This window comes from Streptomyces sp. NPDC054834, assembly GCF_053611185.1.
In genome coordinates, this window is sequence record NZ_JBSGZV010000054.1 from 1 (window position 1) to 56333 (window position 56333).

Annotated in this window: 55 protein-coding genes and 4 pseudogenes (1 of these 59 running past the window's edge); 36 read left to right on the forward strand and 23 right to left on the reverse strand. The window is 67.7% G+C overall.

Annotated features, from left to right (window positions below):
- From ACWGJM_RS41855 to ACWGJM_RS41870, 4 genes and pseudogenes are all read right to left on the reverse strand, one after another.
- Positions 1-140: pseudogene (locus ACWGJM_RS41855) on the reverse strand (IS5/IS1182 family transposase); the annotation flags it as partial.
- Positions 141-184: 44 nt separating this feature from the next.
- Positions 185-823, reverse strand: coding sequence for a hypothetical protein (locus ACWGJM_RS41860; protein ID WP_453417001.1), 639 nt, complete (start codon positions 821-823; stop codon positions 185-187).
- 8 nt (positions 824-831) lie between these two features.
- Positions 832-1383, reverse strand: a complete 552-nt coding sequence (locus tag ACWGJM_RS41865; protein ID WP_453417002.1) for a matrixin family metalloprotease — start codon at positions 1381-1383, stop codon at positions 832-834.
- The gene (locus ACWGJM_RS41870) at positions 1380-1943 is read right to left on the reverse strand and encodes a hypothetical protein (RefSeq protein ID WP_453417003.1); all 564 of its coding nucleotides are present in this window, start codon (positions 1941-1943) and stop codon (positions 1380-1382) included. The genes ACWGJM_RS41865 and ACWGJM_RS41870 overlap by 4 nt, the downstream gene beginning before the upstream one ends.
- Positions 1944-2910: 967 nt before the next feature.
- Between ACWGJM_RS41870 and ACWGJM_RS41875 the strand changes: the two genes are divergently transcribed.
- The 6 genes from ACWGJM_RS41875 (at position 2911) to ACWGJM_RS41900 (ending at position 9039) form a co-directional block, all read left to right on the forward strand.
- Entirely contained in the window at positions 2911-4056 is a 1146-nt protein-coding gene (locus ACWGJM_RS41875; RefSeq protein ID WP_453417004.1) for a hypothetical protein, read from the forward strand.
- Positions 4057-4098: 42 nt separating this feature from the next.
- A complete protein-coding gene (locus ACWGJM_RS41880; RefSeq protein WP_453417005.1) occupies positions 4099-4953 on the forward strand; it encodes a hypothetical protein in 855 nt (284 codons plus the stop codon).
- 929 nt (positions 4954-5882) lie between these two features.
- Positions 5883-6143, forward strand: coding sequence for a hypothetical protein (locus ACWGJM_RS41885; RefSeq protein ID WP_453417006.1), 261 nt, complete (start codon positions 5883-5885; stop codon positions 6141-6143).
- Positions 6144-6151: 8 nt separating this feature from the next.
- Entirely contained in the window at positions 6152-7138 is a 987-nt protein-coding gene (locus ACWGJM_RS41890; RefSeq protein ID WP_453417007.1) for a helix-turn-helix domain-containing protein, read from the forward strand.
- A 197-nt stretch (positions 7139-7335) separates the two neighbouring features.
- Positions 7336-8508, forward strand: coding sequence for a NucA/NucB deoxyribonuclease domain-containing protein (locus ACWGJM_RS41895; protein WP_453417008.1), 1173 nt, complete (start codon positions 7336-7338; stop codon positions 8506-8508).
- A gap of 27 nt (positions 8509-8535) precedes the next feature.
- A complete protein-coding gene (locus ACWGJM_RS41900) occupies positions 8536-9039 on the forward strand; it encodes a hypothetical protein (protein ID WP_453417009.1) in 504 nt (167 codons plus the stop codon).
- A gap of 163 nt (positions 9040-9202) precedes the next feature.
- On the opposite strand, the gene ACWGJM_RS41905 is transcribed toward ACWGJM_RS41900, so the two are convergent.
- Entirely contained in the window at positions 9203-11350 is a 2148-nt protein-coding gene (locus ACWGJM_RS41905; RefSeq protein WP_453417010.1) for an ATP/GTP-binding protein, read from the reverse strand.
- Here ACWGJM_RS41905 and ACWGJM_RS41910 point away from each other — a divergent pair.
- Both ACWGJM_RS41910 and ACWGJM_RS41915 read left to right on the forward strand, forming a co-directional pair.
- Entirely contained in the window at positions 11313-11801 is a 489-nt protein-coding gene (locus ACWGJM_RS41910) for a hypothetical protein (RefSeq protein ID WP_453417011.1), read from the forward strand. The genes ACWGJM_RS41905 and ACWGJM_RS41910 overlap by 38 nt on opposite strands.
- Positions 11802-12013: 212 nt before the next feature.
- A complete protein-coding gene (locus ACWGJM_RS41915) occupies positions 12014-12919 on the forward strand; it encodes an ETEC_3214 domain-containing protein (protein ID WP_453417012.1) in 906 nt (301 codons plus the stop codon).
- Positions 12920-13157: 238 nt separating this feature from the next.
- On the opposite strand, the gene ACWGJM_RS41920 is transcribed toward ACWGJM_RS41915, so the two are convergent.
- Positions 13158-15965 carry a hypothetical protein gene (locus tag ACWGJM_RS41920; RefSeq protein WP_453417013.1) on the reverse strand — a complete coding sequence of 936 codons (2808 nt, stop codon included), beginning with the start codon at positions 15963-15965 and terminating at the stop codon, positions 13158-13160.
- A 452-nt stretch (positions 15966-16417) separates the two neighbouring features.
- On the opposite strand from ACWGJM_RS41920, the gene ACWGJM_RS41925 reads away from it, so the two are divergent.
- A complete protein-coding gene (locus ACWGJM_RS41925) occupies positions 16418-16819 on the forward strand; it encodes a hypothetical protein (protein WP_453417014.1) in 402 nt (133 codons plus the stop codon).
- Between the two features lie 17 nt (positions 16820-16836).
- Here ACWGJM_RS41925 and ACWGJM_RS41930 read toward each other — a convergent pair.
- Positions 16837-17681 (reverse strand): IS5 family transposase gene (locus ACWGJM_RS41930; protein WP_453417015.1). Its coding sequence is split into 2 segments (ribosomal slippage): positions 16837-17337 and positions 17340-17681, totalling 843 coding nucleotides; the frame shifts between segments, so codons are not numbered across the junction.
- Positions 17682-18018: 337 nt separating this feature from the next.
- On the opposite strand from ACWGJM_RS41930, the gene ACWGJM_RS41935 reads away from it, so the two are divergent.
- The 4 genes from ACWGJM_RS41935 to ACWGJM_RS41950 all read left to right on the forward strand — a co-directional run bounded on the left by ACWGJM_RS41935 (position 18019) and on the right by ACWGJM_RS41950 (position 23018).
- Entirely contained in the window at positions 18019-18591 is a 573-nt protein-coding gene (locus ACWGJM_RS41935) for a dihydrofolate reductase family protein (RefSeq protein WP_453417016.1), read from the forward strand.
- A gap of 966 nt (positions 18592-19557) precedes the next feature.
- A complete protein-coding gene (locus tag ACWGJM_RS41940) occupies positions 19558-20559 on the forward strand; it encodes a hypothetical protein (RefSeq protein WP_453417017.1) in 1002 nt (333 codons plus the stop codon).
- A gap of 727 nt (positions 20560-21286) precedes the next feature.
- The gene (locus tag ACWGJM_RS41945; RefSeq protein WP_453417018.1) at positions 21287-22180 is read left to right on the forward strand and encodes an XRE family transcriptional regulator; all 894 of its coding nucleotides are present in this window, start codon (positions 21287-21289) and stop codon (positions 22178-22180) included.
- A 7-nt stretch (positions 22181-22187) separates the two neighbouring features.
- The gene (locus tag ACWGJM_RS41950) at positions 22188-23018 is read left to right on the forward strand and encodes a DUF6207 family protein (RefSeq protein ID WP_453417019.1); all 831 of its coding nucleotides are present in this window, start codon (positions 22188-22190) and stop codon (positions 23016-23018) included.
- A 243-nt stretch (positions 23019-23261) separates the two neighbouring features.
- Here the strand turns inward: ACWGJM_RS41950 and ACWGJM_RS41955 are convergent, their stop codons facing one another.
- Positions 23262-23540 carry a hypothetical protein gene (locus ACWGJM_RS41955; protein WP_453417020.1) on the reverse strand — a complete coding sequence of 93 codons (279 nt, stop codon included), beginning with the start codon at positions 23538-23540 and terminating at the stop codon, positions 23262-23264.
- Between the two features lie 392 nt (positions 23541-23932).
- Here ACWGJM_RS41955 and ACWGJM_RS41960 point away from each other — a divergent pair, with 392 nt between their 5' ends.
- Positions 23933-25003, forward strand: coding sequence for a hypothetical protein (locus ACWGJM_RS41960; RefSeq protein ID WP_453417021.1), 1071 nt, complete (start codon positions 23933-23935; stop codon positions 25001-25003).
- Positions 25004-25073: 70 nt separating this feature from the next.
- Complete coding sequence (locus ACWGJM_RS41965) at positions 25074-25433, forward strand: hypothetical protein (protein ID WP_453417022.1); 360 nt, start codon at positions 25074-25076, stop codon at positions 25431-25433.
- Between the two features lie 123 nt (positions 25434-25556).
- On the opposite strand, the gene ACWGJM_RS41970 is transcribed toward ACWGJM_RS41965, so the two are convergent.
- Together ACWGJM_RS41970 and ACWGJM_RS41975 are read right to left on the reverse strand one after the other, a co-directional pair.
- Positions 25557-26051: a hypothetical protein gene (locus tag ACWGJM_RS41970; protein ID WP_453417023.1), complete on the reverse strand. Its 495-nt coding sequence runs from the start codon at positions 26049-26051 to the stop codon at positions 25557-25559.
- Entirely contained in the window at positions 26048-26608 is a 561-nt protein-coding gene (locus tag ACWGJM_RS41975) for a hypothetical protein (RefSeq protein ID WP_453417024.1), read from the reverse strand. The genes ACWGJM_RS41970 and ACWGJM_RS41975 overlap by 4 nt, the downstream gene beginning before the upstream one ends.
- 307 nt (positions 26609-26915) lie before the next feature.
- On the opposite strand from ACWGJM_RS41975, the gene ACWGJM_RS41980 reads away from it, so the two are divergent.
- A complete protein-coding gene (locus ACWGJM_RS41980) occupies positions 26916-27443 on the forward strand; it encodes a DUF1360 domain-containing protein (protein ID WP_453417025.1) in 528 nt (175 codons plus the stop codon).
- A gap of 161 nt (positions 27444-27604) precedes the next feature.
- Entirely contained in the window at positions 27605-28192 is a 588-nt protein-coding gene (locus ACWGJM_RS41985) for a hypothetical protein (RefSeq protein ID WP_453417026.1), read from the forward strand.
- Between the two features lie 419 nt (positions 28193-28611).
- Here ACWGJM_RS41985 and ACWGJM_RS41990 read toward each other — a convergent pair whose 3' ends face one another.
- A complete protein-coding gene (locus tag ACWGJM_RS41990) occupies positions 28612-29022 on the reverse strand; it encodes a restriction system modified-DNA reader domain-containing protein (protein ID WP_453417027.1) in 411 nt (136 codons plus the stop codon).
- A 207-nt stretch (positions 29023-29229) separates the two neighbouring features.
- On the opposite strand from ACWGJM_RS41990, the gene tap reads away from it, so the two are divergent.
- On the forward strand, positions 29230-31455 hold the full coding sequence (tap, locus tag ACWGJM_RS41995) for a telomere-associated protein Tap (protein ID WP_453417028.1): 2226 nt from the start codon (positions 29230-29232) through the stop codon (positions 31453-31455).
- A 12-nt stretch (positions 31456-31467) separates the two neighbouring features.
- A complete protein-coding gene (gene tpg / locus ACWGJM_RS42000; protein WP_453417029.1) occupies positions 31468-32025 on the forward strand; it encodes a telomere-protecting terminal protein Tpg in 558 nt (185 codons plus the stop codon).
- Positions 32026-32111: 86 nt separating this feature from the next.
- Here the strand turns inward: tpg (ACWGJM_RS42000) and ACWGJM_RS42005 are convergent, their stop codons facing one another.
- Positions 32112-32990, reverse strand: a complete 879-nt coding sequence (locus tag ACWGJM_RS42005; protein WP_453417030.1) for a hypothetical protein — start codon at positions 32988-32990, stop codon at positions 32112-32114.
- 371 nt (positions 32991-33361) lie between these two features.
- On the opposite strand from ACWGJM_RS42005, the gene ACWGJM_RS42010 reads away from it, so the two are divergent.
- Both ACWGJM_RS42010 and ACWGJM_RS42015 read left to right on the forward strand, forming a co-directional pair.
- Positions 33362-34228 (forward strand): GNAT family N-acetyltransferase, encoded by an 867-nt coding sequence (locus ACWGJM_RS42010; protein WP_453417031.1) that lies wholly within the window; start codon positions 33362-33364, stop codon positions 34226-34228.
- Between the two features lie 133 nt (positions 34229-34361).
- Positions 34362-34523 (forward strand): hypothetical protein, encoded by a 162-nt coding sequence (locus ACWGJM_RS42015; RefSeq protein ID WP_453417032.1) that lies wholly within the window; start codon positions 34362-34364, stop codon positions 34521-34523.
- Positions 34524-34817: 294 nt separating this feature from the next.
- Here ACWGJM_RS42015 and ACWGJM_RS42020 read toward each other — a convergent pair whose 3' ends face one another.
- Both ACWGJM_RS42020 and ACWGJM_RS42025 read right to left on the reverse strand, forming a co-directional pair.
- Positions 34818-36074, reverse strand: coding sequence for an endonuclease VII domain-containing protein (locus ACWGJM_RS42020; RefSeq protein ID WP_453417033.1), 1257 nt, complete (start codon positions 36072-36074; stop codon positions 34818-34820).
- A 634-nt stretch (positions 36075-36708) separates the two neighbouring features.
- Positions 36709-37275, reverse strand: a complete 567-nt coding sequence (locus tag ACWGJM_RS42025) for a hypothetical protein (RefSeq protein WP_453417034.1) — start codon at positions 37273-37275, stop codon at positions 36709-36711.
- A gap of 476 nt (positions 37276-37751) precedes the next feature.
- On the opposite strand from ACWGJM_RS42025, the gene tpg (ACWGJM_RS42030) reads away from it, so the two are divergent.
- A complete protein-coding gene (tpg, locus tag ACWGJM_RS42030; protein ID WP_453417035.1) occupies positions 37752-38342 on the forward strand; it encodes a telomere-protecting terminal protein Tpg in 591 nt (196 codons plus the stop codon).
- Here the strand turns inward: tpg (ACWGJM_RS42030) and ACWGJM_RS42035 are convergent.
- Complete coding sequence (locus ACWGJM_RS42035; RefSeq protein ID WP_453417036.1) at positions 38318-39217, reverse strand: hypothetical protein; 900 nt, start codon at positions 39215-39217, stop codon at positions 38318-38320. The genes tpg (ACWGJM_RS42030) and ACWGJM_RS42035 overlap by 25 nt on opposite strands.
- A gap of 379 nt (positions 39218-39596) precedes the next feature.
- Here ACWGJM_RS42035 and ACWGJM_RS42040 point away from each other — a divergent pair, with 379 nt between their 5' ends.
- Positions 39597-39830, forward strand: coding sequence for a hypothetical protein (locus ACWGJM_RS42040; protein ID WP_453417037.1), 234 nt, complete (start codon positions 39597-39599; stop codon positions 39828-39830).
- Positions 39830-40102: a hypothetical protein gene (locus ACWGJM_RS42045; RefSeq protein ID WP_453417038.1), complete on the forward strand. Its 273-nt coding sequence runs from the start codon at positions 39830-39832 to the stop codon at positions 40100-40102. Before ACWGJM_RS42040 ends, ACWGJM_RS42045 begins: the two co-directional genes overlap by 1 nt.
- 206 nt (positions 40103-40308) lie before the next feature.
- Here ACWGJM_RS42045 and ACWGJM_RS42050 read toward each other — a convergent pair.
- Together ACWGJM_RS42050 and ACWGJM_RS42055 are read right to left on the reverse strand one after the other, a co-directional pair.
- Positions 40309-40680, reverse strand: a pseudogene (locus ACWGJM_RS42050) (transposase); the annotation flags it as partial.
- Positions 40596-40964: pseudogene (locus ACWGJM_RS42055) on the reverse strand (Ku protein); the annotation flags it as partial. The pseudogenes ACWGJM_RS42050 and ACWGJM_RS42055, both read right to left, overlap by 85 nt.
- 249 nt (positions 40965-41213) lie before the next feature.
- Between ACWGJM_RS42055 and ACWGJM_RS42060 the strand changes: the two are divergent.
- Positions 41214-41468 (forward strand): ribbon-helix-helix protein, encoded by a 255-nt coding sequence (locus ACWGJM_RS42060; protein ID WP_453417039.1) that lies wholly within the window; start codon positions 41214-41216, stop codon positions 41466-41468.
- The gene (locus ACWGJM_RS42065; protein ID WP_453417040.1) at positions 41465-41839 is read left to right on the forward strand and encodes a PIN domain-containing protein; all 375 of its coding nucleotides are present in this window, start codon (positions 41465-41467) and stop codon (positions 41837-41839) included. The genes ACWGJM_RS42060 and ACWGJM_RS42065 overlap by 4 nt, the downstream gene beginning before the upstream one ends.
- Positions 41840-41958: 119 nt before the next feature.
- On the opposite strand, the gene ACWGJM_RS42070 is transcribed toward ACWGJM_RS42065, so the two are convergent.
- Entirely contained in the window at positions 41959-42084 is a 126-nt protein-coding gene (locus tag ACWGJM_RS42070) for a hypothetical protein (protein WP_453417041.1), read from the reverse strand.
- 129 nt (positions 42085-42213) lie between these two features.
- Here ACWGJM_RS42070 and ACWGJM_RS42075 point away from each other — a divergent pair, with 129 nt between their 5' ends.
- Both ACWGJM_RS42075 and ACWGJM_RS42080 read left to right on the forward strand, forming a co-directional pair.
- Positions 42214-42498, forward strand: coding sequence for a hypothetical protein (locus ACWGJM_RS42075; RefSeq protein ID WP_453417042.1), 285 nt, complete (start codon positions 42214-42216; stop codon positions 42496-42498).
- A gap of 546 nt (positions 42499-43044) precedes the next feature.
- Complete coding sequence (locus tag ACWGJM_RS42080) at positions 43045-43569, forward strand: hypothetical protein (protein ID WP_453417043.1); 525 nt, start codon at positions 43045-43047, stop codon at positions 43567-43569.
- Between the two features lie 1265 nt (positions 43570-44834).
- Here the strand turns inward: ACWGJM_RS42080 and ACWGJM_RS42085 are convergent.
- Positions 44835-45557, reverse strand: coding sequence for a hypothetical protein (locus ACWGJM_RS42085; protein WP_453417044.1), 723 nt, complete (start codon positions 45555-45557; stop codon positions 44835-44837).
- Positions 45558-45586: 29 nt separating this feature from the next.
- On the reverse strand, positions 45587-46291 hold the full coding sequence (locus tag ACWGJM_RS42090) for a hypothetical protein (protein WP_453417045.1): 705 nt from the start codon (positions 46289-46291) through the stop codon (positions 45587-45589).
- Positions 46292-46448: 157 nt separating this feature from the next.
- On the opposite strand from ACWGJM_RS42090, the pseudogene ACWGJM_RS42095 reads away from it, so the two are divergent.
- The 4 genes and pseudogenes from ACWGJM_RS42095 to ACWGJM_RS42110 form a co-directional block, all read left to right on the forward strand.
- A pseudogene (locus ACWGJM_RS42095) lies at positions 46449-46682 on the forward strand (DUF4913 domain-containing protein); the annotation flags it as partial.
- Positions 46683-46833: 151 nt separating this feature from the next.
- Positions 46834-48033: a pentapeptide repeat-containing protein gene (locus tag ACWGJM_RS42100; RefSeq protein WP_453417046.1), complete on the forward strand. Its 1200-nt coding sequence runs from the start codon at positions 46834-46836 to the stop codon at positions 48031-48033.
- Positions 48034-48221: 188 nt separating this feature from the next.
- On the forward strand, positions 48222-48509 hold the full coding sequence (locus tag ACWGJM_RS42105) for an AAA family ATPase (protein ID WP_453417047.1): 288 nt from the start codon (positions 48222-48224) through the stop codon (positions 48507-48509).
- A gap of 124 nt (positions 48510-48633) precedes the next feature.
- Positions 48634-50055 (forward strand): hypothetical protein, encoded by a 1422-nt coding sequence (locus ACWGJM_RS42110; protein ID WP_453417048.1) that lies wholly within the window; start codon positions 48634-48636, stop codon positions 50053-50055.
- Positions 50056-50149: 94 nt separating this feature from the next.
- Here ACWGJM_RS42110 and ACWGJM_RS42115 read toward each other — a convergent pair whose 3' ends face one another.
- From ACWGJM_RS42115 to ACWGJM_RS42125, 3 genes are all read right to left on the reverse strand, one after another.
- Positions 50150-50701: an AAA family ATPase gene (locus ACWGJM_RS42115; protein WP_453417060.1), complete on the reverse strand. Its 552-nt coding sequence runs from the start codon at positions 50699-50701 to the stop codon at positions 50150-50152.
- A 193-nt stretch (positions 50702-50894) separates the two neighbouring features.
- Entirely contained in the window at positions 50895-51452 is a 558-nt protein-coding gene (locus ACWGJM_RS42120) for a hypothetical protein (protein ID WP_453417049.1), read from the reverse strand.
- Between the two features lie 29 nt (positions 51453-51481).
- Positions 51482-52576 carry a C40 family peptidase gene (locus ACWGJM_RS42125; RefSeq protein ID WP_453417050.1) on the reverse strand — a complete coding sequence of 365 codons (1095 nt, stop codon included), beginning with the start codon at positions 52574-52576 and terminating at the stop codon, positions 51482-51484.
- 255 nt (positions 52577-52831) lie between these two features.
- Here ACWGJM_RS42125 and ACWGJM_RS42130 point away from each other — a divergent pair, with 255 nt between their 5' ends.
- The 4 genes in view from ACWGJM_RS42130 to ACWGJM_RS42145 are tightly spaced (at most 13 nt apart) and all read left to right on the forward strand, a layout consistent with a single transcriptional unit that may run on beyond the window.
- Complete coding sequence (locus ACWGJM_RS42130; protein ID WP_453417051.1) at positions 52832-53716, forward strand: hypothetical protein; 885 nt, start codon at positions 52832-52834, stop codon at positions 53714-53716.
- 13 nt (positions 53717-53729) lie between these two features.
- Complete coding sequence (locus tag ACWGJM_RS42135) at positions 53730-54059, forward strand: hypothetical protein (protein WP_453417052.1); 330 nt, start codon at positions 53730-53732, stop codon at positions 54057-54059.
- A gap of 10 nt (positions 54060-54069) precedes the next feature.
- Complete coding sequence (locus ACWGJM_RS42140; RefSeq protein WP_453417053.1) at positions 54070-54834, forward strand: hypothetical protein; 765 nt, start codon at positions 54070-54072, stop codon at positions 54832-54834.
- A protein-coding gene (locus ACWGJM_RS42145) for a hypothetical protein (protein WP_453417054.1) crosses the window boundary here: on the forward strand, positions 54824-56333 show its 5' portion. Its footprint extends 407 nt past the window's final position; the window shows 1510 of its 1917 coding nt (coding positions 1-1510); the start codon lies at positions 54824-54826; its stop codon lies off the right edge, out of view. The genes ACWGJM_RS42140 and ACWGJM_RS42145 overlap by 11 nt, the downstream gene beginning before the upstream one ends.

The window sequence follows — 56333 nt, forward strand, 5'->3', positions numbered from 1 at the left end:
GTGGCCACGAAGATGATCGCCGCGAGGACCTCGCGGTCCCCGTACCGGCGCCGGCCTCCGCCCTGCGGCCGTGTCGGAGCAGGTGGTACCACCCGATGGAACAGTTCCCACAGCTCGTCCGGCACCATGCGCTCAACCATCACCACACGGTGCAGACTACCCAGCACACCAAATGAGACGACGTCTAAGCGTAGGCCTCGGTTTCCTGCTCGATGTACTCCGCAAGGCCAGCCATCTGTTCCTCGTGGGTAACCAGATCTGAGGGAGGCGAGATAAGCAAGGTGCCGTCGTCTTGAGGCAATACCTCCGGCTCGACTGGCTCAGGCTCGGTTCCTGCCAGCGCTGGCGACGCGGCTACCGCTCTGGCGAGCTCCTCTCGAGCTGCGGACCTTACTGCTGTGCTCTCATCGTGGAGGACCATGCGAGCCAGCTTGAGCAAGGCGGCGTTTGCTGGCCCTGCTGCTGTCTTACTCAAGAAGTCCAGCACATTGCTTGTCGTGATGGCTTCCCAGCTGAGGTCTTCCCTTGCCGCGCTGACGACGTTTGCCAGACCGGCCGCCGCCACTGACCTGATGACCTCATCACCGCTATCTGCTCGCTCACCCAGCGTCTCGACACATCCTTGCTGCTCCGCAGCGACAAGGCTGAGGACGTAGAGAGCCTTACTGGCCACGGCTCCGTCCTTGTCATACGAACGCTCCCGTAGCACCTCAACTGTTGAGCGCAACTCGGCCTGATGCGCCGCGATTTGTGCGTAGTCGGGGTGCTCGGCCTGCAACTGCTCTTCGATGTAGCTGGAGTCGTAAGTCGGTTGAGTGGTCATGAGGCCGCCTAGGTCAGCCATGGGCTGCGAAGCAGGGTCTGGACTTCTGAAAAACTAAGCGAAGGCTTATCGGTGATAGACGTAGTTGCTGGCGACATTAGAGCATTGTTTTTGCTGCAATGAAACAGTCCCAACACGTGCCCTATTTCATGGGCCAATGTCCATTTTGTGGCGTTTGTTGTGATTAGGGCGCCAGGTGTATTCGGCGGGTGCTGTGAGCATCCGTTCACAGGCGGTGTTGTGCTCCGCACGAAGTAAATGGCCACCCCTTTTCTTCCTGCGTCGTGACGAATGCCGTGCAAGCTGGAGTGCTTGCGATTGGAGATCGGGGATCCCAAGGTGCATCCATCGACGTCTATGTGTTGGTACAGAGGTTGCTGATTCGGCGACGTCAGCTCGAAGGTACGTGTCGGAACAAGGTCAATACCGATAGGGCTGAAGACGTCCCGAGCCCGGTCTAGTGACTCTCTGATGGGAACCCGGGGCGGTGTGATCACATAGATGACAATCCCCAACTCCCTCGATGAGGATGGCTGCAGAAACCCTGTCACCGTAATCACCTCCCTGGAGTAGATGAGGTTGAGGGGGACGATGGTGCTGAAGGCGGGGCGGCCGCTTCAGAGGCCAGAGCGGTAATGACAGTCGCACCAATGAAGCAGACCAGCGCGATGAACAACGCTGCAAGTTGGTTCGGCATCTGCCGAAACTGCTTCAGCACCTTGGCCACGTCGACCTCGACCCCTAATACGTCTGCACCGGTTGCCTCGCCTACCTTCACTGCGGCGGTCGCCTTGCCTCGAAACTCCAGCAATCCCAGAAAGAAGCCGCCCAGTAGACCGAGGATCCCCGCGGCGACCAAGGCTGCAGCGATTTTCGGTGCGAATGGGGGTCCCCCGCGAGCGGAGGTAAAGTCGTCGTGCAGCGCTGCCCACAGCAACACGAGAATGACGATATAGAGGACGCTCAAGAAACCAGCCGACCACCACACGAGTCGCGTAGACCATACGGTTCTGGCCGCGAGGCCGGGGACGTCGTGTCCGACAGCACCGTCTGGTACAGCTTCTTCCGTCTGCTTAACGTCGCTGCACAATTCCTTCTCTGCATCGCCCAAGATCGTCACAGACAACTCCGTGCCCGCAGGCGTACCCGCCGGGACTGAAAAGCGATCGGCGTCGGTAGTGACTGGCTCGGCCTCCCCGAGTCGCCACCGGTACGCAACCTGCCCATCCACTTCGTGCAAGATCGCTCTATACCCGCCCTGCACCTCAGGATCCAGCGACAGAGACACCGCAGGTTGGCTAGACACCGCAGGTTCGCTTGCCATTGGCTACTCCGCCGACCCGGTCGCGGTCACTCTGGCACTGCTTGCCGCTCTCATGTATCCCAGGGTGAGCCGTCGGTCCCTGCTCTGCACGCCGGAAATGTTCCGTTGGGATGACCGCCCTCCCCATCGGCAGCGCCGGTTCGTCGTCCAGGCGGGCCATGCCGTAGCCATGCTCGTCTGGATGGGCGGGCCAGGCGGGCCATCGCGACGGCAGCCCGGCTGCAAGCAGCTTCACGAGAGGGCGGTCGGTTTGCGAGGTGGCGGGACCGCACGGTCGGTTTCCACGGAGGACGTGAGCCGGACGCCCACACTCCGAGGGTGTGACGGTCGATTACATGCAGGCGCTGCTGCTTGGCGAAGTTCACGGCGGGTGCGGTGACGCTGGCTGCGCGGAGCCCACGGGCTGCTGAAGGTGAGCCGGGCGGCGACGACCAGGCGCTCGCCGGTACGGCGGCGCACCCGCAAGCCGGGCAGGCGGAAACACCGGCGCAACGGCCTCGCCGGCTCCGCTGTGGGCATACCGGACCCTCTAGGTCCTCAACGCACGGCCCGCTAGGTCCACGGCGCCGACGTGGGGGCGGACTCGAGGACTCCCCGAGGCGCACCGATGATGCGACGCTGCTCGAGTTGCGTGAGTGGCGGAGTTGCCCAACTCAGGCAAGTGGCATACCCAGAAAAAGTTGCCTGGAATCGGAACTTTACTAGGCCGGTAAAGTCACCGGTTCTGAGCAAGTTTGCCTGCTTCACGTGTGATGATGGTTTCGTGGAATCTCCGCTGATCAGAGAAGCGCACCTGCTGGAACAGGGCATCCAAGCCCTGAACGGCCTGCTGGGGCCGGAGTGGCAGGTCACGCAGCGCCCGAACAACAGCAAGGTCTTCGATGCTCTCCTGGAGGTAAGGGCGGAGGGGGACAGCACCTTCACGCAACTACTAGTGGAAGCGACGCAGGCGGTATCACCACGGTTCGTGATGGAGCGGCTGGTGCCCCAGGTGCAGCTGCTCCGCGAGGTCAATCACTACTCAACTCTGCTGGTCATCGCGCCATGGATCTCCTCGCAGGCCCGTGAGCTGTTGCGGCAGAATGGCATCGCTTACCTGGATCTGACCGGTAATGTCGGCATTCGCGTGTCGCGACCGGCCATCATCATCCACACAGTAGGAGCCGAGAAGGCGCCGCGGTCTGCTCGGCGGGAGTCCAGCAGGACCACTCTGGCGGGGCCGAAGGCAGGCCGCCTTGTTCGGCTCCTGGCCGATGTGCCGCCACCTCACCGAGCCACCGACTTGCACCGGACCTCCGCGCTGAGCCTCCCCTACGTGTCCCGGCTCCTGGACACCCTGGAAGACCAGCTCCTGATCCACCGCAAGGGCCGGCTCATCACGGACGTCGACTGGGTTCAGCTTCTGCGCGCACGGGCCCAGGAGACCAATCTCCTCTCCCCTGGGTCGTACCGGGGAGCGCTGGCTCCCAATGGTGTATCGGCCCTGCTGCAACAGATCCCGCAGCTTTCCACGGAGCATGTCGGTGGTCTCTCAGCCATCGACGGTCTCTCGGTCACCGGCTCCTACGCCGCGCAGCGCTTTGTTCAGGTCGCCGTGGGGGGCCAGCTGGTGCTCTACGTCGCACCTTGGCTGGACGTCGACGATCTGGCCGATGACCTTGGACTCCTGCCGGTCGCCGATGGCGCGGACGTCCTGCTGCTGAACGAACCGGACTCCTTCGTCCGAAGGGGGGCGGAATTCGTCGACGGCGTACAGTACGTCGCGCCCAGCCAAGCGGTAATCGACTGCCTGGCTGGCCCAGGCCGGATGCCTGCCGAGGGAGAGGCTCTCCTTGAGTTCATGGAGCGCTGGCCCGAGAAGTGGCGGGCTCCCAAGAACGACGCCTGGACACGGCCCGTCCAACACTAAGATCGCAACGCAGGACGCAAGCCGACGAGAGCGCGAGGCACCATGTCACAGGTTCCGGAGGGCGTCGACCCCGATCAGCTGACGGTGGTGGCCCGGCGCGTTCTCCTCGACGGCCTGGTCGCGTTGAGCCCTCACCTCGATGCCCTGACTGTCGTAGGTGCGCAGGCCGTCTACCTGCGCACTCCGGACGCGGCGATCCGTAACTCGCCTTTCACTTCCGACGGCGACCTGAGCATCGACCCCGCGCTTCTGGAGGATCAGCCGCTTCTCGATGCATCTCTGCGCGAGGCCGGCTTCATGCTGAAGAAGGACAGCGAACCCGGGCTTTGGGAACGGCAGGAGACCGTGGGCGACCAGGTTGTTCCGGTGGAACTGGATCTCCTCATCCCCCGGCAGCTCTCTCCGAAGAACGGGCGTCGCAGCGCCAAGGTCCCGCCGCACGGCACAATGTCCGCGCGCTGGATCGAGGGCCTTGAGGTCGCCGCTGTGGACCGTTCTCCTCTGCCCGTCGGCAGCCTCGACCCTGCCGACGATCGCTCCGTCATGGTCAACGTCGCCGGCCCTGCAGCCCTTCTGGTCGCCAAAGCCTTCAAGATCACCGACCGGCTTAGCCAGGCCGAGAAGCGTCCGGACCGCCTGACCGACAAGGACGCAGGTGACGTCCTGCGCATCATGATGACCACCAGGGCACGGCAGGTCTCCGAAACGTTCACCGTTCTGTGCAACGACCCGCGCGTGGGCGACGTTGCGGCGGATGGGCTGGGGAAGCTGCGCCAGCTATTCGGCGGGCGTGCCACCCCCGGCGTCGACATGGCTGTCAAGGCGCTTGCAGGCTCCCTTGAAGAGGAGCGCGTCCGAAACCTCGCCCCTGCCTTCATCTCGCGCCTGACGGAATAGCCCCTCCCGAGACCGTGCCGTGCGGGTGACGGACTGGCCCTGGCCAAGGGCTTGCAGCTAAACACTGGGAACTCACGGCGAGCGCGTGTTCTTCGGCTTGGGAACGGGCGGCGGCGTAGGCGGCGGCACGGTGTATCGGCGTGTGGCCACCGCATGTTTCCTTCGACGCGGTGGCGACGCTCGGCCCACTGGCCACGCCGACCCTGCCGAGTCGGACCAGACGCGGAGGAGGTCGCCAGCAGCCGCGGGCCTGAGCTGGATCAGGTTGGCGCGGCGCCCGGGGGAGGATCCTATTTCTGCGGGCTGGTCCAGAAACGAGAGGGGGGAAGGGACGCCGTGGCGGAGGCCCAGACGGCCGCCGAGCGCACGCAGTACCGGGCAGCGGCCCCGACTGTCGCTTGACTTCATGCGGTCCGTACGGCGATCGAGGCTTACCGTCGCGCCACTGACTAGCAACAGCCGGCCCCGCACGTCGTCGAAGCCGGCTGTGTGGGGCGCCCGCGCGTCAACACGGACGACCGCATCCGTCCGGTTGGTTGCTGGAGCCAGTCACGTACGGAACTACGTGGAGGGTGGCAGCCCTGGTCCGCTCACGGCAAACAGAACTGGGACGGAACGCACGAACTGCCCCCTCCCCGACGGCTCGTCGGCGCCGGGCTCCGGCCAGGCATGGAGAACAGCCAGGCCACCGGTCTCGCCGGAATTGACCACAAGCTGTCTCAGATACGGTGCCGCCCGAAAATCGGGTCTGCCTCAAATCAGCACATGGGACAAGTGTGCATCAATGGAGTGCCCACGGCCCGCCGCAGTGGCACCATGCTGTCACGCCGCGACGCAGCGTCAACTGCCCGTGGCCTATGACAAATTGCTGGAGCCAGTCAGGTTCACGGCCGCCGGCTGTGGACCGCCCGCACGTAGGGACCTTCCTCATGCACGATTCTGTGGCGCGCTGCGTCGTACCCGACAGCTCTGCCCGCTGCCAGCTCGGCGGGGCGGAAGCCGCCGTCATCGTGGTGATCATCATCATGGCGTCTGCCCTGGCCCTGAACGGCATGCCGCACGCGGAGGTACTGTCCCTGTTGGGCGCGGCCGGCCTGCTGTCGGTGAGCGTGACACGACTGGCCACCGGTGCCGCGGCCCGGGGCCTGCGCAACCTTGCCCGGGTCCATTCGGCCTACCTGCCCCGGTAGGCGTGATCGTGGGACGAACCGAGAACCCGGTCCCGCGCCCGGACAGCGCCCTGGGCCGGCTCGCGAGCCACCTCCGGCGGTGCAGGGCCCGTGCCGGCCTGACCAACGCGGCATTGGCGGCCCGTACGAAGTACAGCGCCACCACGCTGCAGCGGGCTGCGGGCGGTACCGTCCTGCCCACCCTCAGGGTCGTCTTAGCGTACGAGGAGGGATGCGGCCTAGCCGACGGCGAAGCGCGCCGGCTATGGGAGCAGGCCCGGCAGATGGTGGAACTCCGCGACCGGCGGCGGGCGGTGCCGCCTCACCCGGGGAAGGCGCCCCGGCCGGACCTGATCGCTGACCGAGCGGACATGAGCCGGGCATTGCTGGATCTGCGCGAGCGCAGCGGACTGACTTACCGCGCCATGGAGCACAGGCTGCAAGGACGGCCCGAGTTGGGGCCGCTGTCGCGTTCGACGGCACAGCGCATACTCACGCGCCAGGCATTCCCCACCAGCCAGCAGCAGCTGATGGCTCTGCTTCACGCCTGCGCGGTGCCCCAGCGGGCCTGGGGGGACTGGGTGCGCGCATGGAAGAAAGTGCACCGGGCCCAGGACCGGAAAGAGTCAGCGATCACCCCGGCCCGAAAACTGGCAGCCCGGGAGGCGGAAGCAGAGCTGGCCCGGTACGAACTTGAATCAGTGGAGCCGTTTCGAAGCCCGACAGCGGCGTGGAGCGTCCGCTGCGGCATCTGTGGTGATCTCTTCCGGGTTCGGCTCAGTGACCTAGGCACCGATTGGGTCGGGTGCCCCAACCGGTGCCCCACTGAACTCGTGCGGTCTGTGGCCGATGCCCTGCTGAAGCAGGCCCCCACGTCATGCCCTCGTTGCGAGAGCCCGGTTGCCACGGCGCCGCACACCACGTCGCTGGAAGGCTGCCCCGTATGCGGCGATGCACCGCTTCCTGAAGCCGCGCTGCCGTCGGGGGACAGGTACGGCGACAGCTCCTCCTTCTGACTCGCTGTCAGCCCCTCAACATGCCCGCTCGGCGATGTTATTGAAGGGCATCGCAGCGGTGTAGCGGCAAAGTGGCCAAATAGAACGCCCGTTCGTCTGAATGTTATCTGTGATGACGGTTTTACACGTGATGTGATCACTGTGAGTGATTGAGCTGACACGTAGAACACTCGCAAGTCATCATCACGGGGAGAGTCATGCACTTCAGATATAGAAAGCTGCTCGCGGCCGGGACGGTCACACTGGGCCTGCTGATCGGCTCCTCGCCCACCGCACAGGCTTCCAAGCCCACTCCGCCAGCTGTCCCAGCTCCCGCGGCCGTCAAGCCGAAGACGACTGCTGCTCAGGAGAAGGCCGCCTGCGACGCCCAGATGAAGGCGGCCCGCGACGCCGGTAGCAGCAAGCCCGTGGCCTGCGCTTCCTGGGCGGAACCATCCGCCGCCGGTCGTCATGCAGCCATCACGGCGTGGCCGACGCCGGACTGGTGTGACGACCACGGCCCGAACAACACCTGGTACGTCACCCGGTTCAAGGCGTGCGGTGTCTTCTCCGCCGACATCACCGTGCATGACGTCCGCACCGGCCGGGTGACCGGCAAGATGCACTACCTGGTTGTCGCCTACGCCTACAGCGACTACGGCGTCGAAAGGTGGGCGTACCAGGTCGAGCTGATGCAGGTCAACGCCTCGGGCGACGCCGTGGGCAGCAGCGCGAACGGCAAGGGCACGTGCGCGGGCAAGTGCAAGGTCAACGACAGTAAGTTCCCCTCCCAGGCGATGAGCCAGGACAAGAACGCTGTCGGCCAGTTCTTCTTCGACACCACCATCAAGGCCCGCCCCAAGGGCGACATAGGGAACGGGCAGGGGACGGCCCACTGGCAGTTCACGAACCCCAAGTGGGCGGCGCCGACGAACGAAATCACCCTGAACACGCCAGTGGTCCGCTGCGACAACGCCCTCCCGGGCACGTCGAGGATCGGGTGCGTCATGCCGTACATCCCGGAGCTGGTGTACAGCAAGAGCGGTGACTTCCCCGAACTCGCCAAGCACATCGAGTACGCGCAGAACACCAAGCACCTGCCCGGCAAGCACGGCACGACCAACTACCTGACGCGCCTCACTGACAAGGCGAAGATGAAGAAGAACCGGAGCAAGGCGTGTCCGTCCAGGCGGCCCCGGCCGGCGGGCAAGGAGTGCGACGAGTACCCGTTTGCCTCCACCTGGCAGGGCGCATCGACCGGTAGCGGAGACTTCAGCTGGCGCATGATTCCCGCTGCACAGAACCGGGACGGCGGCAAAGCCCTCGGTAACTTCTATCTGTACAACCGGATCATCGAGAAGGATAAGTTCCTCGTCTGGATCAAGAACTAACAATCCGCCGACCATCCGGGATACCGCATGAACGAGCAGGCCGCGCACGGACAACAGCTCGTGCCAGTGCACTACCACCAGTTCAGGATCAGCGATGAGGACGGCCGCGTCGGCCCCGACCTGCCTCCCGAGCACAACGGCTTGGTCGAGGTGCAAGACGGCATTGCCTCAGTCCTCACCGGCATCCACACCGGCGACGTCGACGTCACCGTCACCTTCCACACCAACGCCCCCCAGCCCGGGGGCGCCGAATGGGAGGAGATCGTCGAAATCTCGCTGCACTCCGCATCGGGTGAACTGATGGTGCGCGGCCTGATGGCCGACCTCGATGAGGAGCTGCCCGAGCTGTCTTTCGACGGCCCCGGCGACTACCGGCTGCGCGTCCACGCACGGGGCCGGGACACCGCCATCGACCTCGCTCCGGACGACGTCACCGAGTGGTACCTCATCCAGGTATGGTCCGCACCGGCCCAAGAGGCGGTGGTGCTCCGCCAGACTGATAGTTACGGCGCATCTGTCCGAGCAGGGTGACCACCACCGGCTTGGTTCAGCAGCTGTGATGACGTGAGCCCCGGAGCCAGTCCGGGGCTCACTGGCGTACGGTCGGGGGACCGGCGTGGGCGACGGACGCCGCGCTTCGCGCGGCACAGCTCTGCCTCCTCCTGCTGAGGCACGGCACTCGGTTGCGCAGCCTTCACGGCCCGGTGCTCAGGTACGCGCGCCGCGCGGTGACCAGGCCCCGCCAGCGCTGCCGGGTTGTCTCTGCGCCGTCGATCCACCGTGCCGGTGAGGGCTCTTCGAGGGGCAGGCCGGCCATGAAGTGGGCGATGTCGGCGTAGTAGGCGTAGTCGCCGCTTTGGGTGAGTTCTCGCAGGCGTGTGATGGAGCCTGTGATCTTCTCGTCGTCCCCTCGGACGGCGTGGTGGAAGGTCAGGGCGAGTTCCAGGATGGGTTCGGCGACGGCGACGCCAGCGAGGCGGATCTCGGTGCGCAGTTGCTCCGCACGGTCCTCGATGTCGCGGGTGGTGCCGGCATCCCGGATGAGCTCGGCGGCTGCGACGGTTGCGGTGGTGACGCGCAGGACCATGCCCGCCAGGAGCTGATGGGCGAGGTCGATTTCGTCGGCGGCCGCATCGGGATCGGTGAAGGAGACAACGAACGCGCGCTGCGCCTGGGAGGTGGCGCGCTCCCCGGCGATGCCGTGTTCTTCGGCTTGGGTGCGGGCGGCGGCGTAGGCGGCGGCCGCGCGGTGCATGTCGGCGTGCGGCCACCAGATGTCTCCTTCGACGCGGTGGCGGCGGCCGGCCCAGCCGAGAGTCCGGGCGGTGGCCAGCGCGGTGGGGAAGTCGCCGGCGAGGCGGGCGAGGTGGGCCAGGCCGCGGCGGGCGGCGGGAGCCAGACGGCCGCCGCGGTCGGCGACGTACTGCATGCCGTGGCGGGAGGCGCCCGAGCGGCCAAGGTCACGTTCGGCTTTGGCCCGGTAGTAGACGGCCATCTCCCGCAGTTCGTCGGGTAGCAGGGCGGTGTCGATGACTGCGGTGAGGCGGTCGACGGTACGGGCGCGGTGTTCGTGCTGACGGCGGGCCAGGGTGTGGAGGAGTTCGGCGAGAGCTTCGGCAGGGGTTTGCAGGGCGCTGGCCTGTTCCTGGCGGGCGGGTCGGGCAAGGGGTTCCCAGATGGAGTCGCTGACGTAACTCCAGGCCGCGGGGGTGAGCCAGTCGAGGTCGAGGCGGTGGTCGCGCGCCAGGCGCAGGCCCTGGCGCAGGCAGGCGATCAGCAGCAGCCGGCTGCTGGGGCCGTCGGCGGCCTGCTGCTGTTCGCCCAGGACGGTGAAGGCGCGCTGGGCGGCCTGCTGCCAGTCGCGTTCGGTCCAGCGGTCGTCGGTGGTGTCTTCGGCGTTGCGTACGGCGGATTGGATGAGGCCGTGGAGGTGGAAGGGCCACAGGCCGAAGGGGTTGTCGTGGACGAAGGGCCGCTCGGTCAGCCGCTGGGCGGGTCCTTCGTGGGTGAGGCCGGCGGCGCGGGTGGCGAGGGGGATGTCGAAGGCGTCGAGCAGGGTGACCGAGCGCAGGACGTGGCGTTCGTCAGGGGTGAGGTCGGACAGGGTGCGGGCGACCAGGGCGGGGAAGTCGTGGTCGAAGTCGGCCGGCTGCGGGTTGTGGCCGTTGCGGCGCAGTTCCAGGAACCGGGCGACAGACAGGTCGAGGTAGAGGGGCAGGCCGTGGGAGCGGGCGGTGATGACCTGCCGGATGTTCTCACCGATCAGGGGCTGTCCGTCGCGGGTGAGACGGCGGGCGAGGTAGTCGTCGCAGTCCTCGGGGGAGAAGTCGCCGATCAGTACCTGCCGTGCCGCGCTGGCACCGGTGGGGGTGAGGGCTGTGGGCACGGCTGTGTGGGCGAGCCCGGGCCAGGCGGCGGGTCCGGTGTAGTCGAGCTGGCCCTGCAGGTTCGGGTCGGCCCACTGCAGGCGGGAGCGGCCGGTGATCACCCAGAAGGCGTTCGGTAACAGCCACACCGTCCGTTGGATCAGCCGCTCCAAGTCGCGTCGGGTGCGGTCGCCGACGTCCTCGAAGGTGTCGAGCAAGATGACGGGTACGACCTTCTTGCCGTCGGGGAGGCGGGCGAGCTCCCACGCCAGCAGGTGCGGGTAGAAGGACATGGCGTCCAGGTCGGGTTCGGCCTCCAGCAGGTCCGCCAGCCGGGCGCAGCCCGCCAGGGCCCGTACGGTCTGGCGGCGTTCGCGCAGCGCGCCGATGAGGGCGCCGGTGACCTGGCCGACGACCGAGCCGATGGTGCCGGGCAGCATGAGCGCCTGGGCGACGTCGGCGAGCGCGGACTGCATCTGCTGCGGCAGGCAGAGCCTGTCCGAACCGGGAGCCGAGACCGCCGCGGCACAGGTACTCCTCGAGGGGCTCGCCGGGGTGGTCGGCCTCCCAGTAGCGGCGCAGGGCCAGGTCGAATGCGGGCAGGGGGCGGCCGATCCAGGTGAGGGCGGCCCGGATCGTCAGCGCGATCTGCTCGAAGTCGGTGCCGGCGGAGCGGGCGAGGTCGATGCGTACGGGCAGGATCCGGTCGGCCGGCCACCCGGGCTCGCCCCACTGGGAAGGCCGCCGTCCGGCGTCGGTGAGCGCCGCCTCCAGCATTCGGGAGAGGGTCGTCTTGCCGATGCCGCCCACTCCGTGGAAGACGAGGACGTGGTTGCGGGGCGCCTCGAGGTCCTCTGCGTCGAAGCCGGGTGCGCTGATGTGCTGGAGGTGCTCGGTGAGCGCGGCCGCGACCGTCTCCCACTGTGAGGAGCGGTTCGTGAAGGCCTCATCAGCCTGCACGCTGCGGTCGTTCGTACTGAACAGGGCCCTCCAGATCCCGGTCACCTGTCACGTCCCACCCCCGAAAGATGATCACCTGCGGACTCAACTTATGCCCGTAGCAATCCTGTTAGGGAGTCCGGACCACGCCAGGGTGGCCTTCCTTCTGTCCGCCGGAGGGAGTACGGCATCCTTCAGCGATGAAGCCCGATCCCGAGCCCTGGTACAGCACCACCCTCAATCTCTGGCAAATAGCGGGGGTGCTCGTCGCCAGCTGGAGTCTCCTCAAGCTGGTCACCGAGGGGTGGCGGCGCACCATCGGCCTTAGGCGGCACCTCACCACCCGCCTCCGCAAGATCGCCCCCGGTGTCCGGCACGACTACGTCGAGTCCCTGCTCGGTAAGCCCAAGTGGCAGTCGACGATGGCATGCACTCGCCTCACCGCCACGGCGGCGGAAGAAGCCGGTGATGAGGACAGCAAGGTCGAAATCACCGTCCGGACCTGGCCCCTGTCGCGACTTGGGTATCTGGTCACATGGACCGAGGACGACGCCGTGGTCATGTACGGGATCACCACGATCAGTTGGTTGTTCCGGCCCGCGGTACTGATCGGACCGACGCGGATCCGGCTCGGGAAGACCCCCTTCACGGCCCTCACCGACACCGACGAGTACCGCGCCCGGCTCGGCAGCCGCCGGTTCGGGTACCTGGAACGCCACTACTTCGGTAACCCAGGCGGCTACCGCTCGTGGTACGTCGGAGTCAACGACATCGGATACAACGCTGTCCCCCTCTCCCTCGACTGGTTCGACGACGAAGACGATTCCCGTACCCGGCTCCTGCCCGATAGCCGTGACGCCTACCGGGCGAGCGCACCGATCAACACCATCGTCATCAGCGGCGTCGCCCCATATGAGGAACTACAGGACATCAACTTCTTCGGCACCTCCATCGGAGTCGACCAGGACCTGGTCCGCTTGACCGATCCCGAGTTCCACGTGCTCGACAGCCGGATCAGCCGTGCGCACCGGCGCATCCGGGACTGGCGCTGGCGTCGGAACTTCCGCCGCTGGGAGAAGAAGCAGCGGGCCCTGCACAGCCGGTGACCGTGCTGCCCGAGGTCTGGCGCCCGGAGAAGACAATGACCGTCCGTTCAAGATCAGAGGAGGTTCTGCATGCCTGGGGCACCAACGTGCGGAAGGTGTTCGGTGAGCGCGGCCGCGACCGTCTCCTACTGCGACAGGGGCGCCGGGGTCAGTCCAACGGAGAGGAGCCACCAAGCTCACGACGCTCGCCCAACGGCGCCGCACAGGGCGGTAGAGCATGCGGACGCCGTCGTGAGGCTCATTCGGTGCGGCTGTGGCGCCCACAGTTCACCAGTGAGGGTGAGATACGGCCACAGGCGGTCGGCGTCAAGGGCAGCGACCATGCTTTGCGGATGGTGTCGATCAGAGGGCGGGCACTGTAGGGCGAGATGCCGAGTTCCTGGCGTGCGTCAGCCAGCCGTTCCGGGTCCCCGTCCGGGCCGTGTGCAGCTGCCAGTTGGGTGCGGCGTTCGAGTCCTTCGGTGCTGAAGATGTCGAGCAAGGTGAGCGAGAAGTAGGCGTACGCGGCAGCCTCATCGATGAGCTGATGTGCCTCGCCGGCGAGCTCCTGGCGGGCTGCGGCGTCGTCACCGGCTGCGGGGGCTGGTCGGGTGGTGTGGGAGTAGAAGGCGAACTGCTCCAGGGTGTGCAGCATCTCGGCTTCGGTACAGGGGCAGGGGTCGCGTAGATAGCCGCACAGGGTGCGGAAGGAGGCGAGGACGTCGCTGGTGTTGGGGGTCCACTGCTGTTTGCTCAGCAGGGTCCGGAAGCCGGCGAATGTTTCTGCCAGTTCTTCCAGGACGAGATGGCGGGAGAGTTCGGTCAGCTCGTGGGACTGTGTCTTGTCTTGTATTTCGCGGATCTGCAGTCCGTAGCGGAGCAAGTCGCGCAGGATGCCGCCGGACAAGGCGTGGGCGAGCATGACGTACGGTTCCTTGAGCGACTGGGAGCGCTTGGCGAGGATGGCCCGTGATTCTTTAAGAGTGCTGGGCTGGACGTGGATGATGTCGTCCAGGGAGCTGTCGGTGACGTCCCGATGTGGCAGGCCCCGGCGGACGAACGCGGCTCCAACGTCTTCGGCTACCGAGATCAGGTAGTAGACGTCGGGGACGCCCAGGATGGCCTTGATCTCGCTGAGGAAGGCCAGGGCCTGGGTGTCCGTTCCGAGGCGGTCCACCTCGTCGATGGCGAGCACCACGGTCTTGCCCTGCTTGGCCTTCTCCGCAGCAATGCACTTGAGCAGGTGACGGAACTCGTCCACCAGCTCCGGGTAGGTCGGGGGCACCGTGGAGATGGACGTGGTGTGGTTGGTGCCCAGGCTCAGGATCTGGGCTGCACCACCGGTGGTGAGCCCGTGCGTGGCCTGCTGGATCGTCTGGAGACGAAAGAGGTGGCTGCGGCACTGGGTGACCAGTTCCGGTTCTTCCGGCGGCGGCCTCCAGTCTCCCGCTTTCGACAGCAGCACTCCGGCGATGATGCCCGCGAGCCGCAGCGGGTTCTCCGGGTCAGCCAGAAGGGTGTGCGTCTGCGGGTTCTCAATGAGATACAGCAGCAGGTATGTCCCGGCGGCTGCGGCGAAGGGGCGGAAGATCTTCTCCAGGGAGAGATGCCACCTCCCGAGGGGAAACTCGACGCCGGAATCGCGGGCAAGGCGCAGGAGCCACCACACGAACATCAGCAGCGCAGCGTAGAGACCGGTTTTCCCCAGCTCGGCCGGCTGAGTGCGCTGAAAGTACTGGGCCTGCTGACGCATGTGTTGGTCCAGGAGCACGCTGCCGGCGGACAACCATGCCAGCAGCAGACCGAGCGGCCTGCTGCCGCGCATCCACACCCTTCCCAGCAGGCGAGGCAGCCAGGCCACATGCCGCGACCGCCACCAGGCGAGTCCGGCGACGGTGACCGTCACGCTGGCGACGACCGCGTGGCCCTGCCAGATCTCTGTTGCGTCGTCGCGGATCAAGTCGGCGTACGTACGTGCGAAGTCGGCGACGGACGTGGCGTACTGCGTGTACTGGGTGCGAACTGAGGCGGACAGGCCCAGCACCAGCAGCGCGGCGGCAGGCACCGCGAAGGAACTCCACCGCCCCAGTCGCTTGACCTGGATCTTCAACCGCCGTAGCAGCCTGCGCGCTGGGGACAGCCGCGCGAGCTCGGGCGGCTCGTAGCCCTGGTCGCGCATGTACTTCTCGCACAGTTGCACCGACAACGACAGCAGGAAGTCGTGCGGGGTGTAGGTGGCCGGCGCCTGGACGAGCACACCGAAGCCGGCCTTCTTGACGCTCTGCTCCAAGAGCGTCGTCTTGCCCGCGCCTCGCGGTCCGCAGACGGCGATGGTGCCGTCCTCCATGTGTGAGAGTTTGCGCTCCAGCTGCCGTCGGGCGCCGTTCTCGACGACGTAACCAGGTGCCCGCGGCGCGCGCAGGCCCCAATCGTAATCCTCGGGGATGAACAGGGAGTCGGGGTCATCGCCCAGCATGTGGCGGACCAGATCGGCAACCACCGGTCCCGTGCCCTGGTCCTGCAGCTCTTCGCCCCAGCGAGCGGCGCACACCCCGACCTCGAACCGCTGCACCAGCCAGGAGATACGCAGCCCGGCGGCAGCGAGGCACTGTCTGAGGTTGTACCACGCGGCCGAGCCGCGCCAGAACAGCGTGAACATCACGGCGACAGCGGTAAGTACCGCTATGAGAAGGGCAAGCAGTCCGCCGAAGATGAGCACGGCGATCGCACCGAGCCCAAGTAGGGAGCAGACTACCCGCCAGTTCCACTCCCCCTCGCGAGCCGCTCTCTCGTGCTCATCGAAGATCTCATCCAGCTTCTCTACCGCCTCGTCCAAGGCGGGAGAAGGACACTGGATGGTGGCGTAGCGGTGGTACGTCGCGGTCCTCATCCGCTCGAAAACGGCCTCCCGGGTCACGCCGTCTCGCTTTCCGAACAGCCGCTCCGTCTCCGGATCAGCAAGCGCAGCCCGCACACACCGGTGGTAGATCTTGGTCTTATCACCCCCGCTCAGGAAGTCCTCTGCCTTCGCCCCCCAGGCTTCCAGCCAGTCCTGTAACGGCAGCATCTGCTCGTCCTTCCCCCGAGTGCCAGAACCTGCGGATGCTAGCGCCCCGTGTCAGGGCGATGAAGGGCGTCTCGCGAAGGTGACGCAGTCTGCGCTTGCAGGGCGGTGGCAACCTGGTACGCCAAGAAGGATCGCCATGGAGCGCAGGGCACCGCTGACCGATGACTAGCTAATCGCGCAACTGACGGTTGACCGGGCGGCCGCCTACGAGGACCTCCAGCGCTTGGAAGATGCCGACGCGGAGGAGGAGGACCGCCTGGCCGCGCTCTATGCGGCCGGGTGAGAGAGCTGAAGACTGAGTGGCGGGGCACGCCGATCCGGGACGGGCTGCAGGTGGGCCTGCAGCAGCGGGTGGGGCAGGGCGTCAATGTCGGCTAGGGCTTCTCTTATGGATCACGTCGGGCAAGCCATGGACCGTAGGATCGGGGTCCGTTGCTGCGTGAGGGGACTGGATGGTGGAGACTTCCTCCGCTTCAGGCGATGTGCTGGAGCCGATCAGGCAGCACCTGCGAGATCCTTCCTATGGCGTCGACGTGGGTCCTGGCTGGCGGCAGTTGGTGCTTGAGTGCCATCAGGCGGTTGCCGCGGAGTTCCCGGAGTACGAGCTCCTGGCCGTGAAGCAGAAGTGGGGGGCTCTGGCCTTCCAGGCGTTCCCGCGGCCGTGGAAGCCTGGCGGCAACTGGACAGATGCGGAGCACTCTCGCCTCCATGCTGTCACTGATGCGTTCACTGACCGCAGCGAGGGCATCTGTGAGCGCTGTGGTGCCGATGGTTCACTGCGTGAGAGCCGACGGGTCCACCTCGTGCTGTGTGATCGGTGCGAGACGCTCGTCCCGGAGCATGGTCGTCTCTGACCGATCCTGGTTGCTTGTCATCGCGCAGACCAAATGAAGATGCCTGCCAGATGGAGCCCGGCGAGGTAGACAGTGGCAGTCTTCTCGTAGCGCGTGGCGAGGCCCCGCCACTGCTTGAGGCGGTTGATGCACCGCTCGACGGTGTTCCGCTGCTTGTAGACCTCTCGGTCAAATGCGGGTGGCCTGCCGCCGAGGCTGCCGCGTCGTGCGCGGTGGGCCTGCTGGTCGGCCGGGATCGGAATCACGGCACGGATCCCACGTCGTCTGAGATGGGTGCGGATGGCGCGGGACGAGTACGCCTTGTCTGCGAGTACCAGCACCGGCCGCGTGCGGGGCCGTCCGCGGCGCCGGGGCACCCGAAGGGCGGCCATGACAGATTCGAAGGCCGGAGCATCCCCAGCCTGGCCAGGTGTGAGGACAAAGGCCAAGGGCCGACATCGACCATCGGCGGCCAGGTGCAACTTCGTAGTCAGGCCGCCGCGCGACCGGCCAAGTGCATGATCGTCCGGTTCGCCGGCTGCGGCCCCTTTTTGCGGGCGCCCGCAGCATGCTGGTGAGCACGCACGATGGTGGAGTCCACCCCGACGACCCAGTCCAGGTCTTCATCCCCGTCGGCCTGGGCGAGCAGACCGGTGAAGACGCGCTCCCAGGTGCCGTCGATAGCCCAGTTTCGCAGCCTTGTGTAGACACCCTTCCACGAGCCGTACTGCTCAGGCAGGTGCACCCACTGGGAGCCGGTCTGGAACTTCCACGCAATCGCATCAATCACCTGCCGGTGATCACGCCACCGGCCGCCGCGCTTCGGCGTCCGGTCCGGTAGCAGCGGCTCAATCCGCGCCCATTGGGCGTCACACAACGGCACGCCTGACCAACGATCCGATGATCCGAGAGAAACGCCCTAGGCCGTTTCGTTTAGATCACCGAGCCCGGCTGCATCAAGATCTTGCATCGCCGGTTGGGGCGGGTCCTTCGCCGCAAGTCGCTGCTGCGCTGCCAGGTAGGCGCCACTTGCGGGGACGTTGACGGCCCTCCATGCCGATTCGGCCGTTGAGATCGCGGAAAAGAGCGGGCACGCGCCGATGAGTACCTTCATGATCATCAGTCATAGGTCATGGTTGGTGCGCCGCAGCCGAAGGGGGCTGAAGCGTCCACCGATCCGACCCGCCGAAGACCGGACACGAGACACCGAGGAACCACAGATGCGTACTCTGATCAGCACGGCCTTCATCTCGCTCGATGGCGTCGTGGAGGCCCCGGGCGGCGAGCCCGGCTACCGGAACTCCGGCTGGACCTTCAAGGACATCGAGTTCCTCCCCGAGGCGTTCGACATCAAGGGCCGCGAGCAGCAGGAAGCCACGGCGATGCTGATGGGCCGCACCAGCTACCAGGCGTTCAGCCCGGTGTGGCCGAACATGGCGGACTTCGCCGACTACAAGGCGATGCCGAAGTACGTCGTCTCCACCACCCTCACTGAGGATGACCTGGTGACGAACTGGGGTGAGACGACGATCCTGCGCTCACTCGATGAGGTCGCCGCCCTGAAGGAGACCGAGGGCGGCCCGATCATCGTCCACGGCAGCGCCGCCCTGAACCAGGGCCTCTCGGACGCCGGCCTGATCGACCGCTACCACCTGCTCGTCTTCCCGCTCCTGCTCGGCGCGGGCAAGCGTCTGTTCAGCGCCACGGACAAGGACACCCAGAAGCTGAAGCTGGTCGAGCACGAGGCGTACGCCAACGGCCTGCAGAAGAACGTGTTCGACGTCGTCCGCTGACACGACTCCCGCACCCGCCCGGCCGACCGCGACACCGGACACGGCCCCGCTCGAAAGGTCCTGCTCAGTGGACGTCGGGTCACCGTGCGCACCAGAGGGATATGCCTGCGATGTGGAGCCCGGCCAGGTAGATGGTGGCGGTCTTCGCATAGCGGGTGGCGATGCCTCGCCACTGCTTGAGGCGGTGATGCACCGTTGGCGCCGTCAGGCCGCCGTGACGCCGTAGCGGAGGGGCTGGGCCGGGACAAGCTGTTTCGTTCCCGGTGTTGATCTTATTTTGGGGCTGATCAGCTCGTCGACCAGGGGAGTGCGGGATGCCCGCCTGCGAGGGGTGGTGTCGCCAAAGTCGCGGTGAACCTTGGCCTGGGTAAGCCAGTCGCTGGAAGTCCGCGCGCTGGGGAGGGCGCCTACGCCAGGGCGCTGACGTTTCCGGCTGAGGTCGGGTGTGCATGTGTGCACACGCCTTCGTTTTTCAGATTGCGGGAATCATTGATCTCGGAATTGCTGCTTCCGGGGTGGCGAATGGCGGCGCTCTTCCATTCAGGGGTGGCGAAGGGTGGCGCTTTCCTGAATCAGGTATCCGGTCCGAGACGGGAACTCTTTGAATGGCAAGGGACATGGCTGTCTGTGCGCCCCTGCCGTGCGCGGGCGTGCAGGCGGCGTGTGCTGCGGGTCGCGGCTCAGCGGCCCAACCACAGCTTTCGTCGGCACCGTGCCGCCCGAAGGCCCTTCTTCCGGAGAGGAGACCCGCGCGTGTGGAACCACAGCATGCGCGTTGACCTGCCATGATGCAGAGTGCTTTGCATGAAGTGTGGCCCCAGTACCTTGCCGGAGTCCTCGTGCTGGCCACCGGTGCGGCGACTGCGGCCGCCGCACGCGTCTTCCGTCGGCGCCGTTCGGTGACCCGCGGCCAGGACACTGTGCCCCACCCAGAAGAGCCTCGCTAATCCCTGCTGGACTTCATACATGGATACACGTATGCCTTCTCAAGAAAATGTCGTCCGCCGGACGACAAAAAGCGTCGTCATTAAGACGACACATTGCAGTCGGCCCGAAGAAACAAATCGCGCTGCGGCCTGGCTGCATTTACACACCCAGCGCGAACGAGACCCGGACGAATGGGCTGGTGAACTGGCCCTGGCCGCCAGCCGCGAGTTCAGGCCCGCGGACCGCAACCTGACTGATGTGGCCGCCAAATACGATGAGCTGATCCAGCGTGTCCGCTACCGGGATCCGGACATCGACGAGACCAGCGTGCTCGCGGCGCTCCTCGTCATCCGCGCCCTGCGCGACAAGCTTCTCCTGGACGAGCGGCGCCTCATCGGCGCGGCCCGCGCGCTCAACATCACCTGGCGGCGCATCGCCGATGCCCAGGAACTCAAGAGCCGGCAGGCCGCCGAACGCCGGTATCTCCAACTACGCGACGACATCGACGACATGGCCCCCGACGCCGAGGAAAGGACCCAGGCCGAACGCGTAGAGGTCGCCCGCGCCCGCCGCGCCCGCCGCGCCGAGTACATCTGGGCCACCACACACGCCGGCCCGATCATCTCCCTGGCGCTGCGCCTGGACGCGGTGAACGACCTGCAGCAGCGCGCCGACGCCTCCGAGGCCGCCCGCAAGGCGCACCAACTCGTCAATGCGGGCACTGTCTTCGAGGGCCGGCCCGCACCGCCGCCGGTCCGCATGCCGTGGCCGGATCGGCTACACAAGGCGGTGGCCACCTACCGCACCCACCAGAGCGCGTTGGCCGAGTACCGGGCCCGCCCGCAGCCCACCGTTCTCGGTGAGGATGCCCGCCCGCCCCACGGGCTCCTGATGCCCGTGACGTACGACCGGCTGGTGCACGACCTGTTTGGCCTCATCGGCAACGCCCGGGATGTTGACCTAGAGGACCAACCCGGTCTTGCCGCCGACATCCGGGGCCTGTACGCGGAGGCCGGGGCAGCCTCACCGCATGTGGACTGAGTCCGCGGCAGCAGCACCCGAACGCACAGGAAAAGTACGGAGAGGAGCTGAACCTCGCCCGCTACATGAAGGACGGCAACGTGGCCGACGGCGGGGAGTGCGAGGCAGTGTCTGGGTTCCCGCCCGGCACGGGGATGCCGGGCGGGAGAGGGGTGTGCGTCCCTCCTTGGGTGGTTCTTCAGCACGAGGGCCCGCACAGCCTTCCAGACGGGAAGGTTCGACGCCGGGGCGTCGGTGTTCCATGGTGGGGATCGGGCGGGCTGCTGCAACGGTAAGTGGCTTTTCCCACTCATACGGGTTGAAAAGTGCCGCAATGTGTGCGCGCCTGACTGGCTGTGTCGGGTAACTCCCGTCTCCCTGACTCCTATTGTTCCGTAACTCCATGATCACGTGGCGTGGCGATGGCTGGACGGACCATGCTGGCGTCCTGCTCCTCGTGAGGCGCTTCAGCACCGCCTGGCGAGGGGTTCCTTCCAGACGCCCATTCCAGGGAACTAGGTGAGATGTCCAGTTCGCAGGTGTCGACCGCCGCTGCGGTGGCGGCGGTCTTCCCATCCGGCACGGCGCGGGCCGTGCCCGGGCACCTCCCGGTGCCCGTCACGGGGTTTGTGCCGCCCGGTACCGCAGGGCCGGATCTTGTCGTGCGGCCCGGCTTACCGCTTCAGGGCCCAGCCGGTTCGCGCCGGGTGGTCGCGACGCCGCGCGTGCGGCGGAAGGAGGCGCCGCGATGACGTCCTCCGCAGTGCCGGAACGATCTGACGGGGAGCCTGTCAGTCGGCGCGGCCGCAAGCCCGAGCCGATCTCGGCGGACGTGGGTGCCGCGCACCGGGCCTGGCTGGAGTCGGTCCGCGCGCGGCTGCGCGCCAGCGGTCTGACGCTGGACGAGCTCGTGGCACGCTCGGGGTATTCCAAGACCCGTATCTCCGAACTGCTGCGCGGCAACGGCTACTACCCAGGCTGGGAGATCACCTTCAGCGTGATAAAAGCCCTGGACATCCCGGCGTGGCCGATGCGCCGGCTGTGGGCGGCGGCCGCCCAGGAGGCCTGCAAGGAGCCGGACTGGATCCGCCGCTCCGTCGAGGACGTGGCGCTCGAGCGGGCGCTGCAGCCGGTGGCCCACGAGGGCTTCACCGAGTCGTTGAGTGGCCACTACACCGCCTACGCCCGTGCGTTCCTGCTCACCGACCACCGCGCCAAGTGGGTCGTGTCGGAGACCTTCGACATCCTGTGGCTGTACTGGGACGAGGCCGCCGCCAGCGCGGACGTCCGCCGTTACGCGTGGCGGCTGCTGCGCTCGCGGGTGATGGCCCGCGCCTGCCGGCACCCCGAGGGCCATGTCGACCTGCGGGCCGCGGCCCTGTCGACGCAGTCGCAGAACGAGAGCGCCGACCTCGCCGAACGGCTCGCCGACGCCGGTGAGCTGGTGATGCTGTTCGACGCGATCGGCCGCCTGCCCGGCAACCAGCAGGACGTCACCGTCCTGCGCTACCTCTGCGGCATCGACGAGGACGTCATCCCTGAAGTCCTGGGCCTGTCCCCCGCCATTACCCGCGCCATCGACCAGCACGCCCGCGCCGCCCTGGACGACATCTACCGCCGACGTGACGACACCAGGGAGTGATCAGCCCATGACCACCATTGACCAGCTCCTGTCCCGAGCCCGGCTGCAGCAGCAGCCCGCCGTCCCCCCGGACACCGTCCCCTACGAGGACTGCGCCTACCCGGCCCTGACACCGGACGGTTTCGCACTGTGGGACGACGACACAGAAACCGCCGACGACACTGCCATGACGAACCTGAACACCCTGTGCGAGGCAGCCGTGACCCACTCCACGGCCTCGCTGGAGGACTTCGTCACCGACCAGCTGCCCGCCCCGCGCGGCGCCTGGGTGTTGGGATGCGTTCTGCAGCTCGCGGACGCGGAAGAAGGAGCCCGCTTCTGGTGGCAGTACGCGGCCGGCGCCGGAGACGACGCCGCCTCCTACTGCCTCTACCTTCACCACCGCGCCCTCGGTGAGACGTACGCGGCCGACTTCTGGCGGGAGCAGACCAGCATCGACACCGAGACAGACCCCGAGACAGTCACCCTGCCCGGCGCGACGGCACCAGCCGACAACCTCCGCCTGGACCGCAGCACCCCCACCGTCCTGCGCCTGCTCAACCGGCTCACACCGCCGGGCGACCGCCCCCGCAGCGAGACCGTCACCGCCGTCCTGGACTACGTCCCCGCCGCCGTCACAGCCGGATACGCCCGGCACCCAGACCGTGAAATCCCCCTGCCCGGGCAGGACTTCGCCACCCACATCGCCATCATCCTCGCCACCACCTCGCACGCCCCTGCCGCCAGCGAGCGCCCGCAGCGGCCCAACCCGGCCCCCAGGGCCTTGCCGAACCGCTCCGGCCACGCCCGCAGCAGCGACAGCCGCGTGCAGGATGCAGTGCGCGGCGGGCACCGCTGATGCCGAGCGGCAGCAGCCGGCGGCAGTCTCGGCATGGGCCGTGTCGGCGCACCAGCGACCGACATTGCCCGCGCAGGCCACCTGCGGTGGGCAGGCGTTCGACGGGTCCGATGCACTTGGGGCCGGCGGGCCGGTTCACAGCGGAGCCGAGGTCCGTGCGACGGACCCCGGCTCGATGGGACCGGTATGGATCAAATAGTGGGCATGGTGTGCACAAATCGCCTGGTGATCCGTCTGGATGCGTCAACCGCGCGATACACGGCTGTCTGGGGGGTCGGCGAGGACGGTGGCCACCCGGGCCTGGGCCTGGGCGACGTACTGCTCGCTGGCGAGTTTGAATTCGTCGCTGGCGGCCCGTTCTCGCACGTAGGTTTCCATGCCTTCGCGGATGACGGCGTTGGCCGTGGTCGACAGGACGGCTGCCATGGCCTGGATGCGCTCCAGTAGATGGCCGGGGAAGCGGACAGAGACGACGACCGTGCGGTCTTGTTCGTCGGTTGCTTTCCTGCGCTCGCTCGACACGCGTGTTCCCTTCGTCGGGGACTGGGATGCCCCGTTCGTGCCAGGGATCGGGGCATGCCATTCCCGGTTCGACGTGCTGACCGGTTGCCGCCGGACAGCACTCTCGCTGACTGAACGCCGCTCAGACTACGACACTACAAGGTTCTTTGGAGTGGCTACGACGTATGTGTTGTGCCGCACATGAGTTCTTTGTCGCCGGTTGTACATCTCTCGGTGTGGTGTTTGACACTTCGTGAGTTCGGGCGTGTCGAGAGCGTCATGTAGTCGTACATGCCATCCTCCGACTGAACTACGCGAAGGTCGTGTCATGATGGCTGTCACGTAGCGCATGCGACCGCGTGCGCCCCGTGCACGCACCTTCACACAAGCCCCCATACGCAAGGAGTTTCCCTGTGCTCCACGAGCTTCCCGCCACCCTCGGCCCCGGCCTGAAGGAGCCGCTCACCACCGGCGGCATAACCGCCCACGCATGCGACACCGCCCTGCGCATGATGGACGCCTTCGGCCACGAGAAGATCTACGGCCAGGACATGGAAGCCGAACTCTCCCAGGAGGAACGTGACGCCAAGGTCCTTGCCCTCCTCGGACAGCGCTACATCCCACCCGGCGTCCTCACCCAGGACGCCTACTGGGAAGACCAGGCCCGCACCCACGAACGCCGCCTCGTACACGCCGTACGCGACACCCTGACCAGCCTCGCCAACGAGTCCGGCCGGCCGCCCACGGTGCTCGGTGACGATGGCACCCCCGCCGAGCGCGAGGAGGAATTCCGCGCCCTGGTGAAGGCCGAACAGCCCGTCGTCTCGGTCGCCTTCACCGGCTCCCTGCGCCGCTGGCTGTCCGCGAGCGACGCCACCGCCACGTCCATCGCCATCACCACGTACCTGCCCGACAGGCCCCTCTACGCGGCGCTCGTCACCCCCAAGACCGCGCTGCTGTCCGACTGCTCCGGCTCCTACCGGCTGTCCCTCGATGACGGCTGGCTTGCCATGACCGGTGAGCCGACAGTGGCGGAACCCGACCCGAACTGCGTGGTCCTGCCGCACTCGATGATGGACGAGGCCTCCCGTATCCGCCGCCACTACAGGGACCCGCTCTTCCCTGTCGACACCAGCTCCGCGATCGCCCAGGCCGTCCTGGGAGGCGCCGTGCCGGGCGCGGTCCACCTGCGCGAGCCGGTCCTGAACTCCGCCATCATCCCGGTCGCCGTCGGCCACGGCATGATCGTGCGGTTCCTCGACAACGGCAAGATCCTCAAAGAGGCCTGGGACGCCAGCAGGCACCTGTACAAGGCGGTCACCGGCGAAATCGCCTTCGGTGACTTCGTCGTCGCCCGCAACCGCTGGGACGCCCACCGCATCAGCCGCATCCTCAAGAACGAAGCCGACGACATCGACCCACTCGACCCACTCGCGCCCTACGACGACTTCGACTTCGACTTCAGCGACGAGGAAGGCATTTAAACCCTCCCAGCACGCCCATAACCGATCCCTGCGGCCGGTGCGAGCCGGCCGCCCCTTCAAGGAAACAACGGTGACCAACGACAATCCCCTCAGCCTTGTCGCCCGCGATGCCGTGAACGGCAACGCGCCCCAGAGCAACAACTGGTTCAAGGTCATCCCGCCCAGGGATGTACGCGACCGCTGGCTCGCCAAGCTGAAGAACACCCGCCGCCCGGCTGGCAGCCTCGCCCTCCCGGCGATCGCCACAACATCCAGCCTGTACTTCAGCCACAACCTGCCCCACAGCGACACCGCCATGGCCCTCGGCCTGACCACCCTCGTGGTCGGCTACGACGCCGTGATCGCGATCTGCTGTACATGGATCAAGGTGGCTAGCAGCACACCCACCGCCCAGCGCGCCGACACCAACCCCGCACGCCGCGCAGCCTGAAGTCTGCGACGGGCCGACCGCACCTCGAAGTGCGGTTCCGGCACGGGTGCTCCAACCACTGCGTGGAGCACCCCTTTTTGCGGGGGAGGGGCGTCGGCGGGCAGATGTGTACGCCTGCGCCCCCTACAGGACAGGCGGCGTCTGCGGCGGCGGCTGCTGAGCCTGGGCGGCGGCGTTGCTGGCGACCCGCCCCGCCAGTGAGACGGCCCGCATGTCCTCCGGGTCGCTGCGCCTCAAGACGAAGACCTTGACGAGGGCGAGCAGGCTGGGACCACACAGGAGCGCGGATAGCCACCCGTTCACCGGAGCCACGTACACGGCGCCCGCGAGCATGGCCAGCGCGATGACCGCTCCCGTGACCAACTCAACCGTGCGCCGGCGGTCCGCCCGCTCCCGCTGACGGTCCTCGTGCTGCCGCTGCTTTGCCTCGCGCTGCAACTCAAGGCCCAGCATCCGCTCACGGTGCTCCCGGCGCAGCTGCGGCTCCATGGCGCGCAGCGCGACACCGAGCTGCTCGGCTCCAAGTTCTCGCCACTGCATGGCGATACGGGCTCCCGCCGACAGGACGGCGTCATCCTCGGAAGGCTGACCGGCAGGCAACTGTCCCCCACTGCTCACCGCGCTGATCCTCCGTCACCGCTTGACACGGGAGCGAAGTCCCCCCCGTTCGTTTCCAAAGGTGGTGGGCCGAGACGTACGAACAACCGTGCCAGAGTCAGGTTGATCACGTCGGCCGTGTTATCCGCGACCAGTCGCTCATCATCGGTGGACAGGTGGCCGGTCTCGTCCGGTAGGAGGTCCGCGTCTTCGTCTGCCGCTCGCCGAACCACGTCTTCCGCTTGCCGCGCCGCCTCCTCGGCGGCCTGCTGCAGCTCGTCCTCGTGCAGGAACCGGTACATGGGCGATGTGATCCACCGGTCCATATCGACGGTTGCGGTGGTTGCGTCCGAGACGGTAGAGCCGTCCTCGACGTGAATCGAGTCGTCCTGATGGTTGACGATGTCGATGACTCCGGTGACGGTATCGCCGTTGGCGATGATGCCCCCTCCGCGGGCGTGCTCCGGGACCTCTCGGGCCCGCTTCTGTTTCGTGACCGTGTAGATCGACCTCAGCCCCACCGTGGTTGCGAGCCCTGCGCTGAGGAGCGGCAGTAGACGCTCTAGATAGTCCAGCACGGTGTCCCCCCGGGGCCGAGACCAGCGGCACGGGCCACGATAGCCGCGACAGGGGGCTAGAGGTCAGGGGTTCACGAAGGAGGGGTGTCGGCGGGCAGGGAGTACATCCTGCGCCGCCCGGACACTGCATCGGCACTTCCGCCCGCGCCCGCCTGTCCCCGCTAGGAACCCGGCCCACGCTACCAGCCCCTGTGATCGAACTCCGGGCGCTGACCTGCGCGTTCACGCCCAAAGGGGCAGTCCGCGCGGTGGCCTATCATGCTCCGCCGACCGAAAGCGGAAGCACACGTTCCGCCAGGGGGCGACCTTGACCAACCTCACCACCCTCGCCCTGCTCGGGCTGGCCGGCTACCGCGGCACCCAGCTCGCAGTCCACGACACGATCCTCGACCCCGTGCGCGACCGGATCACCGCGTGGCACGAGCGGCGCCTGGACTCCAAGCCGCGCACCGCCGTGGTGGCCCTCATCTCCTGCGTGTACTGCATGGGCTGGTGGGTGTCCGGGGCGCTGCTCGCCAGGGCCGGCCGTGGCCGCGTCGCCTTCACCAGCGGATCCAAGCCGACCGCCACCACCGTGGCCCAGCGGTACGCCGGGAGCGCCGTCCGCATCAAGGGCACCGACGAACTCGTGCACCACACCGAGACGTACGAGGTGGCCAAGGACGGCGGCAAGGGCGCCGTGGTGTTCGCCCACTCCCTCAAGGCCGAGGCCGTCACCCACGCCAAGACCCTGGACGGCGCGGTTGTTCGGGAGCGCGAGACCGGCACCGTGGTGCACCCCGCCCCGGCCGCCGACATCACCAAGGCCGAGCAGACGGCCGAGGCGCCCGCCTAGAGGGGGACTCGCCACGCACGGCCCGGGGCTGACTATCCGCCGACTCCGGGCCGTTCCCTGATGCTCAGAAGTTCCTCAGACCGGGTGTACTGGACCGGCCACCAGGCGATCGTTCACGCAGGCGCCCCGGCGGGGAGTGCGCTGAGAGGTGAGGGGGAGCCGTGTCGGACCCGGACAACGTCGCGCGCCTGATCGCCGTTGGCAGTGGCCTCGTCGCGGCGGCCAACATGGCGGTGAGCTACGCGAGCTACCGACGAAAGCGGGCCCGGCTCGAGGTGAAGCTGGGGGACCAATCCATCGACTACACCGTGCATGGGGAACTCCGGCCAGCCTTCGACCTAATGCTGATGAACCGGGGCGAGACGTCGGTACGGATCAACTGGGCGTACCTGACGATGCGCAACGCCGCCCGCGCGTTGCCCAGACGGCTAACGCGGTTGCGCGCGATGGCTACAACCGGCTTGGAGCTCTTTGAGGGCCGCCATTTCAGCACCGTCACTGAGCTGCCATTCGAACTCGGCGGCCTGGGCGAGGAAAAGGTGAAGCTCACCGTCATCGGGTGCTCGGCGTTCTTGAACGATCCCGATCATCAGATATGCCGCGTGACCGTTGGGCTGTCCAGCGGCAGGGTTGTCCGCTCGGGATGGCAGCGCAAGGCTCTCGGACAGGTCGACTGCACGTGCCCGGACTGCCACGAGGAGGGGGGCGAGCAGCAGCTCAGCTTCGACGACCTTCTACAGGACAACTGACGTGCCCCTAGTAGGGTCGGGGACTGGCGCGGTGGCTGATGCTCCGTTTCCAGTCCCCGCCGCTTCAAACCGTGCATGCAGTTCTCCCGCACACGGCTTTCCGACATCGTTCACCGGCTGGCATGCGCCGTCGCCCTGTGCAGGTTTCCGGTAACGACCACGACCGGCCGGGCCTGGACGACGGCGCTTTGCGTCGTGGCCGGGAGGATCCCCGGTGCAGCACGTTGATGCTCTCCTGCTCGGACAGCATGGCGAAGCCGGTGTTCCTTTCTGCCACCGATGGGCACCTGGGCGGCCATGCTCTCCAGCACACGGTCGGCTTGAGGGCCTGCATCCTGGGGATGCGGCCATGATCCGGCGGGGGCACCGCTGTGGTGCCCCCGCCTTCAGGGACTGGATCTACAGGTCAGGAAGTGGGACTACTGCGAGTTGCGTGACTCCAGTTCGCGGCGCAGGACGTCGAGCGTGCGGCCATCCTCGAGGTGCCACAGCGTCCATCCGTTGATCACGTTTCCTGTCACTGCCTCTGCCGCTTTGGACGGCGAGGGGTACGGGCTGGCATGGCCATCGACGACCAACTGGCCGTCGGGCGTCACCACGGCGCGCCCGGACCGGTTGGCGCGGCGCTGGTGGAAGGACAGGACCGCCCCCGCCTTCAGCAGGTCCGCTTGCATGAGATCGGCCAGTGGGCCGTGGGGGACCACCTGCCTCGGTGATGACTGTTTATCCCCGGCGCCGAGGGTGAGGGTGACATGGACGGTGTCATCGCCGGTCGCTTTCATCAGGTGCGCGATGACGGCCGGGTCGAAGTTGATGCTGAGCGTAGGCATGCGGCCTCCCCTTGCGGCAGTCCGGTCAGCCCGGACCGCTCGTTCTGCTCTGATCGTAAGGTACTCAGGAGACTTTGCACATCTTCAATTTTAAGTAATTCAGGAGAAGATAGCCCGAGCCGCATTGCAGTTCCGTACGGCATCCGTACGGGAAACTTACGCCAAGCGTACGGTTTGTGGGATAGGGTGTCGGTCAGGAGGTGTTTCATGTCCGAGTTGTTCGACGCGGTCGACGCGCTGGTCGCGTCCCGGGCTCCGCTGCCGCCGACGGAGGAGCGCAAGCGGCTGCGCCAGGCCCACGGGCTGACGCTGGACGAGGTGGCCGCCGCGCTGAAGGTGCGCCGGGCGACGGTGTCCGGCTGGGAGTCGCTGAAGAAGCCGACCGAGCCGCGCGGCCCGGAGCGCGAGGCGTACGCCCGTCTGCTGCGGCAGCTCGCGGAGCTCTACCCCGCGCCCACCGCCGCCCCGGACCTGGTGCCCGCCACGTTCACCGGCCAGCCCTCCCCGGCGGAAGCGCGGACTCTGTCCCCAGGCCCGGCCTCCGAGGCTGCGGCCATGACTGAACACGAGAACACCCAGACCGCCCCCGCCGCTGCTGAGCAGGCCGCGCCGCGCCCGGCCCGCACCGCCAGGGGCACGTCAACGTCGCGCCGCCCGGGCGCGCGGAAGGCGGCCCCGGCCGGAACCCCGGCGGACGGCACCGACTCGCGCTTCGAGAACGGACCGCTCGCGGTCGTCGACGTTGACGACGACGGCCAGGTCCTCGCGTACTGCGTCGGCGGCCTGGTCCTGGACGTGCCCGCCAAGTCAATCCCGTCCCTGGTGGAGTGGACCCTGAAGGAGGCCAGGCTCGGGCAGCCGAAGCTGGCCGGCCCGGGCAAGGACGCCGACCCGCTGCTCGTGCTCACCGAGGCCGCGCTGAAGCGCTACGGTCTGCCGGTCGCCCTCACGGATGAGGAGCGGCTCGCCGGACGGATCCCGGAGGGCCACAAGGTCGTCAAGCAGCTGGCGCGCGCCGACTGGAAGCTGACGAAGCGCGGGTTCGGGCCGTGGGCGCGCATCTACCGTCCTGCGCAGGGCTCCGAACGCAACTGCGTGCAGTTGTGCATCCCGTCTTGGCACGCGCTCGACTCCCGTCACTGGGGCCCGGCCGGGCAGCTTCCGCCGGCGGAACTCGCCCGGATTCTGGGCGTGTACGCGTCCCGGGTGATGACGCCGCGCGGCTCCACCGCCGTCACCGGCCTGGAGCTGATGACCGCGCTGCACCCGCCGACTCGCGCCTCCGAGCCCGACGCCGATGGCAAGCGGCACTCCGAGCACAACCCCGGCAGTCTGGGCAAGGACCCGGTGGACTGCGCCCCGTGCGAGGCCCCGGACGGGCACCCGCTGCTGAAGGACCTGCCGCGCTTCCACGTCCGCAGCCCGGCGGAGAAGCTGTTCGAGGAGGCGTACGACTGGGCGCGGCCGATGACCGATGCCGAATGCACCCTGCGCCACCTGGTCGGCATCGACGTCAACATGGCCTTCGCCGCCGGCGCGAACGGCCTGAACGTCGGCCTCGGTGAGGCGACGCACGTCAAGGCCCCCGCGTTCGACCCGAAGCTGCCGGGCTCGTGGCTGGTCGACCTCAGCCACATCGACCTGTCGAAGGTGAAGGTCGGCAAGGAGTGGGTGGAGCTGGACGGCAGCCTGCTGCCCAGCCCGTTCACGCCGAAAGGCGACCGCCCGGAGGGGCCGGCCTGGTACGCGACGCCCACTGTCGCCTACGCGGTGGAGCTCGGCTACGAGGTCCGGCCGCTCGAGGCGTATGTCCGGTACGAGAATGGCCGCTACCTGGACGGCTGGTACAACCGGCTGCGCGACGCCTTCCTCGCCACGATGGCCGACCTCGGCGTCGACGCCGACCTGTCGCCGGCCGACTTCCTCGCCGCGATGGACGGCTACAAGGAGCGCGACCCGGAGCTGGCGATCGTCGTGTCGGCGGTCAAGGCGACGGTGAAGGGCGGCCTGGGCAAGCTGCGCGAGCGCCCGCGTGGGGAGGGCTGGAAGCCCGGCGAGCCGTGGCGGGCCCTGTCCCGCCCGACCTGGCGGCCCGACATCCGGGCGGCGGTCATCTCCCGCACCCGGATCAACCTCCACCGCAAGATCGTCAAGCACGCCACCTTCACCGGCCAGTACCCGATCGCGGTCCTCTCCGACTGCGTCGTCTACGCGGCCGACGGCACCAGCCCGCTGGACTTCCTGCCCTACCGGGACGGCAAGCCGCTGCCCGGCGGGTTCAAGCTCGGCATCAACCCCGGCCTGGTCAAGCACGAAGGCACCCAGAGCGTCCTGTGGGGCGAGGAAGTCCGCGAGCGGTTCAACGCCCCGGAACTCAACCTCGCCCGGTACATCAAGGACGGCACCGTCACCGACGTCGACAACGGAGAGTAGGAGTAGGCCACGATGAGCCTGTTCGGGGACGGCCTGGAGGCCGCGGTGCAGAAGGCGTTCACCCGCCCGGCGCCGAAGTCGGCCGGCGCGCAGATGCGATACCTGGTCAAGCAGCTCAAGGGCACGAAGGCGGCCGCCCAGATGCTGCGGGTCTCCCAGCGCACCGTCGAGCGGTACGTGAAGGACCAGATCAAGAAGCCCCGCCCGGACCTCGCCGCGCGCCTGGAGCGCGAGGTGAAGAAGCGGTGGCAGCCGCAGATCCGGGCCAAGGCCCGGCAGAAGGCGGCGACCACGGGCGGCATCGTCATCGACACCCGCGCCCGCATGGGCTACACCGCGCCGATCGGGTCGACGGACCAGGACCGCATCCGGCACCTGACCGTCGCTCTGCCGCCCCGCTACGCCGCCCGCCTCTTCGAGGCCCAGGAGCAGGGTGCCAGCGACGCCCGGCTCCAGGAGATCGCGGCCGAAGCGCTCAAGGAGGTGTACTTCCAGGACGGCGGCCGCCGCGCCGGCAGCCTGGAAGAGGTCCGGTTCACGGACATCGAGCACCTCGAGTTCGACCTGTAGCAGCCATACCCCAAACAGCCCGCGAGCCCCGGTGTGACTGAGCGCTTCACTTGGCGAGTGAGCGCGACACTTGGCGAGCTGAGCGTTCAGTCATTTCCCGTCAGCCATGTGAGGTGCTCGCCGAAGCCTTCCTGGTCAGCGACCCGGGGGCTGCGCCGGTATGAGCAGACGACGCATTGCCCGAAGCCGACCCGCCCCCACATGTCCAAGCCCAGGACACAGAAGGTCTCGTACCCACACACCGGGCACTCCTCGAAGTCGTGGCCGTCAGGGTTGTCCCTGGGGTCGTACTCGTTGGGGTTCTCGGCCGACTCCGCACGGCGCTTGGCCTCTTCATCACCGATGAGTTCTAGCAGAGCGCGCGCCTGATCGGCCGACCGCGCGTCCTCGTCCTGGGCCCGTTCGTCGTCGCGGTCAGACTGGGCCTCGAGGAGCGTTCTCAGGGTGGGGTGGTGGTCGAGGGCAAGCAGGGCTTGGACGTGACGGCGCTGCAAGCGTCCCGTTCCGCTTCCATGGCGGGCCTGACCGCTGACATCGAGCGCATCGGTCAGGAGGTCAACGTCGATCCGGGTGTCCCAGAAACCTTCGGGCACACGGTTTTCCTTCTCCCACTGGGAGCGGACGTCGGCGTCGCGATCGGGTATAACGCACAGGCCCGTCGTCGGGTCGGACGGAATCTTCTCGGCGATCACCTTCAACAGGGTCCTCGCAAAGTGCACACGGCCCTTGTCATTCGCTTCCTCCCCTGGCCACTCTGCTGCGACGATCGCGGCCAGGGCGTTGGACAGGGCCTGGTCGTAGATTCCTTCGTGCCCGGGCTCGGTTTCCGCGGACAGGTCGACGCTGGTGACCTCGGAAAATGGGTCCGCGTCATTCTCCTGCCGGAGCGCGTTGAGCATCATCACCGCGCACTGGCCGAAATAATCGGCCCGGCGGTCGTTCGGAAGTTCGTTGCCCGACTGCATGCGCACATCCTCCTCCGGACACGGGAACGAGGACTATCGGTTTGACCCGACGGCCCACGAGCACAGCCTGATCGGACGGACCCAACACGAGCGGCGCCGCACACACCGTGGGACCAGCGCCCGGAGCAGCACACAGCTGCACCGGCGGGCTCAACTCGCCAACCCAGGCGCTCAGTCACACCGGACCGATGTGGTCCGGGGTTCGCCCGCGCATGGACCCGATGCGACACCCAACGAGGCTCAAGCTTTTCGAAGGATCTTTCGCGGGATCTGCCACGCAACGGCTCAACCGGGGAGATTCTGGACGGGAGCAACGACGGTGAGCTGCTTCTCCGGAACGCTGCGCACCACCGACACCGAGGGAGACACACATGGGGCGGGTCAAGGCACGCAAGGGGGAGACGTCGGGCGTACGCCCGGCTCGTGCCGGAGAAGGCGACGCCGTCCGGGACCTGCTTGCGGAGGTGGCCCGGGATGAACAGGACCGGATGCAGCTGGCGGCGTCCTGCCATCTCCTCGACAACGGGGTCGACACGGCCCGGTTCGCCGAGCCGTTCCGCATCCTGGTCTTCGAGCGGCGCCGCACACTACTGGGCGCCGTGCTCGTGCAGGCCGGCAGCCTCGGTTCGAAGCCGGGCGACCACCTGGCCGAGCTGGAAGCCCACCAGAACCTGTACGCCCAGCAGGCTGGCATGCAGCGCAAGATGTTCGACCGGGTCAACGCGGTCACCGGGCACCTGGCCTTCATGGCCGTGGCACCCGCCTCCCGCAGGCAGGGCATCGGCCTGCAACTGGTCCGTGCAGCCGCCGACATCGAGCGTCAACGCGGCCGCCGGCTGCTGGCCGGCTACGTATGGGACGACGCTCTGGCGCACATGTACGAGAGGTGGGGGTTCATCGTCTCCCCGGCGGAGACGGCCGCGTTCTTCCTGCGGGAGAAGGTCGGCAACCTATACGCGCCCTCCGCTGCCGCGCTCAACCTGACGGAGGGCTCCCGCCTGATCGTGCTGCCGCTCGTCCCAGAGGTGCGCGCCTACGACATCGGGACGGCAGACCAGCCGTTCCCGGCAGTGGTCGGTGTCGAGGAGCGGTTCGATCCCACACACCTGGACACGCCGGAGGAGCTCACCAAAGTCAAGGAACGCATCGAGGCCCTCGTCCAGCAGCAGATGACCCTGTACGGGCCGGAGCGCGCCCGCGCCATGTTCGATGCCTTCTTGGGCCAGTCCGCTAACTGAGGCAGCGCCCGGATCCTCGTACGTCCGTCAGTTGCCGCCGTGGTCGAAGCCCCGAAGCACGGGATCGAGTTCGAGGGCAGCGCCGCACAGGGAACACAGCCGGACGCCCGGGTGCTTCCCCGCAGTCGACGGCGTGGATGACGCCCTGGCTGGGGCCGCCGACCCCCAGCAACTGGCAACGGTGATCGACGATGACGTCCGCGAAAGCATCAAGCAACTCCAGCAACGGATCAACGCTCTGGCCAAATCCATCGCGGACCCGAACGCGGAAGCGTCGGCCCCTGTAGCCGGGTGACGCAAGGACCAACTGGATGGCGTCCTGGCGGTGCCGCACCTCCTATCGCACGGCTGCCTCGTTGGATGGGCACGACGACGTACAACACCGCCCCGCGGCCGCTCGGAGAACAGAGGGCGCCATCCCCACCACAGTCCGCTTCGACCTTGAGCACCTCGAGTTCGACCTGTAGCACCGCACCCCGAACAGCCCGCGAGCCCCAGACCGAGGTGGTCCGGGGCTCGCTCGCGTATCCGCGGGGGGTCGGATGTGCTTGCACGCGATGCCGTGTTCAACGACACCGCCGTATGCCGGTCACCCCGCCTCCGTGGCGTCGCCGGGAGAAGGCCGGCCTTCCTGCGCGGCGAGGACCGCGTCGACGAAGGCCCGCACGAGCGTGGCCACCTCCGATGCCGTGACGTCCTTCGTCCACTTGCCGGTTGCGTGCCAGCCGCTGCACTGCAGCTGAAAGCGGTGGACACCGTGTGTGTGCTCCGCCTCGCGGACGTACGGCTGCTTGCCACAGCGCCCGTGCCGCTCGTTCTCCTCCAGGTGCGCGCGGACCACGTCCAGGTGGAAGCGGCGCGGCAGGGTCCGCTGTTCGAGGCAGCCGCGGCACTCCAGGAGGTGCAGTGCGCCGCCTTCGAGCTGGAGGAAGTAATACGGCCTGGCGGTGCCCTCGCGGGTGTTGCAGCTGCCGCAGAGCGGTCCTCGGACATGGCCGTGCTCGTGGCAGTGATCCCACACGGACGCCTGGCTCGCCTTGCACAGCCGGCACAGGTAGTCGTCAGCCCTCGCGCCTCGCCGGCGGATCGTCTCGTACTGAACACCGCGCAGGTGGCCGGTGTACGGCTGGAAGGCCGCGCCGGAGCAGGGCGGGCACCGGGTGATGTACCCGGACGTCGTCGGAGTCCGCCAGCCGCCCCAGTACGGGCCCTGCTCGCCGCAGGAGGAGCACAGCCGGGCCCGGGCCACCAGTTCGTCCTGCCGCCGCTCCCAGCGGTCCAGAAGGTCCACGTAGGCCCGTGGCAGGAGCCAGGTCTCCCCGGACCACGTCAGGAGCTCAAGGGGCCGGGTGCCGGCGATGTTCTGCAGGTGCCGGGCCCTGCTGCTGGACGCGACGAACTCCTCCCACGTCAACTCACCGGGAAGCCCGTTCGCGCCGATGTTCCGCCAGGAGCCCCACGCGTCGTAGTCGCGGCCCTGCTCAAGCAGCTGGGTTTGGGCCCGGGCGAACATCCACGACACCAGTTGGCGCCGCCAGTTGGGGCGGTGCCACTCCTCCGGGTCGCGCTCCGGGAGGTCGCGGTAGGCGGGCAGCTGGACGTCGACGACGTCGTCCAGGTCCACCTCCATGTCCGCGAACGCACGGCCGGCGGCCCGGATGTCGCGTTCGTCGTACGTCCAGCGAGCCTTGTGCTTGTAGCAGCGCAACGCTATGTCGCCGAAGAAGACGTGACCGTGCTGCCGCAGGCGAGGCATGTGGAGAAGCTCGTCAGGATCGAGCGGCACCGGGGCGTTCTGCGTCAGGTCCGCGAAGAGGGAGCGTGCGTACTCCCGGCTGATGGGCATGGCCGGATGGTGGCAGCCGCCACTGACAACGCCCCATGCACCGCGCGTCGTTGCCGGTTGTGACAAAGCGACGTAATTGGCAAGAAGGGCGTCAGCGTGCTGCTGGTCAGAGAGGTGTGACGCCTCGTAGTTGGCAAGGGAGACGCAGGTTAGTTGGCAACCTGTAATCACGGGTGGTGATGTGCGTTTCAGGCGACCGAAGGGCTGGAGTGGGATGGCTCAGCTGGTCACGGAATGCGAGCGTGCGGCTCAGCGCCGCCTCGTCGGGGTCCTGCGCACCTCGAGTGTCCTGACCGGCGGTGGGCTGGCGATGTGGCGCGACTACCAAGCCGGCCACCGCTCCCGCGTCCCGGCCCCACTCCGTTCACGGCCGACGGTGTGGGGCTGCCGCCATCACCGAGCCCAGCGACCTGACCGGTGTTAGCCCTTCTCAGGCGGCGGGGCAGACCGCAGCCAGCGAGGTGTGGATACTGTCGAAGTGTGACGCCCGACAGTGGGCCGCCAGGTAAGGCGGAGCGCTGCAGGGATGCGCCATCACCGCCCCTCTGTGTCCCGGATGTGTCCCGGGGAGGCGCACTCATCCGGGGTGGGCGTTCGCTATGGCGTAGCGCTGAATGATGGCCAGGCCGCTCTCCTACGCCGGCGGACCTCCATATCGTTCCATCGCCATATGGACTAGCCTTTGCGCTAGCTCGTCGTTGAAATAACCTCGGGCTCTGTCCAACCTCTCCAGATAGGTGGAAAGATTGTCGAGCCCGATTGGATTCGCTGTCGAGCCGCTCGAATTTCCCTGCTCCAAGGCGCAGCGTCGAACAGCTTCGGTGGTTCTTCGCAATTCAACGAACACGCCGCCCCTAACCGTATAGAAAGCGTGTGCGTCGGCTGCGCCTAGGTAGTGCGCTTCCATGGCTTCACGGTCAAGCGAACTCGTCTGTTCGTCCAGTCGATCGGCATCCACCGTGCGACCTGCTTGGAGGTCCACAATCGAGCGCGCCAAGAGGTCACGCCAGGTGCGGCTTAGAATGCGTAGCTTAATAAGGCTTGCGGTTTCTTCCTCTTCTTTTTTCCGTGCCATCTGAGTTTCAGAGTCGATTCTTTCACGGCGATGCTGAAAGAGGGGTGCGTAGATCGCAGTCACTCCGGTGATCAACGCCCCGCCTACTACGCCAACAAGACCGAATAGCGCTTCTGAACCTGCCATACAGACATTCTGCGCCACTTGATGAACAACCGCCTGCTTTTCGACGTCTAACACAATGGGGTGGCTCGGCCATGACGGCCGTGTCCAGGGCAGTAGTTGAGCGTTCGGTCCGGTGTGGGGACGTCGCCGTACCGGACGCGGACCGCGTCGCTGGACGAACCGGAGCTCGACAAGGCGGTCGATGACCTGCGGCAGTCTCTAGAACTGCTGGAACGATCCCTGACACAGTTCGTCGCCGACGGCGAGTCGGGATCTCTGCAGGTCAGCCCACGGGGCGCACCCTGTTAGCAGGGCGCCGATCTGCCCGACCGTGGGTGTGCTCAGTCGCAGACAGTAACAATCAGCGGCTTGAGTGCCGTTTGCCAACAAGCGTGCCGATTTGCCAACTGTGCTGCGTTGTCACACCGGTCGGCAGCAGGCGACCTGTGCGCGGCAGCCCGGCCTCTGTCCACAGGCGATCCATGGTCCTTGGAGGTATGAACGATGACGAGCAGCAGCAGCCGGCCCCGCGCCGGGGGAAGGTCCTTGAGGCCCTCGTCCAGGCGGAGCGGAAGGTCTTCACCCGGCCCGCACCGAAGTCCGCGAATACACAGGTGAAATTCTTCCTCAAGCGGATGAAGGCGTCAGCGAAGACCCTGGCGGAGCGCGTGGGCACCTCGACTCGCACCATCGAGCGCTACCGCGCCGGGACGCTGAAGAAGCCTCAGAAGCGGCTCCAGGCCGCACTGGTGGAGGCGACTGAGTCAGAGTGGCAACCGCAGGTCAGAGCACAGGCACGCGAGCGGGCAGCCACCTCCGGCGGCATGATGGTGCGCACCGTCGCCCACTTCGGCTTCACCGCCCGAGGGTCCTCCGACGACGGCCGCGAGCGGCACATCAGCACCGAGATCTCACCCACCTACGCGAAGCAGATCCTCCAGCTTCAGGAGGCCGGTGCGACAGAGGAGGAGCTGCATCCGATCGTCGCTGCAGCCATCACCGAGTCCTATTTCACGGACTGGGGCGCCCGCTGCCAGGGCTTGACGGCGGATTTCACGGACGTTCAGTCAATAGAGTTCGAGTTCTGACACGGCCGAATTCCGGACCTGCTATAAACCATATTCGGCGGGTCGCCGCACAGCGCTCTGGCGGCGGCCCGCTCCCGAATCCGCACCATCAATGCGAGGCCGACGATGACCACTTTCCGGCGCACCGCCCGCCGTCCGCTCGCCTCGCGCGTCGCCGCGCCCCGTGAGCCGGTCGACCCGGCCCACATCGGCCGCCGCGTGGTCCGGCGCCGGGCCAAGGGCATGGACGCCGGCGCCGTCGCGGCGGCCCTCGAGGAAGCACGGTTCGACGCCCGGCAGGACTCGCGGCACGAGGACCTGGCCCCGACGACGTCCGCGGCCCGGCGGAGCTCGCGGAGTGGGAACGCATCGCCCAGCTGCTCGCCGCCGCGGCCCCGGGCACCGTCTACGACCCGGACACCGACGACGTCGTCCAGGCCGAGCTCGCCGCCGACGCCGCGGCCGCCGCCACCCGGGAAGCCGAACTGCGCGAAGCCGCCCGGATCGCGGCCCGCACCGATGAGCTCCAGGCGCTGCGCGAGCTCGGCACGCTGGAGCAGACCGAGCCCCGCGAGGGCGACGAAGCCGTACGCGACGAACTGACCCGCCGCGCCGGCGACTACGTCCAGGCCGACGTCGACGGCTGGCTCGCCCACGCCCTGGCCGCGCACCTCGGGCACTACCGCGACCCGGCTGCCCGCGAGGCCGCCGCCAGCCTTCTGCCGCGGCCGGTCCTCGCGCACGCCGCGCTGCTCACCGAACTCGCCCGCCTGGTCCCCGGCGCCGGCGTCGACCAGCTGGCGTTCGCAGCCCGGCTCGCCACCACCGAGCCGGAAGCCGCCGGCGCCCTCGCCGCCTTCCTCGCCCGCGCCCGACCCGAGGCGAGCTGACCTCACCCCGCGCCGCCTCCCAGATCCCCCGCACGCTGGGAGGTGACCTGGGAGCCTGGGAGGCAGAGGGTGCGTACGCGCTCCCCGAACCGCGTCACGCTGACAGTGAGTGAGCGTGACGCCCGTGTCACGCTCCCCTCGAAAAGTGTCACGCCGGGTGTCACGCCTCTGCGAATACGTGCATGTTTGTCCGTTTCTCGGAGTCCGCAGGGGCCTCCAGGGTCGAGTTTCGAGGGTTGGACCGTGACACTCAGGTCTGACCTGGCGCGCACTCGTGAGCAGTACGGAACGTAGTCGCGGGCCAGGTTCTTCCGGAGTGGTCCCGGGCCCGGTTGCCCGGCGATACCGTGGTGAGACACGCCAGTTCTGCCCTCTGGAGCCCTCGATGAGCGAACAGCCGGCCCCCGCCGACCACGCCCGTCAGCAGCTGGAGCCCGCGGCCGCCGACGCGGTGCGCGCGTACGCGGCCAAGACCCGCGCCGACGCCGACCGGTTCGCCGCCGTCCTGGAGGACATCGCCACCAACGGCCTGCCCGACCCAGAGCAGTGCACCCCGTGGGAGGAGCTGCGCGAGGCCCACCTTGCCCGCCTCGCCGCTCAGCGCCCGGCCGTCGCCTGATGGCCCCGCAGCACGGCCCTCGCCGCGCCCGGATCGCGTTCTCCGACTCCGCCGCGAAGCAGCTGGAGAACCTGACCAGCGAGGCGGAGATCCACGCCCTGGACCGCGCCCTGGTCGTCGTCTCCGTCGATCCCGACGTCGGCGAGCCGATCCCCGGCGACACCGCCGGCCCCCAGCTGCGCGAGTACGTCGACGAAGTCGAGCGCGTACGCCTGTTGTACTGGGTGACGGCGCTTCGGACCGTGGTCGTAGTCGCGTACCTCGAGGTCTGACCCGGGAAGGAGCCGCAGTGCCGTCCATCGTCCAGGAGCTCTCCGGCCACCGCGACCTCGGAGGGCTCCGCATCCTGCTGGACTGCCCGGCTCGACACCGCCTTGCACCCTTGCGCCCCGACCCCGGACGCTGCGTCGCGAGCCGCGGCCGGCGTGTTCGGCGCTGACCGGTCCGGAGACGGCCTTGCACCCCATTAGACGTGGTCTCATTTGGCGAGTCTGCGGTAGCAGATGAGGCTGCAGGCGATGGCTGTGAAGGCCAGGAAGTGTTCGGCCTTTCGCTCGTAGCGGCGGTGCAGGCGACGGCAGCCGGCCAGCCAGGACATCGTGCGCTCGATCGTCCAGCGATGCCGGCCAAGCCGTGTGGATGACTCGATTCCCTTGCGGGCGATGCGGTGCCGGATGCCTCGCTTGCGTAGCCATCGGCGCAGGTGGTCGTAGTCGCGACGGCCACCTTGGCCGAGCGGCCGAGGGCCTGGACGAGCAGTTTGTAGGGCTTGGCCGCAACCTGGCCGGAGGGCTGGAGGTAGTAGCCCTCGGCGATACGGATGGGGTCGATGGAGTCCAGCGGCACGAACGCGTCGATTTCGATCGCCTTCGCCGTCGGCAACGGCAGGTTGCGTAGGTCCTCGTCCGTGATCGGGATGACCTGCGTCTTGGTCAGCTCGTAGCCCTTGCCGATTTCGCTCTGGGAGACCTCACGGTCCTCCAGCTCGCACACCTTGCGGTACCGGACGCGGCCGCCGTCCGGCACGTGGAATTGGTGGAAGCGGATCGAGTGCTCCTCGGTGGCGCTGACCACGTTGATCGGCACGGTGACCAGCCCGAACGAGATGGCGCCGCTCCAGATGGTTCGGGGCATGATGAACCTCCGGCGTAGCCCCGAGCATCACCAGCGTACGAAGCGCGCACACCGCACGCACGGCAGCGGGCAAGATCCAGGACCCAGCAACTGCCCCCGGAAGTACGCGCAAGTGACCAGGTCGAGGACCTGCTTAGGGTTCTTCCACTGGAAACACACAGAACCGCGCCGAGATCTGGGGCCAGAGCTGCGCCGCCGGTGTGCTCGAAGGGGGGCACCGCTTTGTCTACCGGCGGTAGAATCGGTTGTATGAGCAAGCCGACCAGCATCAAGACCAGCGAGGAAGTGCGTGACCGGCTGCGCATTCTCGCTGCCGAGCGCGGCACCACCATCACCGAGTTGCTGGAAGAGTTCGCCACCCGGGAGCTCACGGCAGCCGAGCGTGAGCAGCGGGCTGTTGAGGCTGCACGTGAGCTCGGGATCGAGTACACCGAGCAGGTCCAGCAGACTGGCCAGGACGCCTGGTCGAAGATCCGCGCCCATCAGGGCGGCGCCGCCGCATGAACCTGACGGCCGTCCTGGACCACACGGCTCTGGCCGCCCTGTACCGCGCGGACTCCTTCTTCACGGGCCTCTACATCGAGGCCTCGCGTGGCACTGGCCGGGTCATCATCCCGTCGCTGTCCATGCTGGCCGCCGAGCGGCAGGTCGCTGGTGCGGGCAAGCATGCGGCGTCCCTGCGGTTCGCGGAGAACATGCCGTTCACTGCGGCGCACGCGGTGGATGCGATGGACTGGAGGAACGTCGACTGGCCGGTGGCGCACGCGGCAGCGATCGCCTGGCAGGCGGTGAAGGCGGGGGAACCACTCACTGTTTTGTCGTTGGAACCCGAGCTGTACGCGGGTACCGGCATCACTCCTCTGAACCCGACCTGACCTTCGGCCTGGTGGGTCTGCTGTGCTGGCCGCAGCTCTGTGCCCGCTGGTCGGAGGACTGCCGGACGGGGGCGTCACGGCAGGGGACTTGAGTGCGGGGTGCCTGCCGCCCTACCGGTTCACGGCTGGTCGATGCCCAGGTGATTGCGGCGGGCGGTGACCAGGGCGCGCCACCGCTGACGGGTGGCTGGTTCACCGTCGAGCCACCGGGCGCCGGTCACCTGTGACAGGGGCAGGTCGGCCATGTAGTGGACGACCAGGGCGTCGGCAGCCGTGTCGAGTCCCGCGTCGGCCTCGGGTGGGTCGAGGGGTTCCCATACGGAGTCGCTTACGTACGTCCATGCGGCGGCGGTGAGCCAGTCGAGGTTCAGGCGGTGGTCGCGGGCGAGGCGCAGGCCTTGGCGCAGGCAGGCAATCAGCAGCAGCCTGCCCGGCCCGGGGGAGTTGTTGTGCTGTTCGCCAAGGGTGGTGAAGGCGCACTACACAGCCTGCTGCCAGTCGCGCTCACTCCAGCGGTCATCGGTGGTGTCGTCGGCGTTGCGTACGGCGGAACGGATCAGGCCGTGGAGGTGGAAGGGCCACAGGCCGAAAGAGTCCTCGCGAACGAAGGGGCGCTCGGTCAGCCGCAGGGCGGGGCCAGAGCAGGTCGTTTCTCATAGTGCCCGAGAGTGGTGTCCCCTGTCAGCTTGACCCTGTCCGTTTCACCCCGGTTCAGGCGCGGCGATCGTCGGCACTGCCGGGCGCAATGCGGTGAACTGCACGTTCGACCGCCAAGACGTGCGCGCCGTTGAGACGGTCGTCCATTGGCGTCACCGCCCAACGAGCACAATCCGGACAACGACACGGCCACGACAGCACACGGACGAGGCTCTTCTTTGACCGTGAGCTTTGCAAACAGGATCGAGAGCCGGGCGGGGCAGTGGTCCACTGGCTACCTCCCATACCCCGAGAAACCCCACTGAGTAGCGGACCGTTTCTCCCTGCCGCTATGTATGGATGGCGTCCAAGCGGGGCGACCTTGGCGCTCTGCCGCGCTCTCCTCATCGCGCGGCCCGACCCCTGTCACGCTCCTGCCTCTCCTCACTTCACGATTGGTGGCCGAATCAGGGGTCGTTCGTCGTACGGAGTGTCTCATTCCGCCCTTTACCACCATTGCGACTGCGTGAAAGCGTCACATGAAAGGTTCAGAGGAAGGAGTGACTGGAATGCGCACTGCGTTAAGAAACCTCACGAGGATCACCGCCGTAGCCGCGATAGCGTTCCTCGGCAGTCCAGCATACGCGAGTACCGATGCTGGCACAGAAAAGGGATTCGTCCAGGTGGACGGGGGGGCGGCTGGCTGGGTCTCGCTGAAGTATCTGAATGAGCATCCGGATGCTGTCCCTGGGATCTCCGTGACGAAAAGCAAGGCTCACTCGCGCCTCGTGGGGCCGGCCAGCGCCCACCCATGCGACGACCAGGTTTGCATGGACATCACGGGCACGGGGTTGACCGTCGACAAGTGGACCAGCACGGCGGCCGGAAACGTAGGCTGTACCATCGCTACGGGCGACTGGCTCCACGGAACTACCTACGGCGCGAAGCACAGCGGACTAATCTGCTCCGACAGCAGCGGCCCGGGAATCTACTACTGGGCCCACGGGCCCAAGGGGCATTACCCGAACGGAACCGAGGTATGTACCTACTGGGACGAGATCAGTGGGTATCCTTGTGCGGAGATCCACAACTAGAAAACGATTTCCGGAGGCTCCTGTGAATGAAAAAGTTCAGGTACATTCGGGAGCCCGGCCCGATGGCTTGGAGTGGCAAGTCAGGGTCGATAATCACCTTCATGGTTCACTCGGAGTAATGCTGCACCTTCATTTCGGTGAAGAGCATTCATCGGGAGGATTTCGGCGAGGTCAGGACCGCAAGGAAAGGCCAGTCATTGTATCGTTTGGCCAGGCGGAAAATCTACCCCCATTCGTCGTCGCTTGCACATTGCCATCGGTAACGTCGTTGACCGCAGAGTTGAGTGATGGGGCAGATCAAGAGCTCACTCTTTCACCCGTGATCGAGCCTTTCGGCCTTCGCTTCGCTGGAGAACCCCTACCGGATGGCGCGGTACTGGCTGGATACCGATTCGAAAACGACTCGGGCATGCACCGATATTCGCTTCCTCTCCCTCAGGGATGGCCGGGTGGGATGCAGATGGGCGGAACAACGTCGAGTTGGAGACCAATCGGAGATCCTGCGAACGAAGCCACCGACCACCATGACTGACAATGCTGTGGCCGGGACCAGATCGCCCGACCCGGCAGGACTTGTCTCGTCTCGTCACGTTGGCCAGCCGGATCCCCCCCCATAGCCTCAACCTTGCCAGACGGTCCGCCGACGGAGTCGGCGGACCGTCTGGCTCTATGTAGCTGTAACTGCAGCCACCTTGTGTCTGCGCTCCGCATAGACGGTGTCGTCCTCACCCAGCGGGAAATGCCGGCGAAGACGAACGAGATCACCGCGCTCATGGCCCTCCAGGATCCGCGCGATGCCTTGCACGCGCAGTACGCCTCGATTCTGGGTACGGGGGCGGCGCGCAGTTGGGCCTTGAGGTGGGCGATGGCGGCCGCGCGGCCGGCGGCCGCGGACGGCAGGCGCTGCTCGGCACAGGCGGGGCGGCTGCACGAGCTGCGTACAGCCGCGCTGCCCCGGCTGGCGGCGTCCAGACGCACCGTCCACCGGCGTCCCGCACTCGCTCGTCCGGCTCGCTCCCCGCAGCCTGCGTCATCCCGTTCTTCCTCCGGCTTCCGTGTCGCTGATCGCCGCCCCGATGCCTGCCGTGCCCGATGGCCGCAGCGGCGGGCCCACCGTACGCGGCACCAGGGCAGAGATCGGTGAACTCGCCCTGTAGCGTGCGGTGGACTCGCCGCCTCGCGCAGGGAAGGCGCATGCCAGGCTGATCTATCCGTCGTGGAGTGCCGGCGGGCGCCCGTTTCAGGAGACGGCCCCCGCCGATCGTTCAGCGGCTGGCGTCCAGGTAGGCCTGGCGGGCGATGACCAGGCCGCGCCAGCGGCTGCGGGTGTGCTGTTCGCCGTCGAGCCACCGGGCTCCGGATGCCTGATCGAGGGGCAGGTCGGCCATGAACTGGGCGATGTCGACGAAGTAGGCGTGATCTTCGTCGGATGTCTGTTCTCGTAGCCGGGCGAGTGTGGCGTGCAGTGCCGTGTGGTCGTCGAGGACGGCCTGGTGGAAGGCGCAGGCCAGCTCGATCGCGGGTGTCAGCGAGGCGAGGCCCGCGATATCGAGTTCGGTGCGCAGCGTGGCGATCTGGTTGTCGACGCTGTCACTGCCGGCATCGCGGATGAGTTCGGCCCGGCGGACGTTGATGGTGGTGGCGCGCAGGTTGAGGCCAGCCAGGAGCTGGTAGGCAAGGTCGATTTCCGCAGTGGCCTGGTCGGGGTCGTAGAGAGCGATGGCGAATGCGCGCAGGGCCTGGTTGTGGGCGGCCTCGCCGGCCTTGCCGTGCTGTTCGGCTTCGGTGCGTCCGGCGAGGTATGCCGCGGCGGCACGCTCGGGTTGGCCTTGGAGCCAGTACAGGTCGCCCAACACGCGTTGGTGGCGGCCTTCCCAGCCGAGAATCTGGGCTGCGGCGAGGGCGGTGGGGAAGTCGCCGGCCAGGCGTGCGGCGTGGGGCCAGACCGCGGCGGGCGGCCGGGGCGAGGCGGCCGCCCTGGTCGGCAACCTGCTGGTAGTCGCGGCGGGATTGTGCGTCAGTGAGCCAGTCGAGGTCGAGGACGTAGTCCCGGGCGATGGCGAGACCCTGACGCAGGCAGCCCACGAGGAGCCGGCGGTCGCGGCTGGTGCCGGCGGTCCACTGTTCGCCCAGCCCGCTGGGCGGCCTGGTGCCAGTCGCGCGGAGACCAGCGGTCGTCGGCGTGATCGTCGGCGTCCCGGACGGTGGAGCGGATCAGCCCATGCAGGTGGAAGGGCCACAGGCCAAATGGGTCCTGCCGGACGAAGGGGCGTTCGATCAGGCGCAGTGCCGGCGCCTCGTGGGTCAGGCCGGCGGCTCGCGCGGCGAGCGGCAGGTCGAAGGCGTCGAGCAAGGACACAGAGCGCAGTACGTGCCGCTCGGGCGCGGTGAGGTCGGAGAGGGTGCGGGCGATCAGGGCGGGGAAGTCGTGGTCGAAGTCGGCCGGGGCGGGGCTACGGCCGGTGCGGTGGATTTCGAGGAACCGCATCACCGACAGGTCGAGGTAGAGCGGCAGGCCGTGGGAGCGGCCGGTGATGACCTGGCGGATCTCCTCGCTGATAAGCGGTTCGCCGTCGCGGGTGAGCCGGCGGGCGAGGTGGTCGTCGCAGTGAGGACCTGCCGCGCGTGGCTGTGGGGCGGCTGGGCGGCGCGGGCCGCCGGGACGGCTGCGGGGAGGGCCAGGCCCGGCCAGGCGGTCGGGACCAGGACGCCCTCCACCCACTTGATCAGCGCCCGCAGCTCGTCGTCGTACTGGGCGTCTGCGGATGGTTCGGCGAGGTAGCCGGCGTCGGGGGAGTCGAGCAGCAGGATGAACGGCGGGTACTGCCACTCGTCTTCCGTGTCCCCCTCGTTCTCCGTGCCCTCCTCACTGGTGCCACCTCTGGACGGAACACCCCGTCGCCGTCGCCCGCCTGCACGCGTGCTGGCTGGCCTGGCAGGAACTCACCGACCCCGTCACCTGCGGCTACACCGGGCCCAGCGTGTGGCACCGCGACCATTTCGACCCCTGCGTACGCGAGCTGCGCAGCTCCAAGGGCCCCTTCCAGGGCTGCACGAAGAACGGGCACCAGGTCACGCACCGCATGCCCGACCTCACAGGGCAATACACCTAGTGCCCAGTGCCTGGCGTCGTGAAGACAGCTGACGGAGAGGAAGCGGCATCCCTATCGCCATCAAGACTCCGCCACTCCGTGCGGGTGGTCTTGTCACGCCTGGCGCTGAGCCATCCTGCCTTTTGGGCAGCAACGCGCTGTTCTGAACCGCATGCAGAAGTCAAGACAGCAGCGCAGCCAGGTCCGCGTGACGTTGTTGTACGGCATGGCAGTACTTGTGGGGATCGCCCTGGCGGGGGTTGCCATGTGGCAAGTGCCCTGGCAAATGGACAAGATTTACCTCAACAACGATCTCCCGCTGCCGGTGGCGACCACCGTGACCGGGGTGCGCACCAGCCTGCTGGCCATCGGCGCAGGCGGCCTGGCCGCGGTCGGCATTCTCTACACCCACCGTACCCTGCAGCACACCCGAGAGAGGGACGACGAGCAGGCGGAGCTGACCCGGGAGGGGCAGTACACCGACCGGTATACCCAAGCGGTCACTCAGATCGCCTCCGACGAGCCGGTTCAGCAACTCGGCGGCATCTACGCGTTGGAACGCATCATGCGCGACTCAGAAAAGGACCACGTCACCATCGTTGAGGTCCTCGCTGCGTTCGTACGCGAACACGCACCAGCCTCACTCCCCCCTTCAACTCGGCACCGCTTGCGACGCGCTCGCCGGAACTTGCGCGCCGGAACGCCGGTCACGCCAGCGCAGCGCGAAACCTATACCGAACGGGATCTCTGGGAACCGCACCGACCGACCGAACCAGTCCAGGCAGCATTGACCGTGCTCGGCCGCCGGCCAGAGGGACGTGACGAGCCTTTCCACATCAACCTGGCTTGGACGGATCTACGCCGAGCAAACCTCGATAATGCGCGCCTTGAAGGGGTGAACCTGGCCAACGCTCGCCTTGAACGGGCGACGCTAGTCGAAGCTCGCCTTAAGGGGGCGTCCCTGATCAAGGCTCACCTGGAGTGGGCCACGCTGGTACAGACTCGCCTTGAGGGCGCGGATCTGACCGGCGCCCACCTGGAGCATGCAGCCATGAACGGCGTCCACCTTGAGGGCGCACATCTGACCGGCGGTGCCCGCCTTGACGGTGCGGGCATGTACGGCGCCCACCTTCAGGGCGCGGATCTGACCGACGCCTACCTGTGGGCGTATCTGTTCGGCGCTCACATGGACGGGGCAGAGCTAAATGAAACCCACCTTGAGCTGGCGTCTCCAAATCTGACGGCCGCCCAAGTGGTTTCGGCCCGACCGCGGCGCTCTACCCATCTGCCGGAATACCTTGCGGCAAATGATGATGTCAGGGCGCGAATCATCGCTGTTGAAGAGGAAGAGAACCGCCGCGTGTCTGGTTAATTCACAGGACTTGAGCCAGAGCCGCAACTCACTTGCCGTCTCACTCGATACGGACGCGTCGGCCATGCTGAGCTGGTCGCGGGCAGCTCGCACGGCCAACCGGGCTGTATGTGATGATCATTTCACGGTCGTGAGGGGGCGGGGCGTGCTTCTGCGGCAGTGATCCGCAGGCGTGCCATACGCTCGCGGTGGCGGAGCCAGTACGCCGCCGCCCCATCCCCGCCGGACCGGGCCGCTCACGGCCGGAGGCCTGCCGGATCGGCTGGGACGCGACCGGCCTGACCTACGCCGGTGCCTCCCTTTCCACGGTCGCCGCGCAGAACCTGTACGAGGGCTCCGGCATCCCCTCCCGCACCGTCGCAGCCTGGCTGCAGCGCATCCACGACGGCACCGGCCTGACCGGCATCGACGTCCTGGTCCTGGACGAGGCCGCGATGACGGACGACCGGGCCAGTCTGGCGCACCGGCGCCCGTGAGCAGGCTCTGAACCTGCTGGCCGACCGCGGACGCATCCACGCCACCGACAGCGCCGACCACGCTCACCGCGGCATCCTCACCGCCTGGAACGAGGAACGCGCCCGCTACAGCGACGCGTACGACATGCTCGACAACCTCGTCGTGCTGGCCGCCCGCAACAGTGACGCGGCCCTGCTGAACGCCGGAGCGCAGGCCCTGCGCCGGGCGGCCGGCGAACTCGGCCGCAGCCACCGCTACGCCCTGCCCGGCGGCGACCACCTCACCCTTAGCGTCGGCGACGTCGTCCGGGTGCGCACCAACGACTACCGCTCGCGCCGCGGCACCGGCCCCGACGTCCTCAACGGCTACCGCGCCGTGGTCACCGACATCGCCGGCGACCACCGGGTCCAGATCACCTGGCGCCGCAAGAACCCCGACGGCACGGCCCACACCACCCAGGCCTGGCTGACCCCCGGCCAGATCACCGCCGGCGCCCTCTCCCTGGGCTACGCGATGACCATCGCCTCGTCCCAGGGCCTGACCACCGACACCGCCCTCGTCTACGGGCTGGGCGCGAACGCGTACGCCCTCTACCCCGGCATCACCCGCGCCAAGGAGGCCAACCACCTGTGGCTGCCCGCCGCGGCCCTCGAGGACCCCGAAACCCGCGCCCGGCTCGGTGATCCCCGCGACGAGGCCGAACTCCTCGAGCGCGCCCTGCAGGCGTACACCGCGCTGCTGCGTCAGGACCGCGCCGACGCCATGGTCAGCGACCAGCTGCGCGCCATCCCCGAGCCCGTGGCCCCGCCGGCGCCCGCCGCCGGCGAACCCGACTTCCCCGCCTGGAGCGACCGCGACGTCCGTCCGTACGGGGCTCTGGCCTCCGGACAGCTGGAGGCACGGCTCGCCAAGGCCCTGCGCGCGGCCGCCTCCACCGAGCACGCTGCCGACGAACAGACCCGCCAGGCCCGTGAACTGGCGGCCGCCGCGGCCGAACAACCCTGCGCCGGACAGCGCATTGCGCAGGCCGCGGCCGCCGTCCTCGCCGCGGCCGACCAGCTGGCCGCAAAGGCCCAGCAGGAGACCGGCATCGCCCGCCGCGCCGCGACCGTGGCAGAGCAGGCCAAGGGCATCAAGGAGCGCATCGAGGCAGCCGCCGGCCGCAGCCGGATCGCCCTGCGGCTGGCCGGTACCTCCCGCGCCGAACAGCAGGTCCTGCTCGCCCAGTACACGCGGCAGATGGCCGACGCCTACGACGAGCAGCAGCGCGCCGAACGTGCGGCCACCACCACCCGGCAACAGGCCTGGCAGACGTTGCGCACCTCCCCCTACACCGAGGCCTTCGGCGCCCAGGGCGCGCTCGGCGAGACCCCCGCCGACCCGACGGCCCTGCGGCAGCAGCTCGCCGCGATGCACGCCCACCTGCCCACCCTGGCCACGCAGATCGACACCGCCCGCGCCGAAGAGGCCCAGCAGGCCCGGCATGAGGCCGTCGAGCTGAGCGCCAAAATTCCGCCCCTCGGGCGCTGCTGCGGAAGCTGGCGCTGGGCCTGTTCGCGGGCCTGACGGGCGCGCACCGCCCGCGTCGGCTGACTCCAGGGTGCACGAGCCGGGACGGCCTGGCTCTGACAGCGGCTGACCGCCGCCACCACCGCCGCGGTCACACTCCGGATGTTCCGTCGGCTCGGACATGGGCCAGCACCTGGTCGGCCAACTCCTGCGGGGTCAGCTCGCCGTCCAGGAAAACCGTGCCGCTGGGCAAGGTGTCGGCCGCGGCCATACACCGCTCGATCCTCTCCTTGCACCAGCGCCGAACCTTCTCGTCCTGCTCAGGGTTGTCCGGGGTGAAGCTCCGGCCGTCGATCCTCTGCTCCAGAACCTCTTGCGAGACCTTGAGGAAGAAGTGATGGACGTCTATGCCCTCATCCTTCAACGCGCCGAAGATCTCACCGACATAGCGAGGGTTGACCAAGGTCATGGGGGCCAGGACCGGACGGCGATACTCCTCGACAAGTCCCACCGCCAGGTCGGCGACCTGACGTCGCCACAGCCGAAGATCCTGGAAGTCGCCGGTCGGCACCTCCACGATCTCCCGCAGCACATAGCCGACCATCTCCGGGTCATAGACCAACACCTCGGGCCAGCGCGGACGTAACTCGTCCACCAGCGTGGTCTTCCCGCTGCCGAACGCACCGTTCACCCAGACAATCAACGCGATCCTCTCACCCCGTTGCCATGCCCCCGCGTCGGGCCCAACATGTTGGATCAGCATGCCGCGCGGTGGGGGTGGGGCCAATTTCCACTGCCAGAGAAGGTCCGAAAGATCGCTAAGTGGGGCCGAGACCCGCTGCCGAGCAGAGCCAGCTGCCGTTGTCGAAGCCAACGGCCAGCGGGGCGACGCGGAATCAGGCGCTGTTCAGCTGCGCCGGCGTCTTGGCGGAGGGCAGGGCGAGGGAATACAGGCGCTCACGGACGCGGCGCACGACGGGCGAGTCGGCGCCGTGGATGTCGGTGGCGATCGTCAGCAGCTCGTTGCCCAGTCGCTGCCGGTCGGCCTCCGGGGGCATGGCCCGCCACAGGCTGTAGGCGCGGCGGGTGGCCTCCTCGACGTCCGGATGCCCGGGGCCCTGGATGGTGACCCGGAGTTGTACGGCGTGCAGGTACCAGGCCAGTCCTGTGGCGTGATCGGCCATCAGGGCGGCGAGGTAACCCCGGACTTCGCGCACCTGGACGGTGTGCAGGTGGACCTCGCCGTACTCGGCGGTGACGTCCTGGTCGAGCTGGGCGGCGAGCGCGGCCGCGTCGTCCATGCGGCCGCCCTGGGCGACCTCCGCGACCTTGACGAGGCGGGCCCGCAGCGTCTCGGGGGCCAAGCCCTGCCGGACACCGTCGGTGCCGGTGGCGGATGCGGTCCAGAACTCCGGTGTCACGGTGCCCCAGGGTCGGTAGAGCGGCTCGGACATGGACGATCTCCCCTGTCGTGGTGCGAGCGTCACCAGTCCACCACACGGCGGACCTCGGTGATGCGGGTCATGTAGCTGGTGGAGTTGCGCCAGCTGCTGTACGTGACGATTCGGACTTTCAACCCGGTACGCGGCGCCTCGATCAGTAGGCCGTCGCCGATGTACATGGCCACGTGCCCGGGATTGGCGTCGGAGCCGTCGGAGCCCGGATTGAAGACGAGGTCACCGGGCTTGGGTTGGTCGATGCCGACCTGCTTTCCGACGTTGACCTGGTCGTAGGTGACGCGTGGGATGTCGACGCCGGCCGCCTTGTAGGCCTGCTGCACCAATGAGGAGCAGTCGCACCGATGGGCGGGGTCGTGGCCGAGGGCGTCGGTGCAGTCGCCGCCGAGGTGGTACTCGCCGCCGCGCTGTTTCAGGGCCCAGGCCACCGCGACGCGGACCTGCTGGGGGGTGCCGTCGGGCAGTTCGTACCCGGCCGGGAGCGTGCCGTCCGCGCTCGCCGCGGGCGCGGAGAACCGGACCGACATGGCCATGATGTTCTGCACGTAGTCGTACGTCTGCCCGCCGGCGAAGCTGCGCGGCGGTACCCCGCGGAACTCGATGACGCGCTGGAAACCGGCGTTGTAGCCGGCCAGCGCCAGCTCGATCGGGGCCCCGTTGTAGTCGGGATGCTGCTTGGCCTTCTTGAGCAGGGCGCACATGAATCTGCCCTGCGCCGGGATGGCGTCCTCGGGATCGAGCACGTCCTTCTTGCCGTCCCCGTTGCCGTCGACCCCCCAGGTCTGCCAGGTGCCGGGTATGAACTGGGCGATGCCCTGAGCGCCGGCGCCGCTCGGGGGCGGGTTCGGGTTGAAGCCGCTCTCCTGCATGAGCTGGGCCGCCAGCACGCCCGGTGACAGGCCAGGGCAGTCGGAGGCCGCCTGCATGATGAGCGGGGCATACTGCGGCGGCACCCCGTCCTTGCCACCGATGCGCAGGCCGCCGATCGGGTTGGCGACGTTGCCGTTGTCGTCGGAGAACGTGGCGATCAGCAGCACCAGGCCCAGGCCGAGCGCCACGGGGGTCATGACGAACCCGAGCCCCAGGGTCAGCAGCCACTTCGCCCCCGTCTTCCCCTTCATGCGGTCCCCCTCCTGACCCGCATTCAGATTTGCACCCTCAAATCTGAAACTCGACCTCCGGCATGGGAACCGGTGTCCGAATACACGCGTGATGATGTGTGACAGTACGCCATCGCCGCACATCAATGGGACGGGTGAAACTCCCTTGTTGGACACGCTAGTTGCGCATGTAAGGTTCCAGATGGGGATGTCGGTCATGGCGGCGTGCGCGTGATTAGCCCGCGCAAACGCTAAATGGAACGTACGGGGGTAATAGTGGGCAAACAGCCTGTCGCCGCTCCGGTACTGCCCGCGGGGGCGCGGCTGGTCGTTCCGGTGATGGCTGCCACCGGTGGCAGCGGACGCAGCACCGCAGCGAGCCTGTTGGCCGCCGGACTCGCCGTCAGCGGGCCCACTGTGCTGCTCGACCTGGCACCGCGCCTGTCGTCGCCGTGGCCGGCACGGGTCGCCGAGCAAGGCGCGGACGGGCTGGCCACGCTGTCACCCGATCAGCCTCTGACCCGCACAGCACTGCAGGAGGCGTGCGCGACCGCTGCCGGGATCAACGGCGCCCGGTGGCAGGTGCTGGCGGACGGACGGGAGTGGCACGCGCAGCCGCTCACGCTGCCCGAGCCGCCGGCCGCGTGGTACCAGCTGGCCGCCATCGGCGGATGGCAGGCGGTCGTCGCCGACACCGTGCACCCGCTCGCCCACGACATCCTCGCCTCCCGCTGCGCCGGCGAGTTAGGCCTGACACGCGGCTGGTACGGCCTGCCCTACACGGTGCCCGTAGTGTGCACGGCTGCAACGGCTGACGGCATCCAGGCCCTGCAGCAGGCCGTGATGGCGCTGCACGCCGAGGGTCTGCCGCTCAATCGCACGGTCGTCGTCCTGGTCGCCACCGGCGACGGCCGCCCACCGGCCCCCGTGCGAGCCGGGGCCACCATGCTCACCGCCCGCACCGCCGCTGTGGTCCACCTGCCCTATGACCCGCACATCCGCGCTTACGGGCTGATGGCCGCCCGTCTGCGCACGCGCACCCGTCAGGCGGCCGCACAGCTCACCGGGGCCGTTCTCGCCGCAGCACACACCACATGGGGCGAGCCCTTGCCGGAGGCGCCGCAGCCGGCTCCGCTCCCGCCCGCAGTACCCGCCCGTTGACGAGGAATCGGACATGAGCCAGATCCTGACCACCCTGCACACCGTCACCACGGACCCTCACTGGCAGAACCTCGCCGGTCCCGTCCCCGGAGTCACCCCGTCGATCCCCGACGACGTCAACAAGCCCGTACAGACGATCCTCAACTGGACCGCAGGACTCGGTCTCGCCGGCGCCGTACTCGGCGGACTCCTCGGCTGGGCCGCCGTCGCCGTCGGCCACAACAGCGAGCGCGCCGCTCTGGCCGCACGCGGCAAGCAGGCCATTCTCTGGAGCCTGTTCGGCGCCGGCGGGATCGGCGTCACCGCGGCACTCGTCGGCACCTTCTACAACATGACCAAGTGAGGTTCCCGTGGTGAGCGACAACAAGACCACCAGGGCCCGGCTCACGCTCGCCGCGATCGGCGTTCTGGTGGTCGGCGCCCTGGTCGGCGGGGGCATCACCGCGGCGACCCTGATCGGCGGAGACGACAAGCCGTCCGCCAAATCGTCGCCGTCGGGGGAGCCGTCGGCCAAGCCCACTCCGTCCGGCAAGGACGGCTATGAGGGATACACACCCGCAAAGGTCAAGCCGATCGTCCTCGACAAGCCCACCGGCCAGAAGGACGGACTGAGCACCGGCTTTTCCTTCAGTGCCAAAGGTGCGATCAGCACCGCCGTGTACTTCTGGGAGGAGTTCGCCTTCCTGGACGACCAGAAGGCCCGCCAACAGCTGGACGCGATCGTGTCCAAGGACGATCCGAGCTACGTGGACCAGCAGGTGTCCGAGGTGCGCAAGCTGCGCGAGGACGCCGGCCTCCCGCCGTCCGGCGGGACCCCCGCCGGGATCACCTTCACCACCAACGTGAACGCCGCCGTGTGCAACTCGCTCGACCACACCGGCAAGATCCTCCAGGTCTGGCTCAACTACGACCGGTACGCGACGAAGGCGGACGGAAGCCCGGACACCGACCCGTTCAAGGACCAGGACACGCATCTGATCCTGAAGTGGCAGGACGGCGCCTGGAAGATCACGAACGAGCCCAAGTACGCGAAGCAGCTTGCGACCCCGACTCCGTACCTCCCGAACTCGAACCTGAGCTTCCGGGCGGGCTGGCGGCAGGTGCAGCATGCGGGTTGAGCACCGGCACACGCTCGCCCGACTGGTCGTCGTGCTGGCCGTCCTGCTGGGTTGTGTCGGCTCCGGCCTGAGTAGTGCCCCCATGGCGAGGGCCGCGGATGACCCGAAATACCACCTCGGCTATGGGCCGGACAGCGGCAAGGTGTGCCCGGTCGACTTCACCGGCGGTGGTACCTGTGGCATCGACAAGCAGGGGAACTACTGCGACCTCGATGCGATCGGTGACCCCAACATCTGCCGCCCGCCGGAGGCCGGTGAAATCCCGGGCACCAGCGAGACGTGCGAGGGCGGCCCGGTGCAGTCGGGCTGTTCCGAGAAGGAATCCCACAAGGTCGAGACGGAGAAGCTGAAGAAGTGGCGCAAGAGCGCCATCGCCGCCGTTCAGCGGGGCGACCTCAGCAGGTCCGACTACGACACGCTCAACGACTTCATGACCAAGTGTGTCGACAAGGGCCAAACCTTTGCCGACTGCCAGACCCTGGCGACCAAGGAGTACGGGGCCATCGGCACGAGCTTCTCCAAGTGGATCGGCAAGAAGCTCTCCCAGGTAGCCCGGGACGCGCTGGAGGAGGCCGCCCAATACATCGGCAACGCCGTGGTCTGGCTCCTGCAGCAGTTCGCCGACCTGTTCAGCAAGACGTCGGTCATCAACCTGAACTCCACCGGCATCAGCCAGCCGATGGGGATCGCGACTGCCCTGTCCATCGTGCTCGCCGTCTTCCTGCTGCTCCTGCAGTTCGGGAAGGTATCGATCAGCCACCAGGGCGCTCCGGCGGCGACCGCCCTGTCCGGCCTGGCCAAGTGGGCAGTCATCTCCTCCGCCTACTGGACGGTCACCACGACCACCCTGCAGCTGTCGGACTCACTGTCCAACTGGATCATCAGTTACTCCTTCGCGGGCGGTGGCAAGATCCACGGTTCACCGGCGGACGCCATGAAGGCCCAGTTCGGGAAGATGTTCGGCGGCTTGATCTTCGGTGGTGGGGGTTCCTCGACCGCCGCCGGTGCACTGATCACCGGGGACGGAATGGCCGCGTCGGCGGTCGGTGTGGTCATCGTCATCGGCATCATCTGCATCCTGGCGATCGGCGCCCTGTGGGTCGAGATGCTGCTGCGCCAGGCCGGAATCATGATCATCGTGTCCACCATGCCGATCGTGCTGGTCGGGCAGATGTCGGACGCGACGAAGGACTGGTGGCCCAAGGCCAGGGACGCGCTGCTCGCGCTCATCCTGATGAAGCCCATGATCACGTTCTGTTTCGCGATCGGCTTCTTCGCGATCGAGCAGGGGTCGGGCGTGCAGAACATGCTCGTCGGACTGGTCATCTTCCTGATGGCATGCTTCTGCTGGCCCGCCATCGCCAAGTTCATGACCTTTTCCTCACTGGGCGCCGGAGCCGCCACGGCGGGCGGACTCATCAGCTCGCTCGGCTCGTCGGCCGCCTCGATGGGCGGCGGCTACCGGCCCCAGCTCGGCGGGGCGGGCGCAGTCGGCGGAG

Bases quoted from the DNA above. Each gene is read 5' to 3' on its own strand.
- ACWGJM_RS41860 (WP_453417001.1), bottom strand. From the start codon at position 823: ATGACCACTCAACCGACTTACGACTCCAGCTACATCGAAGAGCAGTTG.
- ACWGJM_RS41880 (WP_453417005.1), top strand. From the start codon at position 4,099: ATGTCACAGGTTCCGGAGGGCGTCGACCCCGATCAGCTGACGGTGGTG.
- ACWGJM_RS41885 (WP_453417006.1), top strand. From the start codon at position 5,883: ATGCACGATTCTGTGGCGCGCTGCGTCGTACCCGACAGCTCTGCCCGC.
- ACWGJM_RS41895 (WP_453417008.1), top strand. From the start codon at position 7,336: ATGCACTTCAGATATAGAAAGCTGCTCGCGGCCGGGACGGTCACACTG.
- ACWGJM_RS41900 (WP_453417009.1), top strand. From the start codon at position 8,536: ATGAACGAGCAGGCCGCGCACGGACAACAGCTCGTGCCAGTGCACTAC.
- ACWGJM_RS41910 (WP_453417011.1), top strand. From the start codon at position 11,313: ATGAGCGCCTGGGCGACGTCGGCGAGCGCGGACTGCATCTGCTGCGGC.
- ACWGJM_RS41905 (WP_453417010.1), bottom strand. From the start codon at position 11,350: ATGCAGTCCGCGCTCGCCGACGTCGCCCAGGCGCTCATGCTGCCCGGC.
- ACWGJM_RS41915 (WP_453417012.1), top strand. From the start codon at position 12,014: ATGAAGCCCGATCCCGAGCCCTGGTACAGCACCACCCTCAATCTCTGG.
- ACWGJM_RS41920 (WP_453417013.1), bottom strand. From the start codon at position 15,965: ATGCTGCCGTTACAGGACTGGCTGGAAGCCTGGGGGGCGAAGGCAGAG.
- ACWGJM_RS41925 (WP_453417014.1), top strand. From the start codon at position 16,418: ATGGTGGAGACTTCCTCCGCTTCAGGCGATGTGCTGGAGCCGATCAGG.
- ACWGJM_RS41935 (WP_453417016.1), top strand. From the start codon at position 18,019: ATGCGTACTCTGATCAGCACGGCCTTCATCTCGCTCGATGGCGTCGTG.
- ACWGJM_RS41940 (WP_453417017.1), top strand. From the start codon at position 19,558: ATGGATACACGTATGCCTTCTCAAGAAAATGTCGTCCGCCGGACGACA.
- ACWGJM_RS41945 (WP_453417018.1), top strand. From the start codon at position 21,287: ATGACGTCCTCCGCAGTGCCGGAACGATCTGACGGGGAGCCTGTCAGT.
- ACWGJM_RS41950 (WP_453417019.1), top strand. From the start codon at position 22,188: ATGACCACCATTGACCAGCTCCTGTCCCGAGCCCGGCTGCAGCAGCAG.
- ACWGJM_RS41990 (WP_453417027.1), bottom strand. From the start codon at position 29,022: ATGCCTACGCTCAGCATCAACTTCGACCCGGCCGTCATCGCGCACCTG.
- tap (WP_453417028.1), top strand. From the start codon at position 29,230: ATGTCCGAGTTGTTCGACGCGGTCGACGCGCTGGTCGCGTCCCGGGCT.
- tpg (WP_453417029.1), top strand. From the start codon at position 31,468: ATGAGCCTGTTCGGGGACGGCCTGGAGGCCGCGGTGCAGAAGGCGTTC.
- ACWGJM_RS42005 (WP_453417030.1), bottom strand. From the start codon at position 32,990: ATGCAGTCGGGCAACGAACTTCCGAACGACCGCCGGGCCGATTATTTC.
- ACWGJM_RS42010 (WP_453417031.1), top strand. From the start codon at position 33,362: ATGGGGCGGGTCAAGGCACGCAAGGGGGAGACGTCGGGCGTACGCCCG.
- ACWGJM_RS42020 (WP_453417033.1), bottom strand. From the start codon at position 36,074: ATGCCCATCAGCCGGGAGTACGCACGCTCCCTCTTCGCGGACCTGACG.
- ACWGJM_RS42025 (WP_453417034.1), bottom strand. From the start codon at position 37,275: ATGGCAGGTTCAGAAGCGCTATTCGGTCTTGTTGGCGTAGTAGGCGGG.
- tpg (WP_453417035.1), top strand. From the start codon at position 37,752: ATGAACGATGACGAGCAGCAGCAGCCGGCCCCGCGCCGGGGGAAGGTC.
- ACWGJM_RS42040 (WP_453417037.1), top strand. From the start codon at position 39,597: ATGAGCGAACAGCCGGCCCCCGCCGACCACGCCCGTCAGCAGCTGGAG.
- ACWGJM_RS42045 (WP_453417038.1), top strand. From the start codon at position 39,830: ATGGCCCCGCAGCACGGCCCTCGCCGCGCCCGGATCGCGTTCTCCGAC.
- ACWGJM_RS42060 (WP_453417039.1), top strand. From the start codon at position 41,214: ATGAGCAAGCCGACCAGCATCAAGACCAGCGAGGAAGTGCGTGACCGG.
- ACWGJM_RS42065 (WP_453417040.1), top strand. From the start codon at position 41,465: ATGAACCTGACGGCCGTCCTGGACCACACGGCTCTGGCCGCCCTGTAC.
- ACWGJM_RS42070 (WP_453417041.1), bottom strand. From the start codon at position 42,084: ATGGCCGACCTGCCCCTGTCACAGGTGACCGGCGCCCGGTGGCTCGAC.
- ACWGJM_RS42080 (WP_453417043.1), top strand. From the start codon at position 43,045: ATGCGCACTGCGTTAAGAAACCTCACGAGGATCACCGCCGTAGCCGCG.
- ACWGJM_RS42100 (WP_453417046.1), top strand. From the start codon at position 46,834: ATGCAGAAGTCAAGACAGCAGCGCAGCCAGGTCCGCGTGACGTTGTTG.
- ACWGJM_RS42110 (WP_453417048.1), top strand. From the start codon at position 48,634: ATGCTCGACAACCTCGTCGTGCTGGCCGCCCGCAACAGTGACGCGGCC.
- ACWGJM_RS42120 (WP_453417049.1), bottom strand. From the start codon at position 51,452: ATGTCCGAGCCGCTCTACCGACCCTGGGGCACCGTGACACCGGAGTTC.
- ACWGJM_RS42125 (WP_453417050.1), bottom strand. From the start codon at position 52,576: ATGAAGGGGAAGACGGGGGCGAAGTGGCTGCTGACCCTGGGGCTCGGG.
- ACWGJM_RS42135 (WP_453417052.1), top strand. From the start codon at position 53,730: ATGAGCCAGATCCTGACCACCCTGCACACCGTCACCACGGACCCTCAC.